Origin of the sequence: Streptomyces sp. NPDC053474, assembly GCF_044544845.1 — a bacterium.
Lineage (GTDB): Bacteria > Actinomycetota > Actinomycetes > Streptomycetales > Streptomycetaceae > Streptomyces.
Window position 1 is genome coordinate 114,332 of the sequence record NZ_JBITXV010000020.1, and the last position, 53,752, is coordinate 168,083.

Below are 53,752 nucleotides of genomic sequence, written 5' to 3' on the forward strand. Positions count from 1 at the left end.
CCCCTGGGGTGAACTGCGCGACGGCGGGAGGGTTCTTGGCGAGCGCGACGGCCGTCCGGCTGCCCGTCGCGGACCGCAGCGGATCGACGCTCTCGGGCCACCAGTTCTTCGGCGGGTCCTTGAAGAACAGGCCCGCCACCAGGGTCACGGAGAGCACGTAGAAGCCGACGAGGTCGAGCACGGTGTGGTAGTTGGAGGTGTCGAAGCCGTAGGAGAACAGGAAGATGAAGGGCACCGCTCCGTAGGCGAACCCTCCGTTGACGAAGCCCGTCTTGCCGCCGCGCCGCTCCGGATACCACTTGCCGACCATGTTGACGCACGTTGAGTAGATGAGTCCGGAGCCGACGCCGCCGAGCAGCCCGAAGCCGACCATCGCCGCCACGACGTTGGGCGCGTGGCTGAGGCTCATGAAGCCGAGCAGCGACAGGACGGAGCCCGTGAGCATCGCCGCCCGGCTGGTCAGGATGCCCTTCTCGCGCAGCTTCCCAGCCGGGAAGGAGACACCCGCCTGGAAGAAGATCCACACGCTCAGCACCCAGAAGGTGTTGGACGACGTCCAGTGGTGCGCGTCCGACAGGGTGTCCTCGGCCGCTCCGTAGGCGTACTCGAAGACGCTGATGGCGATCATGGACACCCAGGGGAGGGCGACCATCGTCCAGCGGGGGCGGCCCAGGATCTGCCGGTCGCTCTCGCCGACCCGGTAGACGCGCCCTCGCGCGTCCGTGAGCTCTCGGTACGGCCGGTCCGGCGCGTCGCGGCCACGCGAGTCGGGACCGCGGGTCTCGGGTCCGTGCGCGTCCGGCCCGGGGGAGCCGGGGCCGTGCGTGTCGGGCTCTGGGGTGTCCGGTCCCTGGGCGTCCGATCCGTGCGCGTCCGCACGGCCGGACGCGGGGTGTTCGGCGAAGGGCTCCGCCGTCATATCAAGCCATCTCCTCACCTAAGGGGTGTGGGTTGGGTACGACGCGCCGGGCACGTGGCCTGCCCGGTGCCTTCAGGAGCAGTGCGAGCACGGCCGAGCAGACGCCGACGCAGCCGGCGATGACGAACGCGCCTTCGTAGTCCCACGCGTCCACGACGAGGGCCCCCACGCCGGAGCCGACGAGTCCGGAGATCAGCTTCGAGCTGTAGACCATGCCGTAGTTGGTGGCGTTGTGGTTCTCGCCGAAGTAGTCGGCCGTCATCGCGGCGAACAGCGGGAAGATCGCGCCGCCGCCGAAACCGGAGACCATGGAGCAGCACAGGAAGAAGGGCATGCTGCCCAGGGAGCCCGACACCAGCACGCCGAACTGTGCGGCGCCGAGGACGAGACAGACGATGACGAGAGTGGTGCGCCGTCCGTAGCGGTCCGAGATCCAGCCGATCACGCCCCGGCCCGTGCCGTTGACGATCGCCTTCAGAGACATCGCGGTGGCGACGACGCCGCCCGCGAAGCCCATGTCCTTGCCGAACGGCACCTGGAAGGCGATCCCGAAGATATTGATCCCGGCCGTGCACAGCAGACAGAACCACATCATCCACAGGACCGGGGTGTGGGCGGCCTCCCTGGGGGTGTACTGCTTGACGGCGGGCGGGTTCTTCTCCAGGGCCCGCCGGACGCGCGGGTCGGCGGACACCTTCAGGGGGTCGACGTGCGGCGGCCACCAGCCCTTGGGCGGGTCCTTGAAGAACCATCCGGCGAACGCCACGACGGACGCGCAGATGACGCCCACAAAGATCAGGACGCCGCGGTAGTTCCTCAAGTCCATGTACGACGTGAAGAGGAAGACGAACGGCACGGAGCCGTAGGCGAAGCCGCCGTTCACCAGGCCGGTCTTGCCTCCCTTGCGTTCCGGATACCACTTGCCGACCATGTTCACGCAGGTCGCGTAGACCAGGCCGGCGCCGATGCCGCTGAACACGCCGAAGCCGACGTACGCGACCGACACGTGCGGCGCGTACGCGAGCGCGAGGTAGCCGCAGACCGTGCCGAAGGCACCGAGGAGCATCGCGTGGCGGGCGGGGAGCCTGCCGCTCTCGCGCAGCTGACCGGCCGGGAAGGCGACGGCTGCCTGGAAGAACACCCAGACGCCCATCAGCCAGAAGATGTGCCCGCTGCTCCACAGGTGCGCGTCGTGCAGCGTGTCCTCGGCGGAGGTGAACGCGTACTCCGATGAGCTGATGCCCAGCATGCCGATCCAGGGGAGGAGCACCATGGTCCAGCGCGGTCGTCCCATGATGTCGACGTCTGTTTCGCCGACGCGGTACCGGCGGCCGTTGCGGTCCGTCACCTCCCTGAAGGGGACGGGAGTCGTACAGTTGGTGGTGGTCATGGTCGAGTCGCACCCCTTGCGTGGAAAGAGCTGGCCAGCGCCCCCTGTCCGGTCCTTCGCGTGCGTACGGGTCCTGGGGCGGTCGGCGCGCGCCGCCGTCCGCCCCGAGCACTGCTCACCTCATCGACCGCCCCCCAACAGCCCCGCCGCGCGGGCCCACCGGTACTTCGCCCCGAGGACCTCGACCGGCCTCTCCGTGGTGTACGGGTAGGCCACGACCCCCCGTTCGAAGAGGTACTGGCTGGCCTCCTCCACCTCGACGTCGCCCGCCAGGGAGGCGACGACGGGCTTGTCGATGCCGCGTGCGCGGAACTCGGCGATCACGCGGGCCGTCAGCTCGGCGAACACCAGGGGAGGGGTGACGATGGTGTGCCAGTAGCCGAGGACGAGCGCGTGGACGCGCGGATCCTCCATGCCGAGCCGGATCGTCGCCTCGTACGTCGACGGGGGCTCGCCGCCGGTGATGTCCACGGGATTGCCCGCGGCGCCGAACGGCGGGATGAAGGCGCGGAACGCAGCGTCCAGGTCGGGCGGGATCTCCATGAGCCGCAGGCCGTTGTCGGTCACGGCGTCGGAGAGCAGCACTCCGGAGCCGCCCGCACCAGTGATGATGACGAGGTTGTCACCCCGGGGCGTGGGGAGGACGGGCAGCGCCCGCGCGTACTCCAGCATCTCGTTGAGGCCCGGGGCGCGGATCACTCCCGCCTGCCGGAGGACGTCGTCGTAGACGGCGTCGTCGCCCGCCAGCGCGCCCGTGTGGGACCCGGCGGCCCGGGCGCCCGCCGCGGTGCGGCCCGCCTTGAGGACCACGACGGGCTTCTTCGGCACGGTGGCCCGCGCGGCCTTCACGAACGCCCTGCCGTCCTTGAGGTCCTCCAGGTGCATGGCGATGCACTGGGTGTGGGGGTCCTCGCCGAACCAGGTGAGCAGGTCGTCCTCGTCGAGGTCCGACTTGTTGCCGAGCCCCACGATCGCCGAGACGCCGGTCTTCGTGGTGCGCGCGAAGCCGAGGATGGCCATCCCGATGCCGCCCGACTGGGAGGTGAGTGCCACCCCGCCCTTCACGTCGTACGGCGTGCAGAACGTCGCGCACAGGTCCTGCCACGTCGAGTAGTAGCCGTAGATGTTCGGCCCGAGCAGCCGCACTCCGTGCCGTCGCCCGATGGCCACGATCTCGTCCTGGAGCGCCTGCTCACCGGTCTCGGCGAACCCGGAGGGGATGAGGACGGCGTTCGGGATCCCCTTGCGCCCGACGTCCTCCAGGGCCTTCGCGACGAACGCGGCGGGGATCGCGAAGACGGCCACATCCACCTCACCGGGAACGTCCGTGACACTCCTGTACGCCTTGCGGCCCAAGATGTCATCGGCCCTGGGGTTCACCGGGTGGATCTCGCCCGGGAAGCCGCCGTCGATGAGGTTGCGCATCACCGAATTGCCGATCTTCCCAGGCTCGTTGGAGGCGCCGATGACGGCGACGGAGCGGGGCTGCATCAGCCGTCGCATCGAAGCGAGGATCTCCGCGCGCGTGTAGGTGGGCCGTTCCTCGGGGGCCCGGTCGCCGAGGATGACGCGGATGTCCGCGGCGAGCGCGCCCCGGGGAGTGGCGATCACGGGGTTGAGGTCGACCTCGGCGATCTCGGGGAAGTCCGTGACCAATTGGGAGACGCGGCGAATCTGCTCCGCGAGCGCTCCGCGGTCCACGGGTTCCGCGCCGCGGACGCCGCGCAGGATCTCGGCCGCGGCGATCGAGTCGAGCATCGAGGAGGCCTCGTCGACGTCGACGGGCGCGAGGCGGAACGTGACGTCCTTGAGGACCTCCACGAGCACACCACCGAGTCCGAAGGCGACGACCTTGCCGAACGTCGGGTCGGTGACCGCCCCGACGATCACCTCCCGCGCGTCCGCGCCGGAGGGCAGCAACTCCTGGACCTGTACGCCGTCGACCCGCGCGGTCGGCGCGTACGCGCGTGCGTTGTCGACGATCCGGTGGAAGGCCGCGCGGACGTCCTCGGCGCCCTCCACGCCCACGACCACACCACCGGCGTCGGTCTTGTGGAGGATGTCCGGTGACACGATCTTCAGGACGACGGGCCCGTCGAACCGCGCGGCGTACGCCACTGCCTCGTCGACGTCACGGGCCAGCTCCTCACCGGGAACGGCGATGCCGTAGGCGTCGGCGATGATCTTTCCCTCCGGTGCCGTCAGCGAGGTGCGCCCCTCGGCGCGTACGGAGTCCAGTAGTGCGCGCACGCGCTCCGAGCGGTCGTCGGTCGGCAATCAGATCACTCCGTTCGACTTGAGGAGGCGCAGTTCCTCGTCCTTGAGGCCGAGTTCGCCGACGAACACCTCTTCGTTGTGCTCGCCGAGCAGCGGTGAGGTGACGACGTCGACGGGGGAGTCGGAGAGCTTCAGCGGGGAGCCGACGGTGGTGAACGTGCCGCGCTCGGGGTGGGTGACCTCGACGATCATCTCGTTGGCGACGAGCGAGGAGTCCTCGATGATCTCCTTGGTCGACAGGATCGGCCCGCACGGGATGTTGTGGGCGTTAAGGCGCTCCAGGACCTCCCACTTGGGCAGGGTGGCGGACCACTCCTCGATCAGCTGGAACATCTTGGCCAGCTGCGGGAGGCGGGCCTCCGGCGTGGCCCACTCGGGGTCGTCCGCGAGTTCGGGGCGGCCGATCAGCTCGGTGATGGGCCGCCAGCCGACGGGCTGCACGATGACGTACACATAGTCGTTGGGGCCGCCCGGCGCGCACCTGACCGCCCAGCCGGGCTGGCCGCCGCCGGAGGCGTTCCCGGACCGGGGAACTTCGCAGCCGAAGTCGTCGTTGGGATATTCAGCGAGCGGGCCATGGGCCAGGCGCTGCTGATCGCGCAGCTTCACCCGGCAGAGGTTGAGCACGGCGTGCTGCATGGCCACGTTGACCCGCTGACCGCGCCCGGTGCTCTCGCGCTGGAACAGCGCCGCGAGGATCCCCGCCACCACGTGGATTCCCGTGCCCGAGTCCCCGATCTGGGCTCCCGTCGCCAGCGGCGGCCCGTCCTCGAAGCCGGTGGTCGCCATCGACCCGCCCATGGCCTGAGCCACGACCTCGTACGCCTTGAAGTCGGTGTACGGCCCGTCCCCGAAACCCTTGATGGAGGCATAGACGATACGTGAATTGATCTCCTGGATGCGTTCCCAGGTGAAGCCCATGCGGTCGACCGCGCCCGGGCCGAAGTTCTCGACCAGGACGTCCGAGCGCCGGATCAGCTCGGTGAGGAGCTCCTTGCCGCGCTCGGTCTTGGTGTTGAGGGTGATGCTCCGCTTGTTGCAGTTGAGCATCGTGAAGTACAGCGAGTCCGCGTCGGGGAGGTCGCGCAGCTGCTTGCGCGTGATGTCACCGGTCGGTGCCTCCAGCTTCACCACGTCCGCGCCGAGCCAGGCGAGGAGTTGGGTGGCGGACGGGCCGGACTGGACGTGCGTCATGTCCAGGACGCGGATGCCGTCGAGGGCCTTGACCGCCGCCCGGGCGGGAGGGTCGGTGCGGGTCTCGTGAGCCATGGCAGGGACACCTCACTTGTACATGGTCTGGTTCATGGTTCCGGGGGCGTAGGCGTCCGGGTCGACCCACACGTTGATCAGTGAGGGCTTGCCGGACTCCCGGGCGCGGCGCAGCGCGGGGCCGATGTCGGCGGGGTCGCGGACCTCTTCGCCGTGGCCGCCGAGCATGCGCGCGAACTGGTCGTAGGGGACGTCGCCGAGGGTGTTGCCGACGCGCTCGCGCGCGGCGCCGTACTTGGCCCGCTGGCCGTAGCGGATCTGGTTCATGGAGGAGTTGTTGCCGACGATGCCGACGAAGGGGAGGTTGTAGCGCACGAGGGTCTCGAAGTCCCAGCCGGTGAGGCTGAAGGCGCCGTCGCCGAAGAGGGCCACGACCTCCTTGTCGGGCCGGGCCTGCTTGGCGGCGAGGACGAAGGGGATGCCGACGCCGAGCGTGCCGAGCGGCCCCGGGTCCATCCAGTGCCCGGGTGCCTTGGGCTGGACCACCTGGCCGGAGAAGGTGACGATGTCGCCGCCGTCGCCGATGTACAGGGAGTCCTCGGTGAGGAAGTCGTTGATCTCGCTGACCAGCCGGTAGGGGTGGATGGGCGAGGCGTCGGAGCGCAGCTGCGGCAGCCGCTTCTCGACGGCTGTCTGCTCGGCCGTCCGCAGTTCGTCCAGCCACTCCTTGCGCCGGGACGCCCCGCCGTTGAGGCGCCCGGAGGCCGCCTCGGTGACGGACTTCAGGACGAGTCCCGCGTCGCCCACGATGCCCAGGTCGATGTCGCGGTTCTTGCCGACGGTGCGGTAGTCGAGGTCGATCTGGACGACTGTGGCGTCCGGAGAGAGACGTTTGCCGTAACCCATGCGGAAGTCGAAGGGGGTGCCGACGATCACGATGAGGTCGGCGTTGGCGAAGGCGTAGCGCCGTGAGAGCTGGAAGTGGTGGGGGTCGCCCGGCGGCAGGGTGCCTCGGCCGGCGCCGTTCATATAGGCGGGCACGTTGAGGGTCCTGACCAGTTCGACGGCTGCCTGGGTGCCGCGCGTGGTCCACACCTGGCTGCCCAGGAGGATCGCGGGCTTCTCGGCGTGCACTAGGAGGTCGGCGAGCCTCTCGACCGCCTCGGGGTCCCCGACCGACCGGGTGGAGGCGCGGTAGTGCCCCGCGCGCGGGACGCGTGCCTTCTCCAGGGGCACCTTGGCGTCGAGCACGTCGCGGGGGATCTCCAGGAAGGACGGGCCGGGGGCGCCGTGGAAGCACTCGCGGAAGGCCATGGACACCATGTCGGCCGCGCGGGCCGTGTCCGGCACGGTCGCGGCGAACTTGGTGATGGGCGTCATCATGTCGACGTGCGGCAGGTCCTGGAGCGAGCCCATCTTGTGCTGGGTGTGGGCTCCTTGGCCGCCGATCAGCAGCATGGGGGACTCGGCGCGGAAGGCGTTCGCGACGCCGGTGACGGCGTCGGTCGTGCCGGGCCCGGCCGTCACCACGGCACAGCCCGGTTTGCCGGTCACGCGCGCGTAGCCGTCGGCGGCGTGGGCGGCGACCTGTTCGTGGCGTACGTCGACGACGTCGATGCCTTCGTCGACGCACCCGTCGTAGATGTCGATGATGTGGCCGCCGCACAGGGTGTAGATGACGTCGACACCCTCCGCCTTGAGTGCTTTGGCGACCAGATGTCCTCCGGAGATGAGGGTGCTGCTCGTGTCGCTGCTGTCGTCCGGCATGACGAAGTCCTGTCCCTTCGTAGGGGAGTTGGGCGCGCTCGCACGGGGCGTGAGCCGCCCTCGCAGTACATTGCATACAGTCGACGAATACTGTATGAAGCTCGTTATCCCGTATCTGGCGCAGGGTGTCCAGGGGGCAGGCGGCACTTTCGGACAGGAGCCGGACGTGGACCTGTACGAGCGCCAGGCAAGGGAACTCTGCGATGAGCACGGCACCTTGGCGCCGCGCGCCGAGGTCGCCAGGTCGGCCAAGGAAGCCCGCGCGGCAGCTGAGCGCGTCGATGGGCGCGTCATCGTGAAAGCGCAGGTGAAGGCGGGTGGCCGGGGCAAGGCGGGCAGTGTGGAGCGGGCCGCGGACCCGGCCGCCGCCGAGCTGACGGCGCGCCAGGTCCTCGGCATGGACATCAAGGGCCACGCCGTGCGCGCGGTCAAGCTGGCCCAACCGGTGCAGGGCGAGAGCGAGTTCTACGTCTCGTACGTGCTGGACCGAGCCTCGGGGTGGTTCCTCGCGATCGCCTCAGCCCGCGGTGGCATGGACATCGAGGGCATCGCCGCGACCTGACCCGAGGCGGTGGTGCGCGTGCCCGTCGGTCCCGCCGAGGGTGTGACCCGGAGCAAGGCCCACGAGATCGCCGCCTCAGCGGGCCTCCCCGTCGAGGCGGCTGACGTTCTGATCGCGCTAGGGAACGTTCTGACCTGCGTTGAAGCGCTGCTTGTCGAGGTCAATTCCCTCGTTCGCTCCCTCCAGGGGCAGTTGATCGTACTTGACGCGAAAGCGACCCTCGATGACAACGCGTGCTTCCGGCGGGCCCGCTGGGGTGCACAGGGCGCGACGTACGACGGCGAGCGCGAGGCGGCTGCGGCGGCCGAAGGGCTCACCTATGTGAAGCTCGACGGCGAGGTCGGGGCGATCGGTAACGGCGCGGGCCTCGTCATGCCGATGCTCGACGCCGTCGCGGGGCGCGGCGCCCGGCCCGCGCACCTCCTCGAATCGGCGGCGGCGCTTCCGCGCGCGTCATGGGGCGGACGGCCTGGCCGTCGTCCTCGGCGACCCGTCCGTCCCCCGCTTCCTGGTGAACGTCCTCGGCGGCATCACCGCGTGCGACGCCGTGGCCGACGGCATCGTGCGGGCGCGGGCGCTGGAGAGCGTGCGACTGACCAAGCCGCTTGCCGTCCGGCTCAACGGCAACGACGCGGTGCGCGGGCGGGCCGTCCTCGACGCACGCGCCCATCCGCTCGTCGAGCAGGCCACGACCATGGACGGCGCCGCCCGCCGCGTCGCCGAACTCGCCCACGCCGCACCCGCTGTCTGAGGAGCCGTACAGGGCGATCTATTTGACCAAGGAGAGCAAGGTCATCGTCCAGGGCATGGCGGACGCCGAGGGCATGAAGCACACCCTCCGCATGCTCGCCGCCGGTACGGACGTCGTCGGCGGCGTCATCCGCGCAAGGCGCTGCGCAAGGCGGGCCGAACCGTCGACTTCGACGACCGCGCCGTGCCCGTCTTCGGCTCGGTCCGTTACGCGCGCGAGGCGACTGGGGCGGAGGTCAGCGTCCTCTCCGTGCCGACCGCCTCCAGTAAGGCCGCTGTCATGGAGGTGGCCGACGCGGGAATCCCGCTTGCCGCCGTCATCGCCGAAGGCATCCCCGTGCATGACACCGTCGCCTTCCACGGGCACGCGCACGCGCGACGACGCGGCACCCGGATCATCGGACCCGACTGCCCCGGCCCCATCGCCCCTGGGCAGTCCAGCGCGGGCATCATCCCCGCCGACATCGCCAAACCCGGGCGCGTCGGCCTGGTCTCCCAGTCCGGCACCCTCACGTACCCGCTCATGGACGAGCTGCGTGACATCGGCTTCTCCGCCTGCGGCGGCATCGGTGGCCAGCCTGTCGGCGCCTACGTCGCCGGATTCACCGCCCCCGAGGGCCGCACCATGGGGCACGCCGGAGCCCCCGTCTCCGGTACGTCCGGTACCTGATGCGCGACTGCCTGGCGTCGCCGGGCCCGCGTCAGGAACGGGGCAGGTGACCACACGACCTCCACCCCTTCGCAGCCGGTACGGCCCCGCCCCCCGGCTCAGCCGATCCCCTGGCGGTCCGGCAACAGGGCGAAATCGCGGTCCGCGGTCTCGGGCACCACCCGCTCCACCGCCTGCTCGAGGAGGGCCCGGTGGCGCAGGAGCGGTGTTCTGCGGTCCTCGGGGGCGAGGAGCAGCAGGTCGTCGATGCCCGCCAGCATGCGCCGGGTGACCTGAGGGTTGCCGGGAGCGCAGCCGCGGATCTCGGTCAGACCGAGGTCCACCAGGTCCGTCCAGTCGGGCACGGGCTGGATGAGCCGTACTGCCCCGCGCCGGTCGCGGTGGCGCAGCGCACCCAGCGGGTACGGGGCCAGGACCGCGAGGAACTGCACGATGCGGTCCAGGGCCTGCACGGCGGTCGTCGGGTCGTTCACGGCCGGGGACAGGGCGCGCAGCGCGATGTCGGACAGCTGCCGCAGACCGAAGCCCAGGTCCTGGTGGAAGGTGCGCTCGACCCCGACGTACACGGTGTACCGCAGGGCGCGGCGCCCCGGCGGCGGGCCGCCGTACACCGCGAACACGGGGGTGCCCGGCACCACGAAGTCCCCGGTGCGCGGCAGCAGCCGCAGGACGACGCCCTGACGGCGCGCGGCCCGTACTGCCCGGGCGATGTGCACGTCCCGCAACACCCCGGCCTGGCCCTCGTGGGTGATCCGCGCGGTCTCCGGGCCGAGGCCCTCGTCGTCGACGTGCCCCTCCGCCGGGTGTTTCGCGGCCACGCGGAAGGCCTCCCGGGCGATCCGGTCGATCACGAAGCCGATCCGCATCATCCGCAGGGTGCCGTTCACATAGGCCACGAAGAGCAGCAGGCTCAGCAGGACCATGAGGAGGGCGAGCAGCCCCTCGACGAGCGGCACGTTCGTCACGAGCCGCGGGTCCTTCTCGCTGTCGAACGACGTCAGCGTCATCAGGGAGAACAGGAACGTCGCGAGGAAGACCGTCAGCGTGGCCTTGGTGATCCGCGAGCGGACGTAGAGCCGCACCACCCGCGGGCTGAACTGGCCACTCGCCATCTGTACGGCGACCAGCGAGATGCTGAAGACCACACCGATGAAGGTCATCATCGCCGAGCCGATGGTGCTGATCACCACCTTCGTGTCCTCGGCGAGCTGATTCATGTCCTTGATCGCGTCGTACTCCCCGTGGTCCTGGAGGAACCGCACCCACTGCGCGTCCACCTCGGAGGCGACCCACCACAGCAGCAGGGAGCCCACGAGGCCCGCCGTCGGCGCGAACCACATCGTGTCCCGCAGGTGCTCGCGCAGGGGAGACAGCACCCGCGGCCGTCGCACCCGTACGTCACCCAGCGCACCCGTAAGCAAACCGTCACTCATGGTGAAACTCTAGGCGCGGAGCCGCCCGCGGCGGCGGGGCGCGCTGCGGTGCGGCGTACCTGGCGGATACGCAGGTGAAAGGCACTCCGAAACCTTGGTATTGTTGTCCTCGTCGCCGCGGGAAACACCGCAAAGGCGACAGACACCTAGTCCGGGTGGCGGAATGGCAGACGCGCTAGCTTGAGGTGCTAGTGCCCTTTATCGGGCGTGGGGGTTCAAGTCCCCCCTCGGACACAATCAGTACACCATCCGGTGCTGGCCGACTCTCGGCCAGCACCGTTTGTGTTTGGTGGTCGTAGGTCAGGCGCAGGCCGAGCTGGCGGTAGACGTCGGCCTTGTCGGCCGGATCGGCCTTTTCCAGGATCGCTAGAAGGCCGCCGAGGGCGTCGACCAGGTTTTTGATCTCTGCGTGACTCATCCGTCGTGGCGGCTGCTCGGCGGCGGTGAGCCGGTTCACGGTGGCTTGGGCGGTGGCGCGGCGGGTTTGGATGTCGCGGGTCCAGGTGGCGATCAGGGCGGGGTCGGCTCCGGCTTCGAGGGCGGCGCGGTACTGGGTGAGCTTGCGGTCCAGGGCGGCCAGCTCACGGCGGGCGGCCTCGGTGCGCGGGTCGCCTGTGGGCTGGGCCTCGTCGAGTGCGGCCACCACCGGCCCGTGCGCCTGGGTCAGGGTGGTGGCGCGGGCCAGTTGTCAGGCGCGGGAGGCGGCGGGATCCTGCTGGTCCTCGGTGGAGACCCGCCCGTAGAAGGCGAAGCGAAGCATCACCCTGCTCTCCCTTCATCCCCGTGTTCACCAGCCCGGGAGACGTTGCAGATCAGCCGCCACAGCGCCACCGCCACCGGCGGCGTCAGCACGGGCGGCTGCGCGGGCACAATCACCCTGATTGCCTTCCGGTCGGTTCTTGGTTCCCTTCCAGGGTTGCCCTGCGCCCGGGTCATGGCCAGCCTCCGGCCCCGCGAACCGTGCGGCCCACAGCGTTCGCGGGGCACCGCTCAGAAATGAGGGCCACACTTGAAGAAGCCGGTTTTCGGACACACTTTTGACAAGGTCAGGCTGATTTAGTAGCGCGCTAGGTGGGATCTAGGAGTGCGTCAGTCGGGCTTGAAGGCCTGGTGCACGACGAAGGCAACGAGCGTCCCGCCATGCCGACTCGGACCAGACCACCACTCATCCGCCAGCGCGTCGACCAGCAGCAGACCCCGCCCATGCGCCTCGCTGACCGAAGGCGAGCGCAGCCGCACATGCGCCGGACAGCCGGGGTTGTGCACCTCCACCCGCAGGGCCCCGCCCACCCGGTACCAGTCCACGCGCACCCGCCACGGCCCCTCCGCCTGCCCATGCACGATGGCATTGGTGATCAGCTCCGAAACCATCAGCACGCAGTCGTCCACAACGGAGCAGTCCAAATGAAGCGGCTCGGTGAACGTCCGGAACCAGCGGCGCGCACGGCCCACCGATTCCGGGACCGGGTAGAGGACCATCCCACCCAGTGGTTCGGGCACGTCACTCACGACCTTCGCGCCGGAATTGCTGAGCCAGCCGCATGGCTACCTCCGCGCGCACGCGCCCGAGGTTCACGAGTCCAAGACTCGGTGAGGCGTGGTCGACGGCGAGGGACGGGAAGACGATACCCGCCTCGGCCAGCACTGCCCTCAGCTCCTCGACCGCCGCGTACGGGTCGACATCGTGCGATTCATGCGTAGTGACCATGAACAAGACGCTAGGGATGGGGTGTTGAGAGAATCCAGGCAGGTTTCTCGAAGTTTCTTGACTGGTTTCCGGGGTTTCGGGAAGTTCCTTACAGGGAGCCGTGGATGCCATGGCTCCTTGGCGCAACAGCGCGCGAAGCTGTGATTCAGCCCGACGAAAGGGGCACGTCATGGCGCGACGACTGCGTTTCAACGGCACAGGGAGCGGCGAAGGGAAACGGCACAGGGAGCGGCGAAGGGAGCTGCCCCGCAGTGCACGAAGACCTCGACACCGGCCAGATCATCGTCCACGGCCCGCCGCTCACCGAGCCTGAGGACATCGCCCAGCTTCAGCACCTTGATGACGACGAGGTGGCCATCGTCGTACCGCGCAACACACTGATCGACTTCGGTCCGCGCGGCCGGGACATCTCCCCACGCACTCTCGATCTGGACCAGTTCGCCCGGCTCTTCGGGAAATTCCAGCACAGCGCGTGGCACCTGGAGATGCGGCGACGCTACGCGGTCGACGAAGCGACCAGTACCTACGCCCAGTTCGTACGCGGCGAGGCCCCGGCGTGGGACCTCGACACCCCGTGGAGCCGCACCATCCGTGCGAAAACCTCAGACGGAGCGGCGGTTGGGCGCGTCCGCATCGTCGACAGCCCGCCCACCACAGGGCAGCTGTACCTCCTCGCGCACGCCGAGAAGAACGCCGCGCTCGGCGAGGACGTACGCAACATGTGGCGCGCCGAAGCCCAACGCGTCAACCTGCCGGACGAAGACCTCTGGATCTTTGACTCCCACATCGTCGCCCTGTGCCTCTTCGACGACGATGACAACCTCACGGGCGCGGAGCTGATCACCGAGCCAGCAGCCGTCAACCAGTACAACCGGCTGCGGGACGTTGCGCAGCACTACGCCATCCCGTACAAGGAATTCGCGGCACAGCTCAACGCGAGGGAGTGAACACGGCCCGGTGAGTACCGACTTCCAGCAGGCGCGAGAAGCCCTGGGGACACGGCTTCGCGAACTACGGCTCTCGCGCCCTGGAGGCCGACTCACCGGCGACCAGCTGGCCAGGCAGCTCGGATGGCACAAGTCCAAGGTCAGCAAGCTGGAGAACGGCAGGCAGACGGCCACCGCCGAAGACCTCCGGGCATGGACGCAAGCCACCGACCAGCCCGAGGCGTACGAGGAACTCCGGACCCGCCTTGCGGGGTTCGAGGCACACATCCGCTCCTGGCGCCGCCAGCTCGCGGCAGGCCACCGGGCCGTTCAGGACGCGCATAACGACGCCCAGGCAGGCGCCAAGGTGCTGCGCGCCTGGGAGTCCTCATGGGTTGTAGGCGTCCTCCAGACCCCTGACTACGCCCGCGCGGTCTTGACCCGCTCCGCCGAACTGCACCAGTCACCACGAGACACCGAAGACGCCGTACGGGCCCGCATGCAGCGCCAGCAACTCCTCTACAGCGCGGGCAGGCGCTACCACATCATCATGTGGGAAGGCGTGCTGCGCGCCCTGGTCTGCCCGCCGGCAGTGCTCGCCGCCCAGCTTGACCGCCTCACCGGAATCATCGGCATGGACACCGTAGAGCTGGGGATCGTCCCCTTCGGCGCTTCGCTCAAGCAACCGCCCGGCGTGGGCTTCTGGATCTACGACGACCGGCAAGTAGTCACCGAGACGTGGCACGCGGAACTATGGGTCGAGGATGCCGATCACGTCGCCACGTACCTTCGTGTCTGGAAGATGATGCAAGAGTCCGCGGTTTATGGCGCCGAGGCGCACAACGTCATCAACGCGGCCCGGCGCGCACTCAACTCTCATGCATAACTGCATGCATGAGAGTTGCAGGAACCGGAGGAAGGGGTTCAGGCCCCTTCTGTCAGCGACAAGGGCCCGCACGGGGCTTTCCTCTCTAGCGGGGAGGGGAAATGGTAGGGCGATTACTAGTCCAGGAGGAAGCGGGAACGCCTGGTCAGCGCGCTGGCGTAATGGGGCAGTCCCCCCTCGGACACCAGTAAGAAGGCCCCTCTTGAGGGGCCTTCTTTGTGTGGGGTGTGGGGAGGGTTCACGTCCCCGCTCGGATGCCTGTGATCGGGTTGGGCGAGGTGGGGGTTTTCGTGGTTTCGGGGGTGTGGGATCGGCCCGTGAGGAGTTCCGCCACCGCTATGCCTGAGACTCGGGTCGCGCCGTGGGTGATCAGGTGGACGGCGCCGAGGGGGACGCCCGTCGGTACGCCCATCTCCACCACGAGGGCGTCGGGGCGGGTGCGCAGGAGGCGGGCGAGGGCCTCGGTCATCCAGCGGTGGCGGGCCGCGTCGCGGACGACCACCACGAGTGCGCGGCCGTCCGCCGGGGTGAGCGCGGCCCGGTCCAGGACGTCGTCGAAACCGTCGAGCTCCAGTTCCGTCAGGCGCACGGACGTCGTGTCGGGGCGCAGCGCGCGCAGCGGATCGGCCACGCCCCAGGGCGTGCCGCCGTCGACAGCCGGGTTCATCACGGGGGACAGCTCCACGACGTGCGGCGCGATGGTGAGGGGGAGGAGGGGTGAGGCCGGGGCGCCCGCCGTTCCCGCCATTCCTGTGCTCCGCGCCGTGACTGCCCTGCTCGTGCTCCTCCGCGCGCCCGGAGCGCCCGCGGCCCCGCACGTATCAGCCGTGGCTGTGGGCCTCGGCGCCCCCGTCGTCTCCAGAGCGGCCCCCGCCCCCGCCTCCTCCTCCCTCCCCGGTCGCACCCGTACCGCGCGCCTCGCCGCGATCAGGCCGATGTCGGAGCCGAGGCCGGTGGCCGTGGCGGCGCGGGAGCGGGCTCCTGACCAGGTGGCGAAGGAGCGTACGCGGGTGCTGGCCTCGGTGAGGCGGTCCTCGGGGAGGGTGCCGTCGTGCACCGCCCGTACGAGCGCGCCCGTGAGGAGGTCGACCGTCGACTCCTCGGCGCGTTCGCCGCCGACGCACACCGCGTCGACGCCACCGGCGACGGCGCGGACCGTGGCGCCGTCGATGCCGTAGCGGTCGGTGACCGCGCCCATCTCGATGCCGTCGGTGACGACCATGCCGTCGAAGCCGAGCTCGCCGCGGAGCAGGTCGTTCAGGATGCGCGGGCTGAGCGTCGCGGGCAGCGCGGGGTCGTACGCGGGCACGAGCAGGTGCGCCGTCATGACGGCCCGTACGCCCGACTCCATCGCGGCGATGAACGGCGGCAGCGCGGTGCGCGCGATCTCCTCGGCGCCGCCGGTGACGCGGGGCAGGCCGAAGTGCGGGTCCACGGAGGTGTCGCCGTGGCCGGGGAAGTGCTTGGCGCAGGCGGCGACCCCGGCGGACTGCAGCCCCCGGACCCAGGCGGCGGTGTGCCGGGAAACGATGTCAGTGCGGGCGCCGAAGGAGCGGACGCCGATGACCGGGTTCAGCGGGTTGGAGTTCACGTCGGCGCTCGGCGCGTAGTTGAGGGAGACGCCCGCCGCGTGCAGTTCGCGCCCGATGTCGCGGGCGACGCGCTCGGTGAGGTCGATGTCGTCCACGGCGCCGAGCGCGAGGTTGCCGGGCCGGGACGCGCCCGTCCAGGCCTCCAGGCGCGTCACGTCCCCCGCCTCCTCGTCGATGGCGACGATCAGGTCGGGGTTCTCGGCGCGCAGGGCGGCGGTGAGGCCCGCGACCTGCTCCGGGTCGACGATGTTCCGGCCGAAGAGGACCACGCCCCCGAGCCCGGCGGCGATCCTGCGGCGCAGCCAGTCGGGGACCTCGGTGGTGCCGACGAAGCCCGGCTGCAGCACGGAGTTGGCGAGCTGCTCCAGCCTCGGGGGACTGCTCGAAACCATGCCGGGACCTCCGATGGGACAGGGGAGCGGGGGGTGGGAGAGCGGGCCGACGCCGTACTGCGCGGTTTGGTACAGGCCAATCGGATGTTGGCTCAGGCCATTTGGGACTGTCAAGGCATGCGAACCGCCAGGAAACGGAAGGTGAACCAGCACATGGCACAGCGGCCTGACCTCGGCCGAAGCACGCGCCGACGCTTGGCCGAAGCGCGCCCCAACGCCCCGGCTGAAGCGCGACGGGACACCTTGCTCGAAGCGCACCCCCGACGCCCCGGCCGAAGCACGCCCCCACACCCCAGCCCAAGCCGACCCGACGCCCAAGCCGAAGCACCCTCCACCCCAGAGGCCACCTTGTACGACACGCGTTCCCGCGATGGAATTCGTGTACGAGCCAGGGGTCGGGCTCCCGCCACCACGCGGCGGGCCGCCCCGGGCCCGACCGCGGCCGAGCTGAGGAGGAAACCCTTGCGACGGTACGAACTTGTCGGACGGCGTGACATCAGGCTGGTCACCGACGCGCCGGTGCCGGAGCCAGGGCCGGGCCAGGTGCTCGTCCGCGTCCGCGCGTGCAGCGTCTGCAACCGCAGCGACCTCGCGTACTACCACTACTACGGCCTCAGGGAGCACTGCGCGACGGGCTGTTACGGCCATGAGATCGCCGGGGTCGTGGAGGCCGTCGGGCCCGGTGTCTCCCGTGTCGCGCCGGGGCGGCGCGTCTTCGTGCGCACCCCGCTGACGTCGGGCTACGCCGAGTTCGCCCTCGCGCGGGAGATAGCCGTCGGCGCGCTGCCGGACTCCGTGCCCTTCGAGCAGGGCTCGATGCTCCAGCTGCTGCCGCTCGCCGTGCACGCCACGCGCGGGGTGCGGTTGGGCGATCGGGTCGTCATCATCGGGCAGGGGCCGGTCGGCCAGATGGCGCTACGGATGGTGGCGCGCCGCGGCGCCGCGCACGTCACCGCCGTCGACCTCGACGCGTGGCGCCTGGAGCGTTCGAGCAGGGCGGGCGCCGACGCGGTGCGCCACGTCGACGGCAGCGCGTCCCGACTGGCCGCCCTCAAGGAGGAGTTCGCCGCGGAAGGGGAGGAGTACGACGTCGCGATCGACGCCGTCGGCACCCCCACCACCCTCAACGCCTGCGTGGGCCTGGTGCGGCAGAACGGCCTCGTCGTGATGCTCGGCACCCACCACGTCGACACGCACGTCACCGTCGACCTCGTGACGTGGGAGCGCAAGGGCCTGCGCGTGCACAGCTCCGCCGAGCCCGTGGACACCGCGCGCGCCGAGGCGCTGGCCGTCGCCGAGCGCCTCGTGCACCGCGACCCCGGGCGGCTGCGCCTGCCCGACCTGCACACCCACACCTATGCCCTCGACGAACTCCCCAAGGCCATGGAGCAGTTGTCCGCCAGCAGGTCGCTGTACCCCGACGCCGAACGCGCCCCGTACGACGGGCCGCCGCCCGAGACCCTGAAGGTCGTCATCGTCCCGTGACGGCGGCCGGACGGTGAGGTGGGCGGTCGCCGGATACGGCGACGTCGTGGAGCGCCGGGTGCTGCCTGCCCTGCGGGCGCTCGGCGAGGAACCGGTGTACCTGTGGGGACGCGACCCGGACCGGGCGGCGCGCGTCGCCGCCCGGCACGGCGTGCGCGGCTCCGGCAGCGACGAGCGCGCGCTGCTCGGCGACGAGGTCGAGGCGGTGTACGTCGCCACGCCAGTGGTGCGCCATGTCCCGCTGGCGCGCGCGGCGCTGGCGGCCGGGCGCCCGGTGCTCGTGGAGAAGCCGCTCGCCGGGGGCCTGGTCCAGGCCGGGGGCGCGGACCTGGAGGGCGGGCCGACCGCCGCCGTCGCGTACTACCGCAGGCTCGCCCCGGCCGTGCGTCGCCTGCGCACGGAGCTGGTGGGCTGGACCCCCGCGCGCGTGGAGGTGCGCTTCCGCTGCGCCTTCGCCCCGGGCCCCGGCCATCCGATGCGCTGGCGCACCGACCCGGCCGTGGCGGGCGGCGGGGTGCTCGCGGACGCGGGCAGCCACCGGCTCGACCTGCTCGTCCTGCTGTTCGGCCGCCCGGACGACGTACGCGGCCTGCTCACGGACCGCTTCCCCGCGGGCGCGGAGCGGCGGGCCGAGGTGGAGCTGGCCTGGGCGTCCGGCCTGCGGGCGCACGTCGTCGCGGAGTGGGGCGACGCGCCGCCCGTGGACCGGTTCGAGGTCGTGGGCGACGGCCGGACCCTGACGCTCGACCCGCTCGACTCGGGCCGCCTCCGCGTGCGCACGGCCCACGGCTCACGGGAGGTGACGCTGCCGTCGGCGTCCAACCCCCACCAGCCGCTGATCGCCGACTTCGTCGCGGCGGTCGCGGCCGGGCGGCCACCGGCGTGCCCGGTGTCGGACGCCCGGATCGTGGACGAGATCATCGCCGCGGCGGGGCGTCCGCGTCCCACCGGGGTCAGCTGAACGTTCCTGCAAGGGCGCCTCAGGCCCCGTCGTCCGCCGACCAGGGCCGCAGCCAGCGTGGGTCGGGGGTGTCGCCCGCGCGGACGAACCGGGTGTCGATGGAGAGCCGCATCGCGTCCGTCGTCGTGTCCAGGGACGCGTGGATGACGCTCGGCACGTGCACCATCAGGTCCCCGGCGGCGAAGTCCGCGTACAGCCAGCGGCGGTCCAGGGTGCGCGCGGTGAACTCCAGGTCGTGGCAGATCTGCCGCCGGTCGTCCGGCCGGTCCGTGGTGTCGCGCAGCGGCTCGTACTCCTCGGGGGGCAGCGTGTGCGAGCCCTCCAGGTACACCAGGGCGCCCGACTCCGGCGGGCAGTCGCCGACCGGGATCCACATCGTGACGACCCGGGGCGAGCCCTCGTCCATGTAGTCCAGGTCGACGTGGGCGCGCGAGGCGCGGGCGGTGCCCCGGTGGAAGTGGCGCAGGATGCGGCGCGGCAGCATCCGGGCGTCGCCCTCCAGGAGGTCGGCGGCCAGCTTGGCGAGCTGGGGGTTGTCGAGGAAGCGGTCGAAGGTCTCGGAGCGCACGAAGTCGTGCGCCGGGTGCCCGGCCACGCCGTGCTCGGGCAGCTCCCTCGGCACCCGGCCGGAGAACACGCCCTCGCGCGGGGTGGTGCCCGGCGCGAAGTAGCCGCGCGGAAGCAGCGAGAAGTACGCGGAGCGCAGCCGGAGCACCTCCTCCGGGTCGAGGAACCCCGGCAGATACAGATAGCCGTCGGCGCGCAGCCGCTCCCGCAGCACGGCGGGGTCCGGCAGGGGCTCCGTGCCGGTGGGGCGCAGCGGGCCGAAGAGCTCGGGCGAAAAGGGTATGGGTACGCCGTTCGACGAGAGGTTCACGAGGGAGTCCTTACGTCAGGGTCGACAGAGCAGTCCTTACGACAGGGGACGGAAGAGCAGTCCTTACGAGCAGGGGGCGAAAGAACAGGAAGGAGAGACGGCGGCGCCGGGCCGGAGGGCTCAAGGCGCAGCCGGAGACGCAGAGCGGATGAGCAGTCAGGAAGAGGCGTGGGTCCGCGTCAGTAGACGCCCTCGACCGCCTCCTCGGTGCCCGCGAGGCCGTCGCGGTGGGGCCGGACGGCGGCCACGCCGTCCCAGGGGAACCACGGATGCGGCCCGGTCCTGATCGCGCTGTCCCGTTCGAGGAGGTTGGGCAGGAAGAGGTCTTCGAGGAGGGTGGTGACGCGCACCCGGCCGCGCTCGCCCTCGGCCACCTCGCGCCACGGATCCTCCGGATCGACGACCTGGAGCACCGCGAAGGGCGGTGGCAGGTGGTACGAGTGGCCGGTGCCCTCGGGCAGCCGGGGCGCGCCCGGCACCGCGTCGGCCTGGAGCGCGTGGCCCGCCAGAGTGTTGCCGTACGTGTCGATCCACTGCACGCCGTCCAGGTGCTCCTGGCGCAGGAACGCGGCCTCGGCGGCGCTGCACGTGGTGCCGCCGGTGCACACCGCGCGGATGCCGTACGTGTGCAGCGGACGCGGCAGGCGCATCGCGAGTTCGAGCAGCAGCCGCGAGGTGGTGAAAAGGAGCGCGGGGCGCTCGGCGGTCAGCAGGGTGAGGGTCTGCTCCACCAGGTGGGAGGTGTACGCGTCGGCCTCGCCGCCCGCGCGCAGCGACGCCTTCACCCAGCGCGGGTCGAAGTCGATGGCGAACACCGCGCCGTGCCAGCTGTCCGCGAGCCCCTCCACGAAGTGCCCGTAGGCGTGCGGGCCGCTCGGCGTCATCGCGAGCACGTCGCCGCCCGCGACGCCGCGCGCCTCAAGGACCGTGCGGTAGACCTCGACGTCGTACGCGAGACGCGTGACGTTGACGATCCGGCAGGGCGCACCGGTCGTGCCGCCCGTCTCGAACACCCGGAACGGGCGGTCCTGGTAGCCGCGCGGGCGCAGGTCGAGGGCGCTCGCGGCCCGCAGCTCGCCCTTGTCGAACAGGCCGAACAGTTCCAGGGCGGCGAAGGAGTCGACGTCCTTGAGCGGGTCGAAGCCGAGCCGGGGCAGCCGCGCCACCCAGAAGGGGGAGCCCGTCTCGGGCGAGAAGTGCCAGCGCATCATGCGCCGCGTCCACGTATCGAGATCCACGGCGAGCTCGGGCACGCGCCCACGCAGCGTGTCGTACAGGGTGGCGAAGGTGACCTGCGGGGTGTGCCCGTCGCGGGCCGTGGTCGTCATGGGCCTCCTCCTAGGAGTGCGGGGTCGGTGGCCGGTGGACGAAGAGGGAGTCGTCGGCGATCGCGCGCCCGGCCTCGGCGGTGGCGCCGAGCACGGCGGCGAACGGGAAGGGCACCTCGTGCCCGACGAGCGGATGACCGACGTCGGACGCGGCGAAGCGGCCGTCGAGCAGGACGAGATGAGGGCGTACGAAGACGTCGCCGCCCGCGCTCTCGACGACCGGGGGCTCGCGGGTGAGCAGCCGGTCACCGGCGCGCAGGCGGGTGCGGACGTCGGCGGTGGCGCGCTCGGCCTCGCCGGGGTCGCGGAAGGCGGTCAGCGGCCAGTCGGGGTCGGCCGGGTCGGGGGCGGGCCCGGGGTGCAGCCCGTCGAGGGCCGCGGCCAGGGCCTTCGCCACCGGTTCGGGGTCGGTGTCGAGGCAGACCACCGTGCGGACGTTGCGGCAGAACCGGCCGGAGTCGGCGGCGACCAGCGGCAGCAGCCAGGCCACCGCGTCGTCCACCGGCAGGTCGGGCGGCACCAGGGCGCAGCCGCGCCCGGGCCCGTGCAGGGTGAGGGTGGGCGCGTCCCGCATCGAGGCGGCGAGCCCGGCGCCGCCGTACACGACGTGCCGGTCGGTGAGCTTCACCAGGCCGTGCAGGTCGCGTTGCCCGGTCGGGTACAGGCCGATGCGCTCCGCGGGCCAGTCCGCCGCGAGCAGCGCCGCGACCAGGCGGGCCGCCGACAGCGGTTCGCGGCGGCTCGGCCGCACCCACACGGCGGCCGACCGCTCGGCCTGGTCGAGCACGGAGTCCAGGCAGGTGAAGGTGTTGCCGGGCAGCGCGACCAGGGCGAGCGCGGCGTCGCTGTCCGGGACCTCGCGGTGGGCCACGCCGTCGGCCAGCAGCGCGCACCAGCGCTCGACGAGCGGGCCGGGGAGCCCCGCGCTCTCCCACAGCGCGCCGCGGAAGGCCGCCGCGCTCTGCGGGCCGAGGCCGCCCACGGTCACCGTGCCGTGCGCGAACAGCTCCAGGGCGGCGCGGATCCGGGCGCGGCGGTCGGTCAACGGCGGCAGCGCCGCCCGGGCCGACCGCCACCAGCGGCGGTCGGCGTGCGCCACGATCTCCGGTACGAGCGCGAGGCGCCGCGCGGGGGAGCCCGGCAGGGCCGCGGTGTCCAGGGACTCCTGCCAGCCGCCCCGGCGGAAGGCCGAGACGACGGGCGTGCGCTGTGGCGCGGCGGTCATGACAGCTCCTCGCGCAGCGCGGCGACCACCCGCGTCTGCTCGGCCCGGGTGAGCGTCGGGTACAGCGGCAGGGCGATGTGGTGGCGCGCGAACCAGCGGGCCTGCTCGTACGGGCCCTCGGCGTCCGCGGGCGGCGCCGCGTCGGCGAAGTACGGCTGGTCGCACAGCAGATGGTCGTAGACCTCGCCCGCCAGGGCCACGCCGTGCCGCTCGCGCAGCCGCTTCTTCAACAGCGACCGGTCGACGGGACCCTCCGGGTAGGCCAGGTACTTGTAGTAGTTGCTGCGCGCCTCGGACGGCACCGCGTGGGCCCGCAGGCCCGGCACGTCGGCGAGCAGCTCGTCGTAGGCGAGGGCGAGGTCGCGGCGGGCCGCGAGGGTACGGTCGAAGCGCTCCAGGTCGACCGTGCCGACGGCGGCGTGCAGCTCGCTCATGCGCCAGTTGCCGCCGGGCCGGTCGTGCAGCGTGGAGCCCTGTGCGCTCTTGCCGTGGTCGCGCCAGCGCCGCACCTGCTCGGCGTCGGCGGCGGTCGCGCCGCCGGGGGTGTCGGGCCGCGCGCAGGTGACCAGGCCGCCCTCGCCGCTGACCGCGACCTTCGTGGGGAAGAAGGAGAACGCCCCGAACCGACCGAAGGAACCAGCGAACCGGCCGTTCAGAGTGGCCCCGAGCGCGTGCGCGGCGTCCTCCACGACCGGTACGCCCCGCTCCGCGCAGAGCGCGAGCACCTCGGTGAGGGACGGGGCCACGATGCCGCCGATGTGCACGGGCAGGACCGCCGCCGTGTCCGGGTGGCGCTCCAGCGCGGCCCGCAGCGCGCCCGGGTCCAGGCCGAGCCCGTCCAGCTCGATGTCCACGAACCGCACGGCGGCGCCCGCCCGCACGGCGGCCGCCGCCGTCGCGAAGAACGTGTTCACCGGCACGAGCACGGTGCGGTTCGCCACGCCGATGACCCGCAGGGCGATCTCCAGGGCCGCCGCGCCGGACGCCACGGCCACGCCCTCGGCGCCCGTCCAGGTCCGCGAGAGCTCCTCGAAGCGGGCCAGTTCGGGGCCCTGGGTGAGATGGCCCGTGGCGAGCGCCGCGTCCACGCGGTCCAGGACCGCGCGCCGGTCCGCGACGTCGAAGTGGATGCGCTGCGCGGGGACGTCGGCGGGCGCGGCGGGCCCCGACAGGGTCCGCGTGAAGAAGGCGGCGGCGTGGCCCACGTGCGTGCCGTGGCCCATCGCCAGCTCGTGGACCTCCAGGTCGCCCCCGGCCGCCGCGTAGGCGCGGCGGACGGCGTCGGCCGCGGCGCGCGCGTCGGCCGGTTCCAGGAAGGAGTCGGCGGTGCCGTACTGGAGCTGGAGCGGGGCCGGGGCGAGCGCGCCGTACAGGTCGGCCAGGTCCGCGTACTCCAGGATGCCCGGCAGGACGGCACCTTCGTAGCCGGTGAGCAGCCGGGCGAACAGGGCCGGGTAGCTGCCCAGATGGCTGGCCGCGCAGACCGGCAGGGGCCGCGGCGCGAGCAGCGCGCAGTGCAGGGCGACCGCCGCGCCCAGGCTGTGCCCGAACACGCCGACGCGGCCGGGGTCGGCCCACGGGTGCGCGGCGAGCACGTCCAGGGCGCCGAGCGCGTCGCCGATGAGCGCGCCGAGCAGCGAGCGGCCCGTCAGGGCGAAGGCGTGCGCGAGGAGGGCGCCCTCGTCCCGCCCCGCGCGGCGCTCCTCGTCGAGGCCACCGCCGATGCCGTGCTCGAAGGACAGCGTGACGAACCCGGCGCGGGCGAGGTGCTCGGCGACGTTCCGGTCGGGAAAGTCCGGAGGCGTCTCGCCGGTGAGCTGTTCCATCCGAGCGTTCTTGCCGCCGAGGACCAGGACCGCGGGGAGGGGCGGGCCCGCGTCCGCGGGGGCGGTGACGGTGCCGTGGAAGGTGCCGCGCAGGGGGGAGGCGAAGGCCAGCCGCTCGCGGCGCAGGCCGTCCGCGGTGGTCGTGGCGGTGCTTGTCGTGGTCAGGGGGGTGCGCTCGACGCGGGCCAGGCGCTGCACGACGGCGCGGAGTTCGCGGGACCAGGGGGCGTGGGGCGGGGCGAAGCGCAGGGTCGGCCCGGCGCTGAGCAGCTGGTGCAGGTGGGTGGTCTGCATGCGGGTTTCGTTCGCTCCTGTGGGTGCGGGTGGTGGGCCTTCGCGGGGCGCCCCAGGCCCGCCCCTTCTCCGAAGCCGGGGGCTGCGCGCCCCCGGGCCCCGCTGGGTCGCGCCGCGCGCTCGCCCGGGGTGCGGGGCCGGGCCCGACCCGCCCTGAGGCCAGGGCGGGTGGGGAGGACGGCTCAGACGAAGTCGGCGTGCAAGGTCTCGGGGACCTCGACCGCGTAGGCGTCCAGCGCCTCGTCCAGCTTGATCTGGCCCCGCTTGAGCAGTTCGAGGAGCTCGTTCTGCGGCCGGTAGAAGCAGGACTTGCACAGGTCCGTGCGGCGCGGGTTGGAGGCCTCCCACTCGGCGCGCGGGCCGCCCTCCAGGACCTGGGGGTACCCGAGGTCGACGACGTCGCCGATGCGGTAGCGGCTGTTGAGGTGCACCTGCGGGCACGGGTACAGATGGCCGTCGGCCCCGACGGCGGTCACGAAGCGGCTGTAGTGGCAGCGCTCGAAGTCGCCCTCGACCTCCTCGACCTGGTCCATCGGGCCGCGGTCGAGCTTGGGCACCGACACCTCGAAGGAGTCCGTGGACAGCGCGGCGGCCGCGACGAGGGAGTCCGAGATCTCCGCCATGACGGTCTCGATGGTCTCGTGCCCCATCGCGCTGTAGAACTCGGGCTCGAAGCGGACGTAGTGCGCCCCGGACTCGTGGGCGATGCGGGCCGCCGACAGGATCTCGCGGTAGTTCTGCATCGTGATCACGTAGTTGAACCCGATGCGGAAGTCCGGTGCGACGGCGTTCGCGCGCAGGTGGCCGATGTTGTCGATGAACTTCGAGAACGTCTGCTCACGGTCGCGCGTGATGTCGTTGAACGTGGCTTCCGTGCCCGCGTTCATGCCGACCCGCACCCAGGTGTGGGTGTTGATGACGGTGTCGGCGACCTTCGGACGGCCGAGCCGGGAGCCGTTGGTGATCAGGCCGATGTGCAGGCCCACGTCGTGCCCGGCGTTGCAGATGTCCGCGTAGCCCGGGTGGATGGTGCACTCGCCGCTGCCGCAGAAGGTCACGGCGCGGCCGTCGTTCTCGGCGAACTCCTTGAGGAGGTTGATCGCCTTGTCGGTGGTGATGGAGTCCTTGAACGAGAACAGGTCGTAGAACTGCTCCTCGTTCGGCGAATGGAAGTTGCAGAAATTGCAACGCATATTGCAGGCGCCCATGATGCCGATCCGCATGTGGACCGGTTTGATCTCCTCGTCCGCGACGAATCGGCGGAGCAGCTCGCCGTGGGCCAGGACTTTCTGCGGAGAGTGTGCTTGATCGAGACTGACGTCGGGGAGGCCCTCGCCGTTCCGGGGCGCGGCCATTGCGATATCGCGGGCACCTTCAGTGCTGTTCACGAACTCCTCCACACGCTTTTGGCGGTGTTTAGCGTTGTCCGAGCGACCTTGGTGACGGTAGGAGAGCGCTTCCAGAAGTGTCAATGGGTCTAGACAACCAGGAAGTTGAGTAAACATCTACCGCGCCGTCGGTTCCGGCCAAATGTGCTGAGCACGTGTTCGTGTCATGTGCCAATGGAAGAAGGGCTGGTGGGACGAGGTCACTTAGGCGGGCCTCAGCGGGATGGATGAGCCGTGGACTTCGCGGGCAGGGGTACGTGAACGTGTCCTCGAAAGTCCGGTACGTCTTCCCCGGCCCGCCGCGCCCTTGCGCCGGGTACTCGATCACCGGTATGGGCTTGCAGATCGGCCACTGACGCGTCTCGGGCGACTGCTCGAAGGCGTACGTACCCGCCGCGCCCTGAAGGCAGTTGGTGCACAGCAGGCGCCCGTCCCGCTCGACGATGCCCGCGTTGATGAGGGTGTTGTATACGTCGTCCTTCGTGGGCGTGCGCGCCGGAGCGGGCGTCCCTTCGCCGCTCCCGGCCTTCTCGTTTGCTTCGGAGTACGACCTGTCGTACGCGTTGGACAGCAGCGTGAACGCGTCGTGGTACATGATCGCGTAGCCGTCGTCGAGGGGCTTCTCGCCGATGCGGTACCGCTCGTCGAGGTCGTGGAAGATCCGCAGGAAGCCGCCGAGGCCCGCCGGGGCGCCCTGGGCGGGCAGCCCGCGCGGCGTCCACCAGGCGGGTGTGACCGAGGCCGCCGCGACGATCCTGGTCTTCGTTTCCCGCAGCATCCCGGTGAGTTCGTCCGTGGTCAGTGTCGGCTCCAGGCCGATGCCGACTTTCAGAATGCGCAGGGGGCTGCGGCGGTCGCAGGACGACTCCTGTGACAGGCGTTTCACGAGTGCGGGCAGGTCCTGGTCGCGGCCCGCGAAGAACACCGTGTCGGATTCGGTGAGGCAGATCTTCTGGGCGGCGGACTGGAATCGCTGCGGGATGCCGGCGGCGGGCCCGGTCGAGCCGAGGAAGGAGGCCGAGCGCTGGCGCAGCCCGTAGGCCTTGCCGAATTTCTTCTGGAGCAACCGGTGGAGATTGCGCGAGTACACGTCGTCCGGACGGCTGTCGTATACAAGGAACCCTTTCCTGGCGCCCCGGTTCCGCTTCAAATAGTGATCGAGCGCGTCCACGAACATGCTGTTGTTCGGTGAGGTCTTGAAGAAGTACGGGGCGTTCATGTCGGCGGAGGTGATGACCGGGCCCACGGTCGCGATGCGCCGCGCGCTCAGCTCCTTCATCGCGTCCCGGGTCTCGGGCGTGCTGCTCGGCAGGCCCATCACCCCGACGAGCGGCGAGCGCCGGTCGTCCACCAGGCCGGTCAGGTCGTCGACGACGGGCCGCCACTGGTCCAGGTCCTTGCCGTCGGGGGCCAGCAGGAGCTGGTAGTGCGGCCCGCCGCCGCTGTTGGCCTTGAGCTGGGCGGCGTGCGCGCCCGCCAGGGCACGGCGGATCATCGCCGCCGTCATGGCGCTCGCCTCGTCCGACGTGAACGGCATCATCAGCGCGATCCGCCCGTACGGCATGGGGGCCTGCCCCTGCTCCGGGTCCTCCCAGGCGCGCTCGACCCGGGCGTTCTCGTCGGCGACGGCCCGGATGAGGCCGTCGAGGTCCTCGTCCCCGGCGAAGGCGCTCTGGGTGACGCCCACGCACTCCCCGCCGTGCTTGCTCAGGCCGCCCGGGCAGTCCTCGGGGCGCAGCAGCAGGTAGACGACCACGCCGACGGCGATCAGGACCAGCGGCACCACGATCGCGACGGCCTTGTCGAGGGGGCCGAACCCGTTGCGGCGGCGGCTCAGACGCATGCTTCCTCACAGTTCGGGCAGCGGCAGGGGGCGCTTGTCGCGGGCGGCGGCGGGCCAGGTCCGCGCGGCCTGGCCGAGCACGGCGCGCCAGGTGCGGTGGCGCAGCGAGAGGAACGCGAGCTCGGCGCCGATGTCGTCGCACAGGTCGGCTTCCGGCTCGGCCGTGGCGTCGGACAGGTACCACAGGCCGTGCAGCAGCCGGTTGATGCAGCGGTCGATCTCGTCTATGTCGCGGTAGCGGTCGTCGTGCGCGCCCGCGGCCATCGCGGCCCGCTCGTCGTCCCAGTCGGCCGCGGGCGGCGCCGGGGCAGTGGCCGCGTACCGCAGACAGGTCAGCCAGCGCAGCGCGCTGAGCCGGTCCTGCTCGGCCTGGAACTCCTCGGAGAGCGCGGCCACCACGGTCTTCGCGTCCCCGGCGGCGAGCGTGTGCCGCAGCGCGTCGGCCTCGCTGTCCTCGCCGCGCGTGGTGTGGTGGCGGCGCAGGAAGCCGTGCATCTCCTGCCAGCCGCGGCGCGACCCGGTGCCCCGCGAGGTGCGCCGGGCCTCGTGCACGAGCAGCGTGTGCAGCAGCGGATCGGCGGCGAGCGGCCGGTCCTGCGGGGTGTCCCGCTGCCAGTGCTCGGCCTCCAGATAGTCGGCGGCGGCGTTCGCGGGCAGCTGCTCGGGGCCCTCCAGGCGCAGATGCGCGGCGAGGGCCTGCGCGGCCGTGCTGTCGCGGGCCAGCGAGAGCGGGACGAGCCGGGCGCGCTGGTGCGGCGACGGAAGCAGCCGCTCCAGGATCGCCTCGGAGACCGGGCGGCCGTCCCGGGTGGTCAGGTCGAGCAGATCGCGCGGGGCGAGCGGGGCCGCGGCGGGCCCGGCCCGGGACGCGTGCTCCAGGACGGCGTCGCACAGGACGCGCCCGGCGAGCGGATGCCCGCCGGTCAGGGTGTGCAGGGCGGACGCCAGATACGGGTGCAGCGGGGCGGACGCGGCGTCCAGCATCAGCAGGACGTCGTCGCGGCTGAGCGGGGTGAGCTCCACCACCACCAGGCCCGCGGACGGCGCGTGCCCCGCGCGCCGCCAGCCCGTGGTCGTCACCAGGTCGGGCAGGTCGCGGTGGAGGGCCTCGGTGGCGTCCGGGGGCGCGTCGCCGAGGCGGGTGGCGACGACCACCAGCGGGTCGTGGCGGGCGGCGCCGGGCCGGGCCCGGTACTCCAGGACGAGGTCGAGCAGGCGCGCCCCGGCGGGGGAGTGCGTGTTGTCGAGCAGGACGAGCGGACGCGGGTCGCGGTTCAGGCGCTGCCACCGGGTGCGGGCGGCGGCCACGTCCTCCAGGAAGGCGTGCACGAGGGTCTGCTCGGCGGCGTGCCGGTAGTCGCCGCCCCGGTGGAACCAGTCGGCGAGGCGGACCAGCCCCTCAAGCCCGCCGGGGCCGCCGGGGCCGCCCGGGCCGCCCGGGCCGTCGGGGGCGGCGGCGGAGGCCTCGGGCGTCTCGGCGTACCGGTCCTGGTACCACTGGCGCAGCGGGGCGCTGCCGCGGGCGCGGGCGTACCGCTCGAAGTACTCGGCGAGTACGGCGCGCACGACGGCGTGGGAACCGCCCCGCGCCCCGGCTTCGGCGCCCGCCCCGGCTTCGGCCTCCGACCCCGCCCCGGCCGCAGCAGCACCCACCCCGGCCGAGGCCCCCGCCCCCGCGAGCCGCGCCCGCACCCGTGTCTCCCACGTCTGCGCGACCCCCGGCTCCGGCCCCGACTCCAGGCGGCAGGCCAGCAGCAGCCGGGCGACGCGCGCGGTGGCGCGGGCCCGCTCCGCGCCGTCGGCGTACCCGCCGTACACGGCGACGAGGCCCGGCAGGAGCAGCGGGAAGCGTCGGCTCAGGTCGGGGGCCAGGGAGCACACCAGCTCCTCCAGGAGTTCGACGACGAGGCCCTGCGCCGCGGTGTCGACGCGGGCGAGCGGCAGCCGCCCCGCGTAGTGCCGCTCCAGGGCCGCGAGGACGGCGGTGCGCCCCATGCCGTGCCGCCCGGTGAGCAGCACCACCGGCAGGTCCTTGTCGTGCTCCCAGGGCACGCGGGCGCGTTCGGCGTAGGCGAGGCCGGTGAGCCGGGGGACGAGGTGGTGCAGAAGCGGGTCGCGTGCGTACAGCCGAGGCGTTTCGGATGGGTGCATCTCGCCGGAAACCGCTCCTGTCCGTCGCTGTCTGCCGCTGCCGTCCGTCCGCTCGCGCCGGGGCCGAGGGCGTCCTCCTCGCCGGTGTCCACCACCTCGTGTCAACTGCCGTGAAGGTCAAAGAAGTTACACCTCCCGCACGCCCCTGGCCAGGACATTGCGGGCAGGGGGCCGGGGCCTCAGGACCGCGGCCGGACCGTGAGCTCCACCCCCGCGGGCACCTCCCCGGCCACCTCGCCCGGGTAGTCGAGGCGCACCCGGCGCAGCGCGCGCAGGCCCGCGAGGTGCACCAGGTCCACGGTGTCGAAGAGCGTCAGGTGCAGCTCCTCCAGGCCCGGCAGGCGGCGGGCGATCCGCCGCAGGGACACCGACGCGCCGGGGCGCGCCCGCACCTCCAGGCGCGTCAGCTGCGGGATGCGCGCGCCGGGCGGGAACAGCATGATGCTCAGCTGCTCGTGGGACAGGCGCAGCGAACGGAGGGCGGGCAGCCGGGCGAGCAGCGCGTCCCAGTCGTCGGGCCGCAGCCGGTCGCTCGCGTTGTGCAGCCGCAGCTCGCGCAGTTCCGTCAGGTCCGTGACGGCGGCCAGCTCCACGGTGTCCGGGGGCAGCGAGAGGAGCCGCAGCGCGCCGGGCCGCGGCAGGTCGCGCAGGCCCCGCCACGGCACGGCCGCGCCGAGCAGCAGCTCCTCCAGGCTCGGGCAGGCCGAGAGCCGGGCGAGCGGCTCCAGTTGGGGCAGGTCGGCGAGGGTGAGCCGACGAAGGCGCGGGAGGCGGGTCAGCGGCGCGGTGTCGCTGACGGCACGGCAGCCGTGCAGGGCGAGCGTCTCCAGGGCGGGGAACGCGGCGAGGAAGTCGAGGCCGGTGAGGCGCAGATTGCCGCGCAGGCGCAGCTCGCGCAGCGTGCCGGGGGCGAGCGCGCCCAGGATGTCCCGCTCGCTGAAGTCACCTTGCAGTGCCACGCGTTCGTATCCGGACAGGGCGCTCAGGGCCTTCAGTTCGGCGGGCGAGCGCACGGTGACGGCCTCGCCCGCCCCGGCGGCGAGCAGGGGCCGCACGATCTCCTCGGCGTAGGCGTCGGTGTCGAAGCGGTCCCAGTGGGCGAGGAGCTGGGCGCGCACCGCGGGCTGCGGCGTGGCCAGGAAGTCGCGGAGCCGGGCGAGCGCCGCGTCGCCGCCGATGCGGCAGATGGCGTGCACCGTCGTCACCTCGGCGTCGCCGCTCAGGGCGTCGGCGGCGGGCAGCAGGCCGAGCAGCAGCGTGCCGGTCTCGGCGAGGGCCCGCGCCTCGCGCATGGTGCGCGGCGGCAGGAGCTGCGCGGCCCGCTCCTCGACGGTGGCGCGGACGGCGGGGTCGAGCCGGGTCGCCTGGTCGAGCGAGGCGAGGGCGAGGAGGCGGAGCCGGGTGCGCACCCCGTCGTCCTCCTCGCGGTCGGCCCGGCCCGTCAGCCGCGTCAGGAGCTCGGCGCGTTCGTCGGGCCGGGCCTGGGCGACGGCCATCTGCACGACGTCCTCCCAGGGGTCCAGGTGCGCGTGCGCGACGAGCGCCCCGATGTCGTGCTCCTCCAGGGCGGCCTTCGCGCCGAGGAAGTCCTGGAAGGTGCGGTGGATGAAGTCCACGGCGTCCGCGGCCGGTTCGCGAAGCAGCCCCGAGCGGTCCAGGAGCAGCCGCAGCACGTCCTCGGCGCTCCCGGCCCGGGCCAGCTGCGGCACCGAGGGGCGCAGCTTCTCCAGGAGGTCGACGGCGGTCTGCCGCTTCAGCCGGGTCCGCTCGTTGCGGATCAGCCAGTACGCGAACCGCTTCAGCGGCTCCGTCGCGGACTTCTCGTCCAGCTTCGGCGGGAGCCTGCCGTACAGGTCGCGCTCGCGGTCGCGGCGCTCCAGGAGCATCGAGAGCGCCGCCTCGTACAGCGCCACCCGCCCCTGTGGCAGGAAGCCCCTGCGCTCGCGGTGCAGGGCGCAGATCAGCGCGCACAGCAGCGGGTTGGTGGCGAGGTGGCTCAGCTCCGGGCTGGCGCGCACCGACCGCAGCAGGGTGGTGGCGAGCTCCTCGTCCGCGCCCGCGGCCTCGTGCCAGCGCCGCACGAACCGCCGGACGTCCCCGGGCCGCATCGGCGTGAGCGTGAACTCGCGGAACCCCTCGCGGCCCAGCCAGTCCCGGGGCAGCGCCGAAGGGCGGGTGGTGACGAGCCACAGATTGCCGGGGAAGGCGGCGTGCAGGGTGGCGAGCCAGGCCCGCGCGCGGGGGCGCTCCGCCTCCGGGATCTCGTCCACGCCGTCGATGAGGAGCACGCCCCGGCCCGCCTGGAGGACCCGCACCGCCCACCCCGCGGGCTCGGTGCCCGTCAGGGGGCAGCCGATCCAGCGCAGGAAGCCGTCGGGCACGGGCAGTTCGGCGTCCTCGCGGGCGAGGGTGCGCAGCGGCAGCACGAACGGCACCCGGCCGAGGAGCTGCGGCAGATGTCCGGGCACCGCCTCCTGCCGGGCGGTGGTGAGGGCGAGCCACTGCACCAGGGTGGTCTTGCCGGTGCCCGCGACGCCGCGCAGCAGGACCCGGTCGTGCCCGGCGAGCGCGGCCTCGACCGGGCCGGTGGCGCGCTCGGAGTCGGGGTCGGCGCCGCCGGGGTCGCCGTCGGCGTAGCCGTTGCCGGACCCGGGCACCGGCTCGGCCGGGTCGCGCGCGGGCACCGCCTCCAGGCTCAGATAGGCGGTCTCCAGGGGCCAGGCCTGGCTCTGCGCGTCGTGCAGGTCCACGCCGTGGAGGGTCAGGGTGCTGTGCTGGGCGGCGACGTAGCGGGCGTAGCGCGCTTCGAAGGCGGTGTCCTCGACGGCGGTGGCGGGCAGCCGCTCCAGGAGCAGCCGCAGCTGCTCCTGCTGCTCGCTCAGGGCGCGGCGCAGCTCGACCTGGGTACGGGCCTCGAAGCCGGGGCGCTTGCTGAACTCGTGGACCAGGTGCAGGCAGGCGGTGACGAGCAGCCGGTCGTGCAGGTGCGCTGCGTCGGCGCTCAGCAGCGCCCGGGTCTCCGGGGAGCTGGCCCGCACCAGGGCCTCGGCGAGCTTCCGCGGGCCGAGGCCGAAGGCCTGGACGTCGTCCATGTCGAGGTCGCCGAGGGCGCGCAGGGTGTGGCCGAGCGCGTAGCCCACGGCGTTCTGCTCGTCGGGGGCGATGGGCGCCTCGTGCGGGCCCGCCGCGCGGACGGCGCGGCGCACCAGCTCCCGCGCGAGCTGGTAGAGGTCGGCCTCGCTGAGGGTGCGGCGGTCGCCGGTGAAGGACAGGAGCCTGCCGAGCCGCACCGGCCGCTCGCCGAACTCCGCGCCGGGGCCGCCCTTCGGCGGCAGCAGGAGGCGCTTCACGAGCGGCACCACGACCGAAGCCGCGATCCGTAGGCCCGCTGTCGTGCCCGCGTCCACCCCAGCCCCCTCTGCGGTCGCCCTTCCGGGTCCCGGCCCACTATCCCGGCCGGGCTAGGGGAGATCCAGCCCCTTCGGTTAGCCTCACTTGGTGACGACATCTGCAGCACCACGGAGGGCACCGAGGCTGTTCGCCATCAGTGACCTGCACGTGGCGTATCCCGAGAACAGGAAGTTCGTCGACGAGCTCTGGCCGGAACACGAGGGCGACTGGCTGATAGTCGCCGGTGATGTCGCGGAGATGGCGGCCGACATCGAGTGGTCGCTGCGCACGCTCGCCGAGCGCTTCGACACCGTGATCTGGTCGCCGGGCAACCACGAGCTGTGGACGCCCCGGGACGACCCCAACCAGCTGCGCGGCGAGCCCCGCTACCGCCACCTGGTCGAGCTCTGCCGCGAGTTGGGCGTGCTCACCCCGGAGGACCCCTTCCCGGTCTGGCGCGGCGAGGGCGGCCCGGTGACCATCGCACCGCTCTTCCTCCTCTACGACTACACGTTCCGGCCCGAGGGGACGTACGCGAAGCGCGACGCGCTGGAGTACGCGTACGAGACCGGGGTCGTCTGCACGGACGAGGTGCTGCTGCACCCGGACCCGTACCCGAGCCGCGAGGACTGGTGCCGGGCCCGGGTCGCGGTCACTAAGGAGCGGCTCGACGCGGTCGACCCCGGCCTGCCGACGGTCCTGATCAACCACTGGCCGGTCGTGCGCGAGCCCACCCGGATCCTGCGCTACCCCGAGTTCGCCCTGTGGTGCGGCACGGAGGCCACCGCCGACTGGCCGGTGCGCTACCGCGCCGCGGCGGTGGTCTACGGACATCTGCACGTGCCCCGCACCACCTGGCACGACGGGATCCGGCACGAGGAGGTGTCGGTGGGCTACCCGCGCGAGTGGAAGCGCGACTGGCACCCGTCGCCGAAGCTGCGGCAGATCCTGCCGGCGCCCGCCCGCTCCGCGCGGTGACGGACCGGCCGGGGGCGGCTCAGGAGCCGACGCGGATCAGCTCCTTCTCATAGGCGAAGATCACCGCGTGCACCCGGTTGCGGAGCCCCAGCTTCTCCATGATCCGCTGGATGTGGAACTTCACGGTGCTCTCGCTGAGCGTCAGCTCCCGGGAGATCTCCGCGTTGCTGAAGCCCCGCGCGACCAGCTTGAAGACCTCGGTCTCCCGGTCGGTGAGGCGGCGCAGCGGCGCCGCGCCGCCGCCGGGCGCCCGCGCGGGCCCGCCCGCGGGGCGCCCCGCCGCCGTGGCGCGCACCGCGGCGGCCAGCTCGCCGGAGCCGCTCGCGCTGGACAGCAGGCCGCGCACGCCGACCCGAAGGACCTGCCCGGCCGCCGCGTCCACGTTGTCGAGCAGCACCAGGACGTTCGCGGGCCGCGGCGGGGCGGGGCGGGACAGGGCGCACACGCAGGCGAGCGCCTCCGCCGCGCCGGTGTGCGAGTTGACCACGACGACGTCCGGCCGCAGCTCGCGGAAGCGGGCCGCGGCGCCCGGCCCGTCCTCGGCGACGGCGACCACGTCGAGATCGGGACAGCCGTCGAGGATGGTGCGGAGCCCCGTCAGTGAGATGGGATGCGAATCGACCAGGAGGACCCTGGTACACGCCAAGCCTGACATCAATTCCCCCGGTTGCTTGGAGCGTTCGGCCCGTCCCGCCCCCCGGCGACTGTTCCCCGGCGGCGCGGAACAGTACTCCAGGATAGGACCGGCCGCGCGGTTCACGCCGTCGCTCCACGCCCGCGCGGCGCCGTGCGGCCGCTCGGGCACCCGCGCGGGGTACCGTGCGTGCGAACGCCGTGGCCCGCCGCCGGAGGGGACGGCCGCCCTCCGCAGAAGGGGACGACCTCGCCATGCATGCAAGCGCTCGCTTCACCGACCGGGTGGCCGTCGTCACCGGCGCCGCCTCCGGCATCGGCGCCGCCACCGCCGTGCGCCTCGCCGGGGAGGGCGCCGCCGTGGTCGTCGCCGACGTGGCCGCCGAGCGCGGCACGGCCGTCGCCGAGGGCATCCGGGCCGAGGGCGGACGGGCCGCCTTCGTCCGCGCCGACGTCGCCGACGCCGCCGACTGGGACCGCGTCCTCGCCGCCGCCCACGGCTTCGGCCCGGTCGGCGTCCTCGTCAGCAACGCCTACGCCTCCGAGGTCGCCCCCGCGCACGCGATGACCCGGGAGTCCTTCGAGCACCAGCTCGCCGTGAACGTCACCGGCGCCTTCCTCGGCGTCAAGGCGGCCCTGGCCGATCTGCGCGCGCACCGCGGCGCGGTCGTCGTCACCTCCTCCGTGCACGCCACCCACGGCATCCCCGGCCACCCCGGGTACGCGGCGAGCAAGGGCGCCCTGGTGTCCCTGTGCGGGCAGCTCGCCGTCGAGTACGGGCCCGAGGTGCGGGTCAACGCGGTGCTGCCGGGCCCCATCCTCACGCCCGCCTGGGACCGGATGACCGAGGAGGACCGGCGGCGGAGCGTCGCGGGCACCGCGGCCCGCCGGTTCGGCTCGCCCGCGGAGGTGGCGGCGGCCATCGCGTTCCTCGCCGCGGACGAGGCCTCGTACGTCACCGGCACGAGCCTGGTCGTGGACGGCGGCTGGAGCGTGGTGAAGGACTCGGCCTGAGCCCGAGAGGCCCGGCCTGACCCGGAGAGGGCTCGGCCTGACCCCGACAGGCTTCGAAGGAGCGGCAGTTGAAGATCACCCGGGTGGAAACCTTCCTCGTCCCGCCGCGCTGGCTGTTCTGCCGCGTGGAGACCGACGACGGCGTCGTCGGCTGGGGCGAGCCCGTCGTCGAGGGCCGCGCCGAGGTCGTGCGCGCCGCCGTCGACGTCCTCGCCGAGTACCTCCTTGGAAAGGACCCCGCGCGCATCCAGGACCACTGGCAGGTGCTCAGCAAGGGCGGCTTCTACCGCGGCGGCCCGGTGCTCTCCAGCGCCGTCGCGGGCCTGGACCAGGCGCTGTGGGACATCGCGGGCAAGGCGTACGGCGCGCCCGTGCACGCGCTGCTCGGCGGGCCCGTGCGGGAGCGGGCGCGCGTGTACGCCTGGGTGGGCGGCGACGAGCCGAGCGCGCTCGCCGAACAGGTCGCCGCGCAGGTCGACGCGGGCTTCACGGCGGTCAAGATGAACGCGGCGGGGGTGACGTCGCCCCTCACCACCCCCGCCGAGACGGCGGCGGTCGTCGAGCGGGTCGCCGTCGCCCGCGAGGTGCTCGGCGCGCACCGCGACGTCGCCGTCGACTTCCACGGCCGCCTCACCCCCGCGAGCGCCCGCCGCGTCCTGCCCGAACTCGCCCCGCTGCACCCGCTGTTCGCCGAGGAGCCGCTCCTTCCCGACCAGGCGCACCTGCTGCCGGGCCTGGTCGCCGCGAGCCCCGTGCCCCTCGCCACCGGTGAACGGCTCTACGGCCGCGCCGACTTCCTGCCCGCGCTCACCGCGGGCATCGCCGTCGCCCAGCCCGACCTCAGCCACGCGGGCGGCATCACGGAGGTGCTGCGCATCGCCGCGCTCGCCGAGACCTACGGCGCGCTGCTCGCCCCGCACTGCCCGCTCGGCCCGATCGCCCTGGCCGCGAGCCTCCAGGTCGCCTGGGTCACGCCCCACTTCCTCATCCAGGAGCAGAGCCGGGGCATCCACTACAACAAGGACGCCGACCTGCTGTCGTACGTCGTGGACACCGAGCCGTTCCGCTTCACCGAAGGACACGCGCACCGCACGGACCTGCCGGGCCTCGGCGTGGAGATCGACGAGACAGCGGTGCGGGCCGCGGACCGGCGCGGGCACGCCTGGCGCAACCCGGTGTGGCGGCGGCCGGACGGCTCGTTCGCGGAGTGGTGACGACCGGCCACCCCAACGCTCGGGCGCGCACGCACGGTTGGCCCCGCCCGGGCGCGCGCCTACGCTGGTAGCCGCCCGAGGGGGGAGCCGCACATGAGCGAACGCACCCAGGACCACGGTCAGGACGGACGCCCCACCCCGCCCGCCAAGGGCGAGCGCCTCGCCGACTGGGCCGACGGCCGCCTCGGCATCCACACCCTCGGCAAGTCACAGCTGCGCAAGGTCTTCCCGGACCACTGGTCGTTCATGTTCGGCGAGATCTGCCTCTACAGCTTCCTGATCCTCATCCTCACCGGCGTCTGGCTGACCCTGTTCTTCGAGCCGAGCGGCATGGAGGTCGAGTACAACGGCACGTACGAGCCGCTGAAGGGCGTCCTGGTGACGCGCGCCTACGAGTCGACCGTCGACATCAGCATGGAGGTGCGCGGCGGCCTGCTCATCCGGCAGATCCACCACTGGGCGGCGCTCGTGTTCGTCGCGGGCATGCTGGTGCACATGATGCGGGTGTTCTTCACCGGCGCCTTCCGCAAGCCGCGCGAGCTGAACTGGCTGTTCGGCTGGACCCTGCTGATGCTCGGCCTGATCACCGGCCTGACCGGCTACTCGCTCCCCGACGACCTGCTGTCCGGCACCGGCGTGCGCTTCGCGCAGGGCGCCATCCTGTCGATCCCCGTCGTGGGGACGTACCTTTCCTTCTTCCTCTTCGGCGGGGAGTTCCCGGGGCACGACATCATTCCGCGGCTGTTCGCGGTGCACGTGCTGCTGCTGCCGGGGATCATGCTGGGCCTGGTCGTGGCCCATCTGATCCTGGTCTTCTACCACAAGCACACCCAGTTCGCGGGCCCCGGCCGCAGCGAGCGCAACGTCATCGGGGCGCCCTTCTTCCCCGTCTACGTCGCCAAGGCGGGCGGCTTCTTCTTCCTCGTCTTCGGCGTCCTCGCCCTCATGGGCGCCCTCGCCACCATCAACCCCGTGTGGGCGCTCGGCCCCTACCGGCCCGACCTGGTCGGCACCGGCGCCCAGCCCGACTGGTACCTGGGGTTCTCCGAAGGGCTGATCCGGGTGATGCCGAGCTGGGAGATCGACGCCTGGGGGCACACGCTCGAACTGGGCGTCTTCATCCCGTTCGCGCTGTTCCCGCTGATCATGATGGTGATCGCGGCGTACCCGTTCGTGGAGGCCTGGGTCACCAAGGACCGCCGCGAGCACCACATCGCGGACCGGCCGCGCAACGCGCCCGCGCGCACCTCGTTCGGCGTGGCCTGGCTGTCCCTGTACGGGGTCCTCATGGTCGGCGGCGGCAACGACATCTGGGCGACGCACTTCCACCTGTCCATCAACGCCATCACGTGGTTCGTGCGGATCGCGTTCTTCGTCGTGCCGCCGCTCGCCTACGCCGTCACGTACCGGGTCTGTCTGGGCCTCCAGCGGCGCGACCGCGCCAAGGTGCTGCACGGCCGCGAGAGCGGCGTCATCAAGCGCCTCCCGCACGGCGAGTACGTGGAGGTCCACCAGCCGCTCAGCCAGGCCGAGCGGTACACCCTCACCGCCCACGAGCAGCCCGTGCCGTTCGAGGTAGGGCCGCTCGTCGACGCGAACGGCGTGGCCCGCAAGGTCCCCCGCGCCGACCGCCTGCGGGCCCGGCTCTCCCGCGCCATGTACGGCCCCGGCACCCAGGTGCCCAAGCCGACGGCGCAGGAGTACCGCCAGGTCCACAGCGGCGACGGCCACCCCTGAGGGCCCCGCCCGCTCAGGCCGGGAGCGGCCGGGGCGTGGCGGCCAGCTCCCGCAGCCAGGCGGGGCGCACGACCTCCATGCCGAGCCCCGTGGGCACCGGCAGGGGCCCGCGCGTGAGGTGCTCCTCGCGGTAGCGGCCGCAGCCGCGGTGCCAGATGTGGATCGCCGCCAGCCAGTTCTCCAGCCGCCGCACGTGGTCGTCGAGGGCGCCGCGGGTCCGCGCGTCCAGACCGAGGTCCGCGCACAGGACCGGCAGTTCGTGCGCCACCACGTGCTGGAACTGGCGCAGGCGCGAGCGCATCAGGTCGTCGACGATGTGCAGCGCCGTGGGGTAGTCGCAGTCGAAGAAGCACTGTACGACGAGCACGGCGTTGTGCAGCTCGCCCTCGTACTCGATCTCCTTCTGGTACGAGAAGACGTCGTTCATCAGGGCCGCGTAGTCGGCGGCGGCGTTCTCCAGGGTGCGCAGCTGACCGCTGTCGAGGACCTCGCGCGGGATCAGCCCGCCGTGGGCCAGGCGGCTCAGGTTCATCGTGAACTCGGAGCCGAAGGTGTGGCGGCGCATCTCGATGTAGTCGACCGGCTCCGGGACGCGGTGCTGCGCCTGGTTGGCGAGCTCCCACAGCCAGCTGTCCGTCATCTCCACCAGGGACCGGCGCAGCACGGCCCGGCCCTCCGCGTCCATCGGGGCGGTCGCGCGCGCCCACAGGTCCGCGAGGCCCCGCTCCAGCGCGTTGGCCGGGGGCGGGGGAGGGGAGCCGTCGAGCGGCATGAACAGCGTGAGACGGTCCGTGCACACCTTCGCGCCGAGCAGGTCGCGGGACCTGCCGAACACCGCCGGGTAGTAGTCGTCCGCGTACGTCCCCCACGCCAGCCAGCAGGTGTCCAGGTCCAGCTGCTCGGCGGTCGCGTCCGGGTGGATGCCCGCCGCGCACAGCGCGAAGTCGAACCGGGCGAGCTTGTGCGCGTCCCAGATGTGCGAGGCGGGCACGCCCGGCTGCGGCTGGAGCAGGCCCATCCGCAGACACCAGTCGACGACCTCGCGCCGGGAGTGCTCCAGGTGCGGGGAGAGCGTCGTCGTGAACGGCAGGTCGAAGTCCGGGATCCGGGAGGGGCCCACGCGCTGGAACGGCACGTGTGTGAAGCGGCGCCGACGCTGCGCACCGGTCGCGGACAGCAGCTCCTTGACGCCCGTCGCGGCGGTGCCGATGCCCGAGGGGCCGGACAGCGGCGAGGCCGTGGCGGTGGCGGTGGCGCCCTCGTTCATGTAGCGGCTGGAGCGCAGATGCCACTCGTGGCCGCCCGACTGCCAGTCCTGGAGGCCCTTGGCGTAGGCGAGGACGTCGGCGCACTGGCCGGGCGGCAGCGCCTTCTCGGCGAACAGCGGCGCCAGCTCCGTGAACAGCGTGTCCTCGAACTGCTGCATGCGCGCCGTGAGGAGTTCGTTCACGGAGTCCGCCGCCTCCTGCGTCGTACAGCCCAGGAAGGTCTCCAGGACCAGGACGCCGTTGCTCAGCTCGCCCTCGTCCTCGACCTCGCGCTGGTACGAGAACAGGTCGTTGCGCAGGTGCACCGCGTCGGCGAACGTGTCCTTGAGGACCCGCAGCGGGCGCGCGTCCGCCACGGCGGCCGGTACCTCGGCGCCCGTCGCGTACTCGATCAGACCCGCCGACCAGGGCGCGCCGCCCACCTTGCGGCGCATCTCGATGTACTCGACGGGGTTCGCGACCCGGCGGGCGTTGATGTTGGACAGCTCCCACAGCGACTCGTTCAGGAGGTTGCGGGTGCTCTCCGCGAAGCGGGCACGCCAGTCGAGGGACATGTGGGGCACCGTGCGCCGCCACAGGTCCGCCAGGCCCGCCTCCACCGGATTTTCGGGCTTCGGCATCGGCGTAGCCAGGTCCATCGGCATGAACGCGGGCAGCCGGTCCAGATAGGCCTTGCCGCCCTCGCGGTCCTGGGTGCGCTTGAACAGCTCCAGGAAGTGGTCGTCGAAGAAGAAGACCCACACGTACCAGTCCGTGACCAGCGACAGCGCGCGGGCGTCACAGTCCGGGTGGGTGTACGCGCACAGCAGCGGATAGTCGTGCGCGTCCAGGTCCGCCTGCTCCCAGACGCCCGAGCCCTCCAGCATGCCCATCCCGCGCGCCCACCGCAGGGAGTGCGAACGCGCCTCGTCCACATGGGGATTGAGACGTGCCGGATGCACCATGTAGAAGTCCGGCAGTTCGAAGGGGCGTGTCGGCCGCGGCATACGGATGTCTCCTCAGACAGGGGGCGTACGGCAGCCAGGCACTACCCCCAGCGCGCCGCTCGAAGCGGCGCGGGGCTCGCGGTCACACCATCGCGTGATACGCCGATGCGAAAGTGTGGCGCGTTCCAAACGCCCGTGCGAGCCGCCGCGTGCCGGAGCGAACCGTGAGGAGAGCACATGACCAGGGAAGTCCGGCACGACCTGCCGCTGTACCGCCGGGTCGTGCCGCCCGAGTGGATCGACCACGACGGACATCTGAGCGAGGCCCACTACGGCGTGGCGTTCGGCTCCGCCACGGACAGCCTGATGGAGGCGACGGGGCTGCACGCCGACTACCGCGCCGCCACGGGCGCCACCCTCTGGACCGTCGAGAGCCACGTGCGGCTCCTGCGCCAGGTCACCGAGGGCGCGCACCTGGTGGTCCGCACCCGCGTCCTCGGCTCCTTCGCGCGCCGCCTGCACTTCGCCCACGAGATGTACGTCGTCGAGGGGCCCGGGGCCGCACCCGCGCCGGACGCCGAGCCCGTCGCGACCGCCGAGCTGCTCGCCCTGCACGTCGACCGGGAGCGGGGCCGTTCGGTGCCGTTCCCCGAGCCCGTGCGGGAGCGGCACGCGGGCCTCGTCGAGCAGGCGCCGCCGTGGGCGGGCAGGGCGGTGGGCGCGCCGCCCCGCTGAAGTGGTAGGAGTTCAGGAAGGCGCCCGGTGCGGCGCGGGGCGACTGGAGGGCAAGGTGGCGCAGACGTGAGGCTGACGATTCTCGGCGGCGGCGGGTTCCGCGTACCGCTGGTGTACCGGGCGCTGCTCGACGACCACGAGGAGGGCCGCGTCACCGACGTCGTCCTGTACGACGTGGACGCCGCGCGGCTCGGCGCGATCGCACGGGTGCTCGCCGAGCAGGCCGAGGGCGTACCGGACGCCCCGGTGGTGCGGGTCACCACCGATCTCGACGAGGCGCTGCGCGGCACCGACTTCGTGTTCTCCGCGATCCGCGTCGGCGGCCTGGAGGGCCGCGCCGCCGACGAGCGGATCGCCCTCGCCGAAGGCGTGCTCGGCCAGGAGACCGTGGGCGCGGGCGGCATCGCCTACGGCCTGCGGACCGTGCCCGTCGCCCTCGACATCGCCCGGCGCGTGGCGCGGCTCGCGCCCGAGGCGTGGGTCATCAACTTCACCAACCCCGCCGGGCTCGTCACCGAGGCCATGTCCCGGCACCTCGGCGAGAGGGTCATCGGCATCTGCGACTCGCCGGTGGGCCTGGCCCGCCGCGTCGCGCGCCTCCTCGGGATCGCGCCGGACCGCGCGTGGGCCGACTACGTGGGCCTCAACCACCTGGGCTGGCTGCGCGGCCTGTGGGTCGACGGCCGCGACGAACTGCCGCGCCTGCTCGCCGACCGGGACCTCCTGGAGTCCTTCGAGGAGGGCAAGCTCTTCGGCGCCGACTGGCTCCAGACCCTGGGCGCGATCCCCAACGAGTACCTGCACTACTACTACTTCACCCGTGAGGCCGTCGCCGCCTACCAGCGGGCCGAGCGGACGCGCGGGGCCTTCCTGCGCGACCAGCAGGCGCGGTTCTACGACGCCCTCGGCGGACCCGCGGTGCCCGCCCTGGAGACCTGGGACGCCACCCGCGCCGAACGCGAGGCGACGTACATGGCGGCGAGCCGGGAGGCGGCCGGGGCCGGGGAGCGGGCCGCGGAGGACCTGGAGTCCGGCGGCTACGAGCACGTCGCCCTGGCCCTGATGCGGGCCGTCGCCCGCGACGAGCGGACCACGCTGATCCTCAACGTCCGCAACCGCACGACCCTGCCGGTGCTCGACGCGGACGCCGTGGTGGAGGCGCCCTGCCTCGTCGACGCGAGCGGGGCGCACCCGGTGTCCGTGGATCCGCTGCCGGGGCACGCGGTGGGGCTCGTCTGCGCGGTGAAGGCCGTGGAGCGCGAGGTGCTCACCGCGGTGGAGAGCCGCTCCCGCGCGGCGGCGGTCAAGGCCTTCGCCCTGCACCCCCTGGTCGACTCGGTCACGGTGGCGCGCCGCCTGACCGCCGCCTACCAGCAGGCCCACCCCGCCCTGGCCTATCTGACGTGACTAGGCGGTCGCGCGGACCTGGTCCAGGAAGCCGTGGAGGTTGCGGAGCGTCCGCTCGTTCTGCTCCTGAAGGCTGAGGCTTTCCTCGAACCGCCGGGCCAGGGCCGACGTCCTCTTGCCCCGTACGTACAGCGAGCAGGCGAGGTCGGCGCAGATGTAGAGCCCCACCGAATTGCCCTGGCGCCCCGCCTCGCCCGCGCGGGGCGCCACGAACAGCGTGATCCCCGACCCGGCCTGCGGGGTCACGCACACCGAACAGATGCTGGACTTGAGCAGGCTCCGGCGCGCCCCGGCGGACGCCCGCAGGGCCACCCCGACGAGCTCGCCTGACCCGTCCTGCCGCGCGACCACATAGCCGCGCTCGGGCGCCTTGGGGTCGCGCCAGCCGAGGAAGTCGAGGTCGTCCCAGGGGGTCTCGGCGAACCCCGGGGGCAGCGCGAGGCGCCGCGCCTCGCCCTTGGAGCAGTTCACGAAGGACGCGCGGATCTCTTTCTCGCCGAGTGGTTCCATGATCCGGAAGTTATCAACCGGACCGGACGGCCGTCCTCCCATTTTCGGCCGCCGCGTCCGCCGCCACCGCCACCTTGAGCGGTGGCCGCGCCGCCCGGAACGCGAGGGTGCGCCGCAGCTCGAAGCCGAGGGCCTCGTACAGGCGGATCGCCCCGGTGTTCCGTGCCGCAGTGTGCAGGAAGGGCGTGTCACCGCGCTCCCGGATGCCGTGGGCGACGGCGCGCACGAGCCGCGCGGCGAGCCCGCGCCCCCGGTACGCCGGGTCGGTGCAGACCGCGCTGATCTCCGTGAACCCCGGCGGCCGCAGCCGCTCCCCGGCCATCGCGACGAGCACGCCGCCCTCCCGCAGGCCCAGATACGTGCCGAGTTCGACGGTGCGGGGCAGGAAGGGGCCCGGCCGGGTGCGCGCGACGAGGTCGAGCATCTCGGGCACGTCGGCGGGCCCGAGCCGCACCGCGTCGGCGTCGGGCGCGGCCGCCACACTCTCGCCGACGAGCTGCACGCCCGCCACGTCGAAGGTGAGCTCCCAGCCCGCGGGCACCCGGGCGGCGACGCCGGGCAGCGGCACCGACCCGTCGGCCCCGGCGAAGGCGGCCAGGTCCGCCCAGTCCGCCGCGTCCGGCTCGGCGGGCAGGCCGAGCCAGGGCGAGACGTCCACGGGGTAGCGCAGCACGCGCCCGCGCCGCTCGGCGAACCGGGCGTGCGGGCCGGTCAGGGAGGCGAGCCCGGGGTTGTCCAGGGGATGCGCGCCGCCCGTCACGGCCCGACCTCGATCACGACCTTGCCGCGCGCGTGCCCCGACTCGACGGACCGCAGGGCCTCGCCCGCCCGCGGCAGCGGATAGACGGCCGTGATGTCAGGGCGCAGCACGTCCGCCGCGGCGAGCGCGGCCACCGCGTCCAGGACCTCGGCGGTGCGGGCCCGGGCGACGGGGGAGCCGCCCAGTTCGCCGACGATGCCCTTGCCGCCCGCGGTGATCAGCTTCGTGCGGTCCGCCACGAGCTCGGCGACGGTCCGCAGGTGGTCGCCGCCGACCAGGTCGAAGACGCCGTCGACGCCGTCCGGCGCCAGGGCCCGGACCCGCTCCACGAGGTCCTCTCCCGGCGCGACGTGGATGACGCCGAGCGACTCGACGTACTCCTTCTTGGCGTCGCTCGCGGTGCCGATGACGCGCAGCCCCTCGTGGCGGGCGAGCCGCGCCACGAAGCCGCCGACCCCGCCGCCGACGCCCGTGACCAGGAGCGTGGCCCCGGCGGGCAGGGCGAGCTGGCGGACGCCGTCGTACGCGGTCGCGGCGGCGACGGGCAGGGCCGCCGCCTCGGCGAACGAGAGGCCCTCCGGCTTGTGCGCGGCGACCGCCACCGGAAGCAGCGTGTACTCGGCGTACCCGCCGGTCAGCGTGGACCCGAACACCCGGTCCCCGACGGCGAACCCGGTGACGTCCGGGCCCACCTCCGCCACGACGCCCGCCGCCTCGCTGCCCAGGACCTCCGGCAGTTCGGCGGGCGCCTGGCCCGGCCTGCGGTAGCCGCCGCGCAGCTTGTGGTCGACGGGGTTGACGCCCGCGGCCCGTACGGCCACGAGCAGCTGTCCCGGGCCCGGCCGCGGCGGCTCCCGGTCGATGAGGGCCTCCACCTCGGGTCCGCCGTGCCGGGTGTACACATACGCCTTGGCCATGCGCTCCTCGCTTCCTCCTGCGACGGGTCGGGCGGTGCCGGGCACCGCCGGGGCACCGCCCGGGCACCGCACCAACGATCACAAGGCCGGGCCGCCGTGCGGCATTCCCCGGCTGCGGAGTGTTCACGGGGCCGCAACGTTGGCCTTCCGGTCACGCGGCGGTCACCGCACCGACCACCCCTTCCGTCAGCCTGGCTCCCTTGGCACACTGCATGCGCCCACGCCCCCCACGTCACGTGAGGTCCCTTTCCCATGCCCGAACTCAACCGGCGCCGGTTCCTGCAACTCGCCGGCGGCACCGCCGCGTTCTCCGCGCTCTCCGAGAGCATCGGCCGCGCCGCGTCCCTGCCCGCCCGGCGCCGCTCCGGCTCCATCGAGGACGTGGAGCACATCGTCGTCCTCATGCAGGAGAACCGTTCCTTCGACCACTACTTCGGCACCCTCAAGGGCGTGCGCGGCTTCGGCGACCCCCGCCGGGTGACGCTGCCCGGCGGCAAGCCGGTGTGGCACCAGAAGAGCGGCGCCAAGGAGGTCCTTCCGTTCCACCCGGACGCGGACGACCTGGGCATGCGGTTCATCGCCGGGCTCGACCACGACTGGGCGGGCGGCCACCGGGCGTTCAACAACGGCGCGTACGACCAGTGGATCCCCGCCAAGTCCGAGCGGGCCATGGCGTACCTCACGCGCGGGGACATCCCCTTCCACTACGCGCTCGCCGACGCCTTCACCGTCTGCGACGCCTACCACTGCTCGTTCATGGGGGCCACCGACCCCAACCGCTACTACATGCTCACCGGGCACGTCGGCAACGACGGCACCGGCGGCGGCCCCGTCCTCGGCAACCAGGAGGCGGGCTACGGCTGGACCACCTACGCCGAGCGCCTGGAGAAGGCCGGGGTCTCCTGGAAGGTCTACCAGGACGTGGGCGACGGCCTGGACGCGGCGGGCAAGTGGGGCTGGATCGAGGACGCCTACCGCGGCAACTACGGCGACAACTCCCTGCTGTACTTCAACACCTTCCGCAGCGCCAAGCCCGGCGACCCCCTCCACACCAAGGCCCGCACCGGCACGAACGTCAAGGCGGGCGACGGCTACTTCGACATCCTGAAGGCCGACGTCAAGGCGGACCGGCTGCCGCGGATCTCCTGGATCGCCGCCCCGGAGGCGTTCAGCGAGCACCCCAACTGGCCCGTGAACTACGGCGCCTGGTACATCGCGCGGGTCCTGGACGCGCTCACCGCCAACCCCGAGGTGTGGGCGAAGACCGCCCTGTTCATCACGTACGACGAGAACGACGGATACTTCGACCACGTCGTGCCGCCCTACGTCCCCTCCTCGGCGAACCAGGGCCTGTCCACCGTCGCCACCGCGCTGGACCACTTCCCCGGCAACGCCCAGTACGCCGCCGGGCACTACGGCCTCGGCCAGCGCGTGCCGATGCTCGTCGTCTCGCCGTGGAGCACCGGCGGGTTCGTCTGCTCGCAGGTGTTCGACCACACGTCGATCATCCGCTTCATGGAGCGGCGCTTCGGCGTGCGCGAGCCGAACATCTCGCCGTGGCGCCGGGCCGTCTGCGGCGACCTGACCGCCGCGTTCGACTTCGCGGGCCGGGACACCGCCCCGGCCGCGCTGCCCGACACCTCCCGCTACGCGCCGCCGGACCACGCGCGCCACCCCGACTACTACCCGAAGGCACCCGCGAGCCCGGCCCTGCCGAAGCAGGAGCCCGGCTCCCGGCGCACCCGCCCGCTGCCGTACGCGCCGCTGGTCGACGGCCTCGCGACGCCCGCCGACGGCAAGCTGCGGCTCACCTTCGGCGGCGGGGACGCGGCGGGCGTCTGCTTCCACGTCCGCTCCGGCAACCGCGGCGACGGGCCCTGGACGTACACCACCGAGGCCGGGAAGACGCTCTCCGACGCCTGGAACTCGGCGTACTCGGGCGGCAGCCACGACCTGTCCGTCCACGGCCCCAACGGGTTCCTGCGCACCTTCAAGGGCCCCGGCAAGAAGGCGGGGCCCGAGGTCACCGCCCGCCACGACCGCACCACCGGCAACATCCGGCTGACGTTCACCAACGCCGGTGCCGTGACCTGCTCCCTCACGGTCACGAACGCCTACGGAGGCCGCAAGGACACCGTCCGGGTCGCGCCAGGAGCGACCGTCCACCACACGGTCGACCTGCGCGCCAGCAAGCGCTGGTACGACCTGACGGTCCTCACCGACACGGACCCGGGCTTCCTGCGACGCCTGGCCGGACACGTGGAGACCGGCGAGCCCGGAGTGAGCGACCCGGGCCTCGCGACAACCTGACCTCCGACTGATCCGCCGCTGCCTCGCGGGATGTTCCCGGCTCACCCGCCTCCGTCCGGGGGCGGGTGAGCCGGACCACTCCAGCCCGTCCGGCGTTTGAGGACGAGGCGCGAAGCGCCGATAAAGCGGGGGTACGGGGGCGGCAGCCCCCGGTGCGGGAAGGGGTGGGCCCGGGGCGCGCCGCCGCGAGGCCCCGAGAACCGTTCCACACCCGCGAGGCCGCGCAGCGTGCCTTCCTCGACGAGCTGGCGCGCGGCGACGCCTACCCGGCCGAGGCGCCCACGCTGTGGGACGTCACCTTCCGCACGGCCGTCGCGCAGGCCGAGCTGGAGGACAGGGAGCGGCCGGGCGCGTACCACCGGATCGGCTTCCACGGCCCCGAGGGCGCCACGGTCCTCGTCGACACCACCCGGCCCGAACTCCTGCCCGCCTGCGTCGCCCTCGTCGCGCACCCGGACGACGAGCGGTACCGCGACCTGGTCGGCACCTGCGTGCGCACCCCGCTGTTCGGCGTCGAGGTCCCCGTCGTCGCCCACCACCTGGCGGCGCCCGACAAGGGCACGGGCATCGCGATGGTGTGCACCTTCGGCGACACCACGGACGTCACCTGGTGGCGCGAACTGCGGCTCGCCACGCGCCCGGTCATCGGCTGGGACGGCCGCTTCCTCGCGACCGCGCCGAGCGGTCTGACCTCGCCGGAGGCCCGCGCCGCGTACGCGGAACTGGCGGGCGCCACCGCGCACACCGCGCGGGAGCGCGTCGTCGCGCTGCTGCGCGCCGACGGCGCACTGCGCGGCGAGCCCCGCCCCGTCACGCACGCGGTGAAGTTCTTCGAGAAGGGCGACAAGCCCCTGGAGATCGTCACCACCCGCCAGTGGTACGTGCGCAACGGCGGCCGGGACGAGCGGCTGCGCGCCGCGCTCCTCGCGCGCGGCGCGGAGCTCCAGTGGCACCCGCCGCACATGAAGGTCCGCTACGACGCCTGGGTCGGCGGCCTCAACGGCGACTGGCTGATCAGCCGCCAGCGGTTCTTCGGCGTCCCCGTCCCGCTGTGGTACCCGCTCGACGGCGACGGCCGCCCCGACCACACCCGCCCGATCGTCCCAGACGCGGCCGCGCTGCCCGTCGACCCCAGCGCGCAGACCCCGCCCGGCTACGCGGAGCACCAGCGCGGCGAGCCGCACGGCTTCACCGGCGACCCCGACGTCATGGACACCTGGGCCACCTCGTCGCTCACGCCGCAGATCGCCGGGCGGCGGCTGACCGACCCGGAGTTGTTCGCCGGGGTCTTCCCGATGGACCTGCGCCCGCAGGCCCACGAGATCATCCGCACCTGGCTGTTCGCCACGGTCGTGCGCGCCCACGCGGGGCACGGCACCCTGCCGTGGCGGCACGCCGCGATCTCCGGCTGGATCCTCGACCCCGACCGCAAGAAGATGTCGAAGTCCCAGGGCAACACCGTCACGCCCACGGACCTGCTCGACCGGCACGGCTCCGACGCGGTGCGCTACTGGGCGGCGAGCGCGCGCCCCGGCACGGACACCGCCTTCGACGTCGGCCGGATGAAGATCGGGCGGCGGCTCGCGACGAAGCTCCTCAACGTCGGGAAGTTCGTGCTCGGCATCGGCGCCGACCCGGGCGCCGCCGCGGTGACCGAGCCGCTCGATCGCGCCCTGCTCGCCGAGCTCGCCACGGCCGTCGAGGAGACCACGGCCGCCTTCGACGCCTTCGACCACGCCCGCGCCCTGGAGAGCGCCGAACGGTTCTTCTGGCGCTTCTGCGACGGCTACGTGGAGCTGGTCAAGGCCCGCGCGTACGGCGACCACGGCGGCGCGGCGGCGCGCGACTCGGCCCGGGCGACGCTGCACACCGCCCTGGACACGGTGGTGCGGCTGCTCGCGCCCGTCCTGCCCTTCGTCACCGAGGAGGTCAGGTCCTGGTACGCGGACGGCAGCGTCCACCGGGCCGCGTGGCCGTCGGCCGACGCGCTGCGGGAGCTCGCCGGGGACGCGGACCCGACGGTCCTCGCGACGGCCGGTGAGGTCATCGCGCACGTCCGCAAGGCCAAGTCCCTCGCCCGCCTCTCCCTGCGGGCCGAGGTCGCGGCCGTCGAGCTGTGGGCCCCGCGCGAGACGCTCGGCCGCTTCGCCCTCGCGGAGCGGGACGTCCGGGCGGCGGGGCGGGTGGGGACGGTGGCGGCACGCGAGGCCGACGGGGAGCTGCGGGTGGAGGTGCTGCTCACACCGTTCCACTGAGTTCCGCTGAGTTCCACTGAGCGGAACGCGGGGCTGGCGGAGCCCACAGGGGGGCGGGGTAGTGTGCCCGGGTGACAACGCAATCGAACACTCCTGCAGGCTGGTACCCGGATCCCCAGGGCGCCTCCCAGCTGCTCCGCTGGTGGGACGGCGCGCAGTGGACCGACCACACCACGGCGGCCCAGCAGGGCACGCCCGGCCAGCAGGTCCCCTCCCAGGCGGGCCAGGCGGCGTCCGCCCCGGCCCAGGCCGTCGCCGAGCAGACGCCCTTCGCCGCGCCGCAGCAGGCGGCCCCGGCGGCCGACCCGGCGAAGGTCCAGCGCCAGGTCCAGCAGCAGGCGGGCATCACGCCGACCGCGCAGGGCGGCGGCACCCTGTTCACCGAGCCGGTCCTGGTGGTGAACCAGAAGGCCAAGCTCATCGAGCTGACCAACGAGTACAAGGTCATGGACCAGGCGGGCAACCAGCTCGGCTCGGTCACCCAGGTCGACCAGAGCGCGCTCAAGAAGGTCGCCCGCTTCGTCTCCAGCCTCGATCAGTTCATGACGCACACGCTGGAGATCCGCGACGTCCACGGCCAGCCGCAGCTGCGCCTGACCCGCCCCCGCAAGTTCATGAAGTCGCGGGTCGTCGTGGAGCGCCCGGACGGCCAGCAGGTCGGCGAGATCGTCCAGCAGAACGTCTTCGGGAAGATCAACTTCGCGATGATGGCCAACGGCCAGCAGGTCGGTGCCATCAAGGCGGAGAACTGGCGCGCCTGGAACTTCTCGATCGTCGACCACACCGACAACGAGGTGGCCCGGATCACCAAGACCTGGGAAGGCCTCGCCAAGACGATGTTCACCACGGCGGACAACTACGTCCTCCAGATCCACTTCCAGCTCCCGGAGCCGCTCCTGAGCCTGGTGGTGGCGACGGCCCTGACCGTCGACACGGCCCTCAAGCAGGACTCGCGCGGCCTCGGCTGACGCGCACCCGTGTACGTACGGCGGCGGCCGCGCTCCCCTTGGCGGGAGCGCGGCCGCCGCCGCGCGTAGGGGAGGCGTTATCCGCGCCGCGCGGACAGGGCCTTCGCCGACCGCGCCTCCGCGGGTTCCGGCTGGCCCGGGATCGACGGCAGTGACCCGGCGACGGGCGCGGGGGAGCGCGGCGACCGGGTCAGGAGCACCACCCCGTACGCGGCGAGCGCCGCGCCCGCCGCGGCGAGGAGGATTCCGCCCGCGCCGCCCCGCAGCCGCTCGCCGAGCAGCGCGACGCCGATCGCGGACGCGGCCACCGGATTGGCGAGCGTGACCACGGCGAGCGGCGCGCCCAGGCCACCGCGGTACGCCGTCTGCGAGAGGAAGAGACCGCCCACGGCGAACGCCGCGACGAGCAGCGCCACGACCACGACCCGCGCGCTGAACAGCGGCCCGGAGGTGTCGGTCGCCGCGACCGTCACGGTCTGCGTGAGCGCGGAGGCGACGCCCGAGGCGAAGCCGGACGCCGTCGCGTGCCGCAGCCCGGGGCGGGCGCCGCGCCGGGAGAGCATCCCGATGACGGCGGCCGTCACCGCGGCGACCGTCACGGCCTCCGGCAGGGTCAGGGTGTCGTCGGGCGCCGGGCCCGAGGCGGTGAGCAGCAGCGCGCCCAGGCCGATCAGGGTGAGCCCCGTGCCGCGCCACTCCAGGCGGGTGACGCGCCGCCCGGCCAGGCGTGCGCCCAGCGGCACGGCGGCGACCAGGGTGAGCGCGCCGAGCGGCTGCACCAGCGTGAGCGGCCCGTACTTCAGGGCCGCGACGTGCAGCAGCGCGGCGGAGGCGTTGAGTCCGACCGAGGCCCACCACGCCCCGCTGCCGAGCAGCCCGAGCACCCGGGGCCCGCTGTCCGTGAGGCGCGCGGCCAGGCGCTCCTGGGCCACGGCCGCGGCGGCGTACGCGACGGCCGACACCAGGGAGAGCGCGACGGCCAGCAGGGTGGCGCTCACCGCCCGGCTCCGGAGCCGACGGGTTCGGAGCCGACGGGTTCGGGGGCGGGGGCTGGATCGGGAGCGGGGGCGGGCACCCAGCGGCGTACCACCCGGGAACGCGCCGGGCGCGGCGGCCGGACGACGGCCAGCGCGATGCCGAGCAGCGCGGCGGCCGCGAGCGCGTCGAGCCAGTAGTGGTTGGCGGTCCCGACGATCACCAGGAGCGTGACCAGCGGGTGCAGCAGCCACAGCCAGCGCCAGCGGGAGCTGGTCGCCGCGATCAGGCCGATCGCCAGCATCAGGGCCCAGCCGAAGTGCAGCGACGGCATGGCCGCGAACTGGTTGGCCATGGTGTCGGCCGCGGGCTTGGCCGCGTACACGGAAGGACCGTAGACCTGCGCGGTGTCCACGAGGTGGGCCGCGGGCAGCAGCCGGGGCGGCGCGAGCGGGAAGCCGAGGTGCAGCGCGAGCGCCGCGGCGGTGAGCACGGCGAGGACGCGCCGCGCCCACACGTAGTGCCGCGGTCGGCGCAGATACAGCCACACCAGGAAGAGCAGCGTCGCCGGGAAGTGCACGGCCGCGTAGTAGCTGTTCGCCACCTGTACGAGGCCGTCGCCGTGCAGCAGCGCGTCCTGGACGAGGCCCTCGCCGGGCAGCCGCAGGGTCCGCTCGGCGTCCCAGACGCGGTGCGCGTTGCGGAGCGCCTCGCCGGTGTGGCCGTTCGCGAGCTGCCTGCCGAACTTGTAGACGAGGAAGAGCCCCACGACGAGGAGGAGCTCGCGGACGAGGGGCGGTCGGGCGGCGGCGCGCTCGGCCGCCGCGACCGGCGGTGCGGTGGCTGCCCCCGGCGGCCCCGGGGGTATCCCGGGCTCCCCTGCGGCGGCCTCGGTGCGGGATTCGCGGGCTTCCATGCCCCGGCCCCTTTACGTGACGACTGGGTGGTGCGGTGATGTGGGCACCCCTGAACGCGCACATCGATACGCCAGTGTACCGATACGGAAGCGTACCGGTACACTGGCGTATCGATAAGGTGGCCACGGCGAGCCGCCCCACCGAGGAGTGAAGAGCCATGACGTCGCGGGAACCGGTACGTGAGCACGGGTGCGGCCAGGCGTCCGCCTCGCGCCGCTCCAAGCTCACGCCCGAGCGCGAGCAGGAGTTCTACGACGCCGTCCTCGAGCAGCTCCGCGAGTGCGGGTACGAGGCCGTGACCATGGAGGGCGTCGCCGCCGCCACCCGGTGCAGCAAGTCCACGCTCTACCGCCAGTGGAAGACGAAGCCCCAGTTCGTGGCCGCCGCGCTGCGCGCCAACCGCTGTGTGCGGTTCGCGGGCATCGACACCGGCTCCGTCGCCGGTGACCTGCGGGAGGCGGCGCGCTCGGCCGCGGCCTGGAGCGAGCGCGACACGATGCTGGTGCAGGCGCTCAGCCACGCCGTCCAGCAGGACGAGGACCTCCAGCGGGCGCTGCGCGAGGCGCTCGTGGAGCCGGAGGCGCAGGCGATCGACGCCATCCTCCGACGGGGCGTCGACCGCGGCGAGCTGCCCGCGGACCATCCGGCGACGGAGTTCGTGGCCGCGCAGCTCTTCGGCGTGCTGCGGGTGCGGCCGATGCTGGAGGGCAAGAACGCGGACGCGGAGTATCTGACGCGGTTCGTGGACGCGGTGCTGCTGCCGGTCCTCGGTCTCGCGGGTACCGCCGCGGCCGACTGAAAGCGTGGGCCCGGGGCCGAGGGATGACCGGACCGGGGCCCGCCCGCGCCGCACCGTGGGGACGGGGGCGGCGCGCCACCACCGCCGGGGGGGGGGGGGGGGGGGGGCCCCCCCCGGGGGGGGTGTGGGCCCCCCGCGCGCGGGCGTTCGCCCGCGGCCCCCCCGGCGGGGCGGGTGCTA

Annotated in this window: 38 protein-coding genes, 1 tRNA gene and 2 pseudogenes (1 of these 41 only partly in view); 17 read left to right on the plus strand and 24 right to left on the minus strand. The window is 72.9% G+C overall.

Translation table 11 applies throughout. The annotated features are described in order from the left end of the window. The 5 genes from ACIG3E_RS35595 to ACIG3E_RS35615 all read right to left on the minus strand — a co-directional run. Positions 1 to 919 carry the 5' portion of an OFA family MFS transporter gene (locus ACIG3E_RS35595; protein WP_399624214.1) on the minus strand. The gene continues 599 nt to the left of window position 1, outside the view, so only the first 919 of its 1,518 coding nucleotides appear in the window; the start codon lies at positions 917 to 919; the stop codon falls past the left edge of the window. A 1-nt stretch (position 920) separates the two neighbouring features. After that, positions 921 to 2,309 carry an OFA family MFS transporter gene (locus tag ACIG3E_RS35600; protein WP_399624216.1) on the minus strand — a complete coding sequence of 463 codons (1,389 nt, stop codon included), beginning with the start codon at positions 2,307 to 2,309 and terminating at the stop codon, positions 921 to 923. Positions 2,310 to 2,429: 120 nt separating this feature from the next. Further along, positions 2,430 to 4,586 carry an acetate--CoA ligase family protein gene (locus ACIG3E_RS35605; RefSeq protein ID WP_399624217.1) on the minus strand — a complete coding sequence of 719 codons (2,157 nt, stop codon included), beginning with the start codon at positions 4,584 to 4,586 and terminating at the stop codon, positions 2,430 to 2,432. Beyond that, positions 4,587 to 5,855: a formyl-CoA transferase gene (frc, locus tag ACIG3E_RS35610; RefSeq protein WP_399624220.1), complete on the minus strand. Its 1,269-nt coding sequence runs from the start codon at positions 5,853 to 5,855 to the stop codon at positions 4,587 to 4,589. Positions 5,856 to 5,867: 12 nt separating this feature from the next. Further along, positions 5,868 to 7,562, minus strand: a complete 1,695-nt coding sequence (locus tag ACIG3E_RS35615) for a thiamine pyrophosphate-binding protein (RefSeq protein ID WP_399624222.1) — start codon at positions 7,560 to 7,562, stop codon at positions 5,868 to 5,870. Positions 7,563 to 7,728: 166 nt separating this feature from the next. Here ACIG3E_RS35615 and ACIG3E_RS35620 point away from each other — a divergent pair. Both ACIG3E_RS35620 and ACIG3E_RS35625 read left to right on the plus strand, forming a co-directional pair. Further along, positions 7,729 to 8,875 (plus strand): annotated as a pseudogene (locus tag ACIG3E_RS35620) (ATP-grasp domain-containing protein). Positions 8,876 to 8,930: 55 nt separating this feature from the next. Next, positions 8,931 to 9,541: pseudogene (locus ACIG3E_RS35625) on the plus strand (succinate--CoA ligase subunit alpha); the annotation flags it as partial. Positions 9,542 to 9,642: 101 nt separating this feature from the next. On the opposite strand, the gene ACIG3E_RS35630 reads toward ACIG3E_RS35625, so the two are convergent. Beyond that, positions 9,643 to 10,950: a DUF2254 domain-containing protein gene (locus ACIG3E_RS35630; RefSeq protein ID WP_399624302.1), complete on the minus strand. Its 1,308-nt coding sequence runs from the start codon at positions 10,948 to 10,950 to the stop codon at positions 9,643 to 9,645. A gap of 176 nt (positions 10,951 to 11,126) precedes the next feature. On the opposite strand from ACIG3E_RS35630, the gene ACIG3E_RS35635 reads away from it, so the two are divergent. Beyond that, positions 11,127 to 11,211, plus strand: a tRNA-Leu gene (locus ACIG3E_RS35635). A gap of 855 nt (positions 11,212 to 12,066) precedes the next feature. Here the strand turns inward: ACIG3E_RS35635 and ACIG3E_RS35640 are convergent. Together ACIG3E_RS35640 and ACIG3E_RS35645 are read right to left on the minus strand one after the other, a co-directional pair. After that, positions 12,067 to 12,456: an ATP-binding protein gene (locus tag ACIG3E_RS35640; RefSeq protein ID WP_399624304.1), complete on the minus strand. Its 390-nt coding sequence runs from the start codon at positions 12,454 to 12,456 to the stop codon at positions 12,067 to 12,069. Positions 12,457 to 12,478: 22 nt separating this feature from the next. Beyond that, positions 12,479 to 12,685 carry a hypothetical protein gene (locus ACIG3E_RS35645; RefSeq protein ID WP_399624224.1) on the minus strand — a complete coding sequence of 69 codons (207 nt, stop codon included), beginning with the start codon at positions 12,683 to 12,685 and terminating at the stop codon, positions 12,479 to 12,481. Between the two features lie 251 nt (positions 12,686 to 12,936). On the opposite strand from ACIG3E_RS35645, the gene ACIG3E_RS35650 reads away from it, so the two are divergent. Continuing rightward, on the plus strand, positions 12,937 to 13,632 hold the full coding sequence (locus ACIG3E_RS35650) for a DUF6879 family protein (RefSeq protein ID WP_399624226.1): 696 nt from the start codon (positions 12,937 to 12,939) through the stop codon (positions 13,630 to 13,632). 10 nt (positions 13,633 to 13,642) lie between these two features. Then, on the plus strand, positions 13,643 to 14,497 hold the full coding sequence (locus ACIG3E_RS35655; protein WP_399624228.1) for a helix-turn-helix domain-containing protein: 855 nt from the start codon (positions 13,643 to 13,645) through the stop codon (positions 14,495 to 14,497). Positions 14,498 to 14,735: 238 nt separating this feature from the next. On the opposite strand, the gene ACIG3E_RS35660 is transcribed toward ACIG3E_RS35655, so the two are convergent. After that, positions 14,736 to 16,481, minus strand: coding sequence for a glycoside hydrolase family 3 protein (locus tag ACIG3E_RS35660; protein ID WP_399624230.1), 1,746 nt, complete (start codon positions 16,479 to 16,481; stop codon positions 14,736 to 14,738). A gap of 462 nt (positions 16,482 to 16,943) precedes the next feature. Between ACIG3E_RS35660 and ACIG3E_RS35665 the strand changes: the two genes are divergently transcribed. Both ACIG3E_RS35665 and ACIG3E_RS35670 read left to right on the plus strand, forming a co-directional pair. Next, positions 16,944 to 17,966, plus strand: coding sequence for a zinc-binding dehydrogenase (locus tag ACIG3E_RS35665; RefSeq protein ID WP_399624232.1), 1,023 nt, complete (start codon positions 16,944 to 16,946; stop codon positions 17,964 to 17,966). A gap of 13 nt (positions 17,967 to 17,979) precedes the next feature. Beyond that, positions 17,980 to 18,927, plus strand: coding sequence for a Gfo/Idh/MocA family protein (locus tag ACIG3E_RS35670; RefSeq protein WP_399624234.1), 948 nt, complete (start codon positions 17,980 to 17,982; stop codon positions 18,925 to 18,927). Between the two features lie 19 nt (positions 18,928 to 18,946). Here the strand turns inward: ACIG3E_RS35670 and ACIG3E_RS35675 are convergent, their stop codons facing one another. From ACIG3E_RS35675 to ACIG3E_RS35710, 8 genes are all read right to left on the minus strand, one after another. Further along, positions 18,947 to 19,804: a phytanoyl-CoA dioxygenase family protein gene (locus tag ACIG3E_RS35675; protein ID WP_399624237.1), complete on the minus strand. Its 858-nt coding sequence runs from the start codon at positions 19,802 to 19,804 to the stop codon at positions 18,947 to 18,949. A gap of 179 nt (positions 19,805 to 19,983) precedes the next feature. Continuing rightward, positions 19,984 to 21,132: a hypothetical protein gene (locus ACIG3E_RS35680; protein WP_399624239.1), complete on the minus strand. Its 1,149-nt coding sequence runs from the start codon at positions 21,130 to 21,132 to the stop codon at positions 19,984 to 19,986. A gap of 10 nt (positions 21,133 to 21,142) precedes the next feature. Next, positions 21,143 to 22,357 carry a hypothetical protein gene (locus tag ACIG3E_RS35685; protein WP_399624241.1) on the minus strand — a complete coding sequence of 405 codons (1,215 nt, stop codon included), beginning with the start codon at positions 22,355 to 22,357 and terminating at the stop codon, positions 21,143 to 21,145. Further along, positions 22,354 to 24,477: a DegT/DnrJ/EryC1/StrS family aminotransferase gene (locus ACIG3E_RS35690; protein WP_399624242.1), complete on the minus strand. Its 2,124-nt coding sequence runs from the start codon at positions 24,475 to 24,477 to the stop codon at positions 22,354 to 22,356. The genes ACIG3E_RS35685 and ACIG3E_RS35690 overlap by 4 nt, the downstream gene beginning before the upstream one ends. 182 nt (positions 24,478 to 24,659) lie before the next feature. Further along, positions 24,660 to 25,832, minus strand: coding sequence for a radical SAM protein (locus ACIG3E_RS35695; protein WP_399624244.1), 1,173 nt, complete (start codon positions 25,830 to 25,832; stop codon positions 24,660 to 24,662). Between the two features lie 61 nt (positions 25,833 to 25,893). Further along, on the minus strand, positions 25,894 to 27,708 hold the full coding sequence (locus ACIG3E_RS35700) for an ABC transporter substrate-binding protein (protein WP_399624246.1): 1,815 nt from the start codon (positions 27,706 to 27,708) through the stop codon (positions 25,894 to 25,896). 6 nt (positions 27,709 to 27,714) lie between these two features. After that, entirely contained in the window at positions 27,715 to 29,859 is a 2,145-nt protein-coding gene (locus ACIG3E_RS35705) for an ATP-binding protein (protein WP_399624248.1), read from the minus strand. A gap of 179 nt (positions 29,860 to 30,038) precedes the next feature. Further along, positions 30,039 to 33,266: an NACHT domain-containing protein gene (locus tag ACIG3E_RS35710; RefSeq protein ID WP_399624250.1), complete on the minus strand. Its 3,228-nt coding sequence runs from the start codon at positions 33,264 to 33,266 to the stop codon at positions 30,039 to 30,041. A gap of 91 nt (positions 33,267 to 33,357) precedes the next feature. Here ACIG3E_RS35710 and ACIG3E_RS35715 point away from each other — a divergent pair, with 91 nt between their 5' ends. Next, positions 33,358 to 34,227: a metallophosphoesterase family protein gene (locus tag ACIG3E_RS35715; RefSeq protein ID WP_399624251.1), complete on the plus strand. Its 870-nt coding sequence runs from the start codon at positions 33,358 to 33,360 to the stop codon at positions 34,225 to 34,227. A gap of 19 nt (positions 34,228 to 34,246) precedes the next feature. On the opposite strand, the gene ACIG3E_RS35720 is transcribed toward ACIG3E_RS35715, so the two are convergent. Continuing rightward, the gene (locus tag ACIG3E_RS35720; RefSeq protein ID WP_399624253.1) at positions 34,247 to 34,873 is read right to left on the minus strand and encodes a response regulator transcription factor; all 627 of its coding nucleotides are present in this window, start codon (positions 34,871 to 34,873) and stop codon (positions 34,247 to 34,249) included. Between the two features lie 242 nt (positions 34,874 to 35,115). On the opposite strand from ACIG3E_RS35720, the gene ACIG3E_RS35725 reads away from it, so the two are divergent. The 3 genes from ACIG3E_RS35725 (at position 35,116) to ACIG3E_RS35735 (ending at position 38,825) form a co-directional block, all read left to right on the plus strand. Then, a complete protein-coding gene (locus ACIG3E_RS35725) occupies positions 35,116 to 35,874 on the plus strand; it encodes an SDR family NAD(P)-dependent oxidoreductase (RefSeq protein WP_399624255.1) in 759 nt (252 codons plus the stop codon). Between the two features lie 68 nt (positions 35,875 to 35,942). Next, on the plus strand, positions 35,943 to 37,088 hold the full coding sequence (gene dgoD, locus ACIG3E_RS35730; RefSeq protein WP_399624257.1) for a galactonate dehydratase: 1,146 nt from the start codon (positions 35,943 to 35,945) through the stop codon (positions 37,086 to 37,088). A gap of 93 nt (positions 37,089 to 37,181) precedes the next feature. After that, positions 37,182 to 38,825 carry a cytochrome bc complex cytochrome b subunit gene (locus ACIG3E_RS35735; protein WP_399624259.1) on the plus strand — a complete coding sequence of 548 codons (1,644 nt, stop codon included), beginning with the start codon at positions 37,182 to 37,184 and terminating at the stop codon, positions 38,823 to 38,825. Positions 38,826 to 38,838: 13 nt separating this feature from the next. Here the strand turns inward: ACIG3E_RS35735 and ACIG3E_RS35740 are convergent, their stop codons facing one another. Next, entirely contained in the window at positions 38,839 to 41,079 is a 2,241-nt protein-coding gene (locus ACIG3E_RS35740) for a germacradienol/geosmin synthase (protein ID WP_399624261.1), read from the minus strand. A gap of 177 nt (positions 41,080 to 41,256) precedes the next feature. Between ACIG3E_RS35740 and ACIG3E_RS35745 the strand changes: the two genes are divergently transcribed. Together ACIG3E_RS35745 and ACIG3E_RS35750 are read left to right on the plus strand one after the other, a co-directional pair. After that, positions 41,257 to 41,754 (plus strand): thioesterase family protein, encoded by a 498-nt coding sequence (locus ACIG3E_RS35745; RefSeq protein WP_399624263.1) that lies wholly within the window; start codon positions 41,257 to 41,259, stop codon positions 41,752 to 41,754. A 66-nt stretch (positions 41,755 to 41,820) separates the two neighbouring features. Then, on the plus strand, positions 41,821 to 43,161 hold the full coding sequence (locus ACIG3E_RS35750; RefSeq protein WP_399624265.1) for a 6-phospho-beta-glucosidase: 1,341 nt from the start codon (positions 41,821 to 41,823) through the stop codon (positions 43,159 to 43,161). Here the strand turns inward: ACIG3E_RS35750 and ACIG3E_RS35755 are convergent, their stop codons facing one another. Genes ACIG3E_RS35755 through ACIG3E_RS35765 form a run of 3 tightly spaced genes read right to left on the minus strand, consistent with a single transcriptional unit; the run spans position 43,162 to position 45,348 of the window. After that, entirely contained in the window at positions 43,162 to 43,671 is a 510-nt protein-coding gene (locus ACIG3E_RS35755) for an FBP domain-containing protein (RefSeq protein ID WP_399624267.1), read from the minus strand. A 13-nt stretch (positions 43,672 to 43,684) separates the two neighbouring features. Continuing rightward, entirely contained in the window at positions 43,685 to 44,431 is a 747-nt protein-coding gene (locus ACIG3E_RS35760; RefSeq protein ID WP_399624269.1) for a GNAT family N-acetyltransferase, read from the minus strand. Then, positions 44,428 to 45,348 (minus strand): zinc-binding alcohol dehydrogenase family protein, encoded by a 921-nt coding sequence (locus ACIG3E_RS35765; protein ID WP_399624270.1) that lies wholly within the window; start codon positions 45,346 to 45,348, stop codon positions 44,428 to 44,430. The genes ACIG3E_RS35760 and ACIG3E_RS35765 overlap by 4 nt, the downstream gene beginning before the upstream one ends. Before the next feature lie 252 nt (positions 45,349 to 45,600). On the opposite strand from ACIG3E_RS35765, the gene ACIG3E_RS35770 reads away from it, so the two are divergent. From ACIG3E_RS35770 to ACIG3E_RS35780, 3 genes are all read left to right on the plus strand, one after another. Further along, on the plus strand, positions 45,601 to 47,658 hold the full coding sequence (locus tag ACIG3E_RS35770; protein ID WP_399624272.1) for a phosphocholine-specific phospholipase C: 2,058 nt from the start codon (positions 45,601 to 45,603) through the stop codon (positions 47,656 to 47,658). 152 nt (positions 47,659 to 47,810) lie between these two features. Next, positions 47,811 to 49,913, plus strand: a complete 2,103-nt coding sequence (gene valS / locus ACIG3E_RS35775) for a valine--tRNA ligase (protein WP_399624274.1) — start codon at positions 47,811 to 47,813, stop codon at positions 49,911 to 49,913. Positions 49,914 to 49,984: 71 nt separating this feature from the next. Further along, positions 49,985 to 50,881: a phospholipid scramblase-related protein gene (locus ACIG3E_RS35780; RefSeq protein ID WP_399624276.1), complete on the plus strand. Its 897-nt coding sequence runs from the start codon at positions 49,985 to 49,987 to the stop codon at positions 50,879 to 50,881. A 77-nt stretch (positions 50,882 to 50,958) separates the two neighbouring features. On the opposite strand, the gene ACIG3E_RS35785 is transcribed toward ACIG3E_RS35780, so the two are convergent. Both ACIG3E_RS35785 and ACIG3E_RS35790 read right to left on the minus strand, forming a co-directional pair. Beyond that, positions 50,959 to 51,879, minus strand: coding sequence for a DMT family transporter (locus ACIG3E_RS35785; RefSeq protein WP_399624278.1), 921 nt, complete (start codon positions 51,877 to 51,879; stop codon positions 50,959 to 50,961). Then, the gene (locus ACIG3E_RS35790) at positions 51,876 to 52,772 is read right to left on the minus strand and encodes a phosphatase PAP2 family protein (RefSeq protein WP_399624280.1); all 897 of its coding nucleotides are present in this window, start codon (positions 52,770 to 52,772) and stop codon (positions 51,876 to 51,878) included. Before ACIG3E_RS35790 ends, ACIG3E_RS35785 begins: the two co-directional genes overlap by 4 nt. A 158-nt stretch (positions 52,773 to 52,930) precedes the next feature. Between ACIG3E_RS35790 and ACIG3E_RS35795 the strand changes: the two genes are divergently transcribed. After that, on the plus strand, positions 52,931 to 53,572 hold the full coding sequence (locus ACIG3E_RS35795) for a TetR/AcrR family transcriptional regulator (protein ID WP_399624282.1): 642 nt from the start codon (positions 52,931 to 52,933) through the stop codon (positions 53,570 to 53,572). Positions 53,573 to 53,752: the final 180 nt, after the last annotated feature.

What these genes read in the sequence shown, in the direction of transcription:
- ACIG3E_RS35735 (WP_399624259.1), top strand. Translation starts at nt 37,182, where the DNA reads ATGAGCGAACGCACCCAGGACCACGGTCAGGACGGACGCCCCACCCCG.
- ACIG3E_RS35660 (WP_399624230.1), bottom strand. Translation starts at nt 16,481, where the DNA reads ATGGTTTCGAGCAGTCCCCCGAGGCTGGAGCAGCTCGCCAACTCCGTG.
- ACIG3E_RS35600 (WP_399624216.1), bottom strand. Translation starts at nt 2,309, where the DNA reads ATGACCACCACCAACTGTACGACTCCCGTCCCCTTCAGGGAGGTGACG.
- ACIG3E_RS35755 (WP_399624267.1), bottom strand. Translation starts at nt 43,671, where the DNA reads ATGGAACCACTCGGCGAGAAAGAGATCCGCGCGTCCTTCGTGAACTGC.
- ACIG3E_RS35695 (WP_399624244.1), bottom strand. Translation starts at nt 25,832, where the DNA reads ATGGCCGCGCCCCGGAACGGCGAGGGCCTCCCCGACGTCAGTCTCGAT.
- ACIG3E_RS35725 (WP_399624255.1), top strand. Translation starts at nt 35,116, where the DNA reads ATGCATGCAAGCGCTCGCTTCACCGACCGGGTGGCCGTCGTCACCGGC.
- frc (WP_399624220.1), bottom strand. Translation starts at nt 5,855, where the DNA reads ATGGCTCACGAGACCCGCACCGACCCTCCCGCCCGGGCGGCGGTCAAG.
- ACIG3E_RS35765 (WP_399624270.1), bottom strand. Translation starts at nt 45,348, where the DNA reads ATGGCCAAGGCGTATGTGTACACCCGGCACGGCGGACCCGAGGTGGAG.
- ACIG3E_RS35770 (WP_399624272.1), top strand. Translation starts at nt 45,601, where the DNA reads ATGCCCGAACTCAACCGGCGCCGGTTCCTGCAACTCGCCGGCGGCACC.
- ACIG3E_RS35640 (WP_399624304.1), bottom strand. Translation starts at nt 12,456, where the DNA reads ATGGTCCTCTACCCGGTCCCGGAATCGGTGGGCCGTGCGCGCCGCTGG.
- ACIG3E_RS35680 (WP_399624239.1), bottom strand. Translation starts at nt 21,132, where the DNA reads ATGACGACCACGGCCCGCGACGGGCACACCCCGCAGGTCACCTTCGCC.
- ACIG3E_RS35740 (WP_399624261.1), bottom strand. Translation starts at nt 41,079, where the DNA reads ATGCCGCGGCCGACACGCCCCTTCGAACTGCCGGACTTCTACATGGTG.
- ACIG3E_RS35790 (WP_399624280.1), bottom strand. Translation starts at nt 52,772, where the DNA reads ATGGAAGCCCGCGAATCCCGCACCGAGGCCGCCGCAGGGGAGCCCGGG.
- ACIG3E_RS35795 (WP_399624282.1), top strand. Translation starts at nt 52,931, where the DNA reads ATGACGTCGCGGGAACCGGTACGTGAGCACGGGTGCGGCCAGGCGTCC.
- ACIG3E_RS35745 (WP_399624263.1), top strand. Translation starts at nt 41,257, where the DNA reads ATGACCAGGGAAGTCCGGCACGACCTGCCGCTGTACCGCCGGGTCGTG.
- ACIG3E_RS35705 (WP_399624248.1), bottom strand. Translation starts at nt 29,859, where the DNA reads ATGCACCCATCCGAAACGCCTCGGCTGTACGCACGCGACCCGCTTCTG.
- ACIG3E_RS35685 (WP_399624241.1), bottom strand. Translation starts at nt 22,357, where the DNA reads ATGACCGCCGCGCCACAGCGCACGCCCGTCGTCTCGGCCTTCCGCCGG.
- ACIG3E_RS35615 (WP_399624222.1), bottom strand. Translation starts at nt 7,562, where the DNA reads ATGCCGGACGACAGCAGCGACACGAGCAGCACCCTCATCTCCGGAGGA.
- ACIG3E_RS35690 (WP_399624242.1), bottom strand. Translation starts at nt 24,477, where the DNA reads ATGCAGACCACCCACCTGCACCAGCTGCTCAGCGCCGGGCCGACCCTG.
- ACIG3E_RS35645 (WP_399624224.1), bottom strand. Translation starts at nt 12,685, where the DNA reads ATGGTCACTACGCATGAATCGCACGATGTCGACCCGTACGCGGCGGTC.
- ACIG3E_RS35700 (WP_399624246.1), bottom strand. Translation starts at nt 27,708, where the DNA reads ATGCGTCTGAGCCGCCGCCGCAACGGGTTCGGCCCCCTCGACAAGGCC.